This is a genomic window from Citrobacter sp. C1, from assembly GCF_014596895.2.
Lineage (GTDB): Bacteria > Pseudomonadota > Gammaproteobacteria > Enterobacterales > Enterobacteriaceae > Citrobacter > Citrobacter gillenii.
Map to the genome: position 1 here is coordinate 3,444,636 of NZ_CP115035.1, position 57,671 is coordinate 3,502,306.

The 57,671-nt window shown below is 54.2% G+C and carries 53 protein-coding genes and 1 riboswitch (2 of these 54 cut by a window edge); of the genes, 26 read left to right on the forward strand and 27 right to left on the reverse strand.

Going from position 1 to position 57,671, the window contains the following annotated elements; translation table 11 throughout:
• A protein-coding gene (locus IB214_RS16705; RefSeq protein WP_117341681.1) for a M48 family metallopeptidase crosses the window boundary here: on the reverse strand, positions 1-1,899 show its 5' portion. Its footprint begins 33 nt before the window's first position; only the first 1,899 of its 1,932 coding nucleotides appear in the window; it begins with the start codon at positions 1,897-1,899; its stop codon lies off the left edge, out of view.
• A gap of 273 nt (positions 1,900-2,172) precedes the next feature.
• Here IB214_RS16705 and IB214_RS16710 point away from each other — a divergent pair, with 273 nt between their 5' ends.
• Positions 2,173-3,435 carry a DUF1479 domain-containing protein gene (locus tag IB214_RS16710; protein ID WP_117341680.1) on the forward strand — a complete coding sequence of 421 codons (1,263 nt, stop codon included), beginning with the start codon at positions 2,173-2,175 and terminating at the stop codon, positions 3,433-3,435.
• Between the two features lie 69 nt (positions 3,436-3,504).
• On the opposite strand, the gene IB214_RS16715 is transcribed toward IB214_RS16710, so the two are convergent.
• Together IB214_RS16715 and IB214_RS16720 are read right to left on the reverse strand one after the other, a co-directional pair.
• Positions 3,505-4,359, reverse strand: a complete 855-nt coding sequence (locus IB214_RS16715; RefSeq protein ID WP_223240178.1) for a hypothetical protein — start codon at positions 4,357-4,359, stop codon at positions 3,505-3,507.
• Positions 4,360-4,526: 167 nt separating this feature from the next.
• Positions 4,527-6,119: an ABC-F family ATPase gene (locus IB214_RS16720; RefSeq protein WP_115258984.1), complete on the reverse strand. Its 1,593-nt coding sequence runs from the start codon at positions 6,117-6,119 to the stop codon at positions 4,527-4,529.
• A gap of 225 nt (positions 6,120-6,344) precedes the next feature.
• Here IB214_RS16720 and ldtB point away from each other — a divergent pair, with 225 nt between their 5' ends.
• Positions 6,345-7,265: a L,D-transpeptidase gene (gene ldtB, locus IB214_RS16725; RefSeq protein WP_115258985.1), complete on the forward strand. Its 921-nt coding sequence runs from the start codon at positions 6,345-6,347 to the stop codon at positions 7,263-7,265.
• Positions 7,266-7,355: 90 nt separating this feature from the next.
• Here the strand turns inward: ldtB and IB214_RS16730 are convergent, their stop codons facing one another.
• Positions 7,356-8,465 carry an anion transporter gene (locus tag IB214_RS16730; protein WP_115258986.1) on the reverse strand — a complete coding sequence of 370 codons (1,110 nt, stop codon included), beginning with the start codon at positions 8,463-8,465 and terminating at the stop codon, positions 7,356-7,358.
• A complete protein-coding gene (gene mntR, locus IB214_RS16735) occupies positions 8,462-8,935 on the reverse strand; it encodes a manganese-binding transcriptional regulator MntR (RefSeq protein ID WP_096757747.1) in 474 nt (157 codons plus the stop codon). The genes IB214_RS16730 and mntR overlap by 4 nt, the downstream gene beginning before the upstream one ends.
• A 186-nt stretch (positions 8,936-9,121) precedes the next feature.
• Between mntR and mntS the strand changes: the two genes are divergently transcribed.
• Entirely contained in the window at positions 9,122-9,250 is a 129-nt protein-coding gene (gene mntS, locus IB214_RS16740) for a manganase accumulation protein MntS (RefSeq protein WP_096757748.1), read from the forward strand.
• A gap of 277 nt (positions 9,251-9,527) precedes the next feature.
• Positions 9,528-11,114, forward strand: a complete 1,587-nt coding sequence (locus IB214_RS16745) for a phosphoethanolamine transferase (RefSeq protein WP_117341678.1) — start codon at positions 9,528-9,530, stop codon at positions 11,112-11,114.
• 64 nt (positions 11,115-11,178) lie between these two features.
• On the opposite strand, the gene ompX is transcribed toward IB214_RS16745, so the two are convergent.
• Positions 11,179-11,694 carry an outer membrane protein OmpX gene (gene ompX / locus IB214_RS16750; protein WP_096757749.1) on the reverse strand — a complete coding sequence of 172 codons (516 nt, stop codon included), beginning with the start codon at positions 11,692-11,694 and terminating at the stop codon, positions 11,179-11,181.
• A gap of 343 nt (positions 11,695-12,037) precedes the next feature.
• On the opposite strand from ompX, the gene rhtA reads away from it, so the two are divergent.
• The 6 genes from rhtA (at position 12,038) to ybiO (ending at position 18,714) form a co-directional block, all read left to right on the forward strand.
• Positions 12,038-12,925: a threonine/homoserine exporter RhtA gene (gene rhtA, locus IB214_RS16755; protein WP_096757750.1), complete on the forward strand. Its 888-nt coding sequence runs from the start codon at positions 12,038-12,040 to the stop codon at positions 12,923-12,925.
• A gap of 304 nt (positions 12,926-13,229) precedes the next feature.
• On the forward strand, positions 13,230-13,733 hold the full coding sequence (dps, locus tag IB214_RS16760) for a DNA starvation/stationary phase protection protein Dps (RefSeq protein WP_117341677.1): 504 nt from the start codon (positions 13,230-13,232) through the stop codon (positions 13,731-13,733).
• Between the two features lie 365 nt (positions 13,734-14,098).
• Complete coding sequence (gene glnH / locus IB214_RS16765; RefSeq protein ID WP_096757752.1) at positions 14,099-14,845, forward strand: glutamine ABC transporter substrate-binding protein GlnH; 747 nt, start codon at positions 14,099-14,101, stop codon at positions 14,843-14,845.
• Positions 14,846-14,982: 137 nt separating this feature from the next.
• On the forward strand, positions 14,983-15,642 hold the full coding sequence (gene glnP / locus IB214_RS16770) for a glutamine ABC transporter permease GlnP (RefSeq protein WP_096757753.1): 660 nt from the start codon (positions 14,983-14,985) through the stop codon (positions 15,640-15,642).
• Positions 15,639-16,361, forward strand: coding sequence for a glutamine ABC transporter ATP-binding protein GlnQ (gene glnQ, locus IB214_RS16775; protein ID WP_115258988.1), 723 nt, complete (start codon positions 15,639-15,641; stop codon positions 16,359-16,361). The genes glnP and glnQ overlap by 4 nt, the downstream gene beginning before the upstream one ends.
• Positions 16,362-16,479: 118 nt before the next feature.
• Positions 16,480-18,714: a mechanosensitive channel protein gene (gene ybiO / locus IB214_RS16780; protein ID WP_117341676.1), complete on the forward strand. Its 2,235-nt coding sequence runs from the start codon at positions 16,480-16,482 to the stop codon at positions 18,712-18,714.
• Here ybiO and rlmF read toward each other — a convergent pair.
• Entirely contained in the window at positions 18,711-19,637 is a 927-nt protein-coding gene (gene rlmF, locus IB214_RS16785) for a 23S rRNA (adenine(1618)-N(6))-methyltransferase RlmF (protein WP_096757756.1), read from the reverse strand. The two genes, ybiO and rlmF, sit on opposite strands and share 4 nt — an antisense overlap.
• Before the next feature lie 211 nt (positions 19,638-19,848).
• Between rlmF and mcbA the strand changes: the two genes are divergently transcribed.
• From mcbA to ybiJ, 5 genes are all read left to right on the forward strand, one after another.
• Complete coding sequence (gene mcbA / locus IB214_RS16790) at positions 19,849-20,109, forward strand: DUF1471 family periplasmic protein McbA (RefSeq protein WP_096757757.1); 261 nt, start codon at positions 19,849-19,851, stop codon at positions 20,107-20,109.
• 288 nt (positions 20,110-20,397) lie between these two features.
• Positions 20,398-22,683 carry a catecholate siderophore receptor Fiu gene (locus tag IB214_RS16795; RefSeq protein ID WP_117341963.1) on the forward strand — a complete coding sequence of 762 codons (2,286 nt, stop codon included), beginning with the start codon at positions 20,398-20,400 and terminating at the stop codon, positions 22,681-22,683.
• Between the two features lie 43 nt (positions 22,684-22,726).
• The gene (gene ybiX, locus IB214_RS16800) at positions 22,727-23,404 is read left to right on the forward strand and encodes a PKHD-type hydroxylase YbiX (protein ID WP_117341675.1); all 678 of its coding nucleotides are present in this window, start codon (positions 22,727-22,729) and stop codon (positions 23,402-23,404) included.
• Positions 23,405-23,480: 76 nt separating this feature from the next.
• Positions 23,481-23,747, forward strand: a complete 267-nt coding sequence (locus IB214_RS16805; RefSeq protein ID WP_117341674.1) for a DksA/TraR family C4-type zinc finger protein — start codon at positions 23,481-23,483, stop codon at positions 23,745-23,747.
• A 300-nt stretch (positions 23,748-24,047) separates the two neighbouring features.
• Entirely contained in the window at positions 24,048-24,308 is a 261-nt protein-coding gene (gene ybiJ / locus IB214_RS16810; protein ID WP_096757760.1) for a DUF1471 family protein YbiJ, read from the forward strand.
• Positions 24,309-24,402: 94 nt separating this feature from the next.
• On the opposite strand, the gene IB214_RS16815 is transcribed toward ybiJ, so the two are convergent.
• The 4 genes from IB214_RS16815 to rhlE form a co-directional block, all read right to left on the reverse strand.
• Complete coding sequence (locus IB214_RS16815; protein ID WP_117341673.1) at positions 24,403-25,488, reverse strand: malate/lactate/ureidoglycolate dehydrogenase; 1,086 nt, start codon at positions 25,486-25,488, stop codon at positions 24,403-24,405.
• Between the two features lie 190 nt (positions 25,489-25,678).
• The gene (ybiB, locus tag IB214_RS16820; RefSeq protein WP_117341672.1) at positions 25,679-26,647 is read right to left on the reverse strand and encodes a DNA-binding protein YbiB; all 969 of its coding nucleotides are present in this window, start codon (positions 26,645-26,647) and stop codon (positions 25,679-25,681) included.
• Positions 26,648-26,676: 29 nt separating this feature from the next.
• Complete coding sequence (gene dinG, locus IB214_RS16825; protein WP_117341671.1) at positions 26,677-28,827, reverse strand: ATP-dependent DNA helicase DinG; 2,151 nt, start codon at positions 28,825-28,827, stop codon at positions 26,677-26,679.
• A 95-nt stretch (positions 28,828-28,922) separates the two neighbouring features.
• Complete coding sequence (gene rhlE / locus IB214_RS16830; protein WP_096757764.1) at positions 28,923-30,269, reverse strand: ATP-dependent RNA helicase RhlE; 1,347 nt, start codon at positions 30,267-30,269, stop codon at positions 28,923-28,925.
• Between the two features lie 229 nt (positions 30,270-30,498).
• On the opposite strand from rhlE, the gene cecR reads away from it, so the two are divergent.
• The 5 genes from cecR to IB214_RS16855 are packed head-to-tail and all read left to right on the forward strand — an operon-like array spanning position 30,499 to position 36,140.
• Positions 30,499-31,176: a transcriptional regulator CecR gene (gene cecR, locus IB214_RS16835; RefSeq protein ID WP_115258996.1), complete on the forward strand. Its 678-nt coding sequence runs from the start codon at positions 30,499-30,501 to the stop codon at positions 31,174-31,176.
• Positions 31,173-32,168: a secretion protein HlyD gene (gene hlyD, locus IB214_RS16840; protein WP_096757766.1), complete on the forward strand. Its 996-nt coding sequence runs from the start codon at positions 31,173-31,175 to the stop codon at positions 32,166-32,168. Before cecR ends, hlyD begins: the two co-directional genes overlap by 4 nt.
• Positions 32,161-33,897 (forward strand): ATP-binding cassette domain-containing protein, encoded by a 1,737-nt coding sequence (locus tag IB214_RS16845; protein WP_117341670.1) that lies wholly within the window; start codon positions 32,161-32,163, stop codon positions 33,895-33,897. Before hlyD ends, IB214_RS16845 begins: the two co-directional genes overlap by 8 nt.
• Entirely contained in the window at positions 33,890-35,023 is a 1,134-nt protein-coding gene (locus IB214_RS16850) for an ABC transporter permease (protein ID WP_117341669.1), read from the forward strand. Before IB214_RS16845 ends, IB214_RS16850 begins: the two co-directional genes overlap by 8 nt.
• 10 nt (positions 35,024-35,033) lie before the next feature.
• Positions 35,034-36,140 (forward strand): ABC transporter permease, encoded by a 1,107-nt coding sequence (locus IB214_RS16855; protein WP_096757769.1) that lies wholly within the window; start codon positions 35,034-35,036, stop codon positions 36,138-36,140.
• Here IB214_RS16855 and IB214_RS16860 read toward each other — a convergent pair.
• A complete protein-coding gene (locus IB214_RS16860; RefSeq protein WP_115258999.1) occupies positions 36,102-36,512 on the reverse strand; it encodes a YbhQ family protein in 411 nt (136 codons plus the stop codon). The two genes, IB214_RS16855 and IB214_RS16860, sit on opposite strands and share 39 nt — an antisense overlap.
• Positions 36,513-36,642: 130 nt before the next feature.
• Between IB214_RS16860 and IB214_RS16865 the strand changes: the two genes are divergently transcribed.
• From IB214_RS16865 to IB214_RS16875, 3 genes are read left to right on the forward strand one after another with little or no spacing between them, the layout of a single operon-like run.
• On the forward strand, positions 36,643-37,404 hold the full coding sequence (locus IB214_RS16865; RefSeq protein ID WP_115259000.1) for an endonuclease/exonuclease/phosphatase family protein: 762 nt from the start codon (positions 36,643-36,645) through the stop codon (positions 37,402-37,404).
• The gene (gene clsB, locus IB214_RS16870; RefSeq protein ID WP_117341668.1) at positions 37,401-38,642 is read left to right on the forward strand and encodes a cardiolipin synthase ClsB; all 1,242 of its coding nucleotides are present in this window, start codon (positions 37,401-37,403) and stop codon (positions 38,640-38,642) included. Before IB214_RS16865 ends, clsB begins: the two co-directional genes overlap by 4 nt.
• Positions 38,642-39,604 carry a YbhN family protein gene (locus IB214_RS16875; RefSeq protein WP_096757773.1) on the forward strand — a complete coding sequence of 321 codons (963 nt, stop codon included), beginning with the start codon at positions 38,642-38,644 and terminating at the stop codon, positions 39,602-39,604. Before clsB ends, IB214_RS16875 begins: the two co-directional genes overlap by 1 nt.
• Before the next feature lie 100 nt (positions 39,605-39,704).
• On the opposite strand, the gene IB214_RS16880 is transcribed toward IB214_RS16875, so the two are convergent.
• The 6 genes from IB214_RS16880 to moaA all read right to left on the reverse strand — a co-directional run bounded on the left by IB214_RS16880 (position 39,705) and on the right by moaA (position 43,152).
• Positions 39,705-40,409: a Bax inhibitor-1/YccA family protein gene (locus IB214_RS16880; RefSeq protein ID WP_096757774.1), complete on the reverse strand. Its 705-nt coding sequence runs from the start codon at positions 40,407-40,409 to the stop codon at positions 39,705-39,707.
• A 41-nt stretch (positions 40,410-40,450) separates the two neighbouring features.
• Positions 40,451-40,903, reverse strand: coding sequence for a molybdopterin synthase catalytic subunit MoaE (gene moaE / locus IB214_RS16885; RefSeq protein WP_117341667.1), 453 nt, complete (start codon positions 40,901-40,903; stop codon positions 40,451-40,453).
• A 1-nt stretch (position 40,904) separates the two neighbouring features.
• Positions 40,905-41,150 (reverse strand): molybdopterin synthase sulfur carrier subunit, encoded by a 246-nt coding sequence (moaD, locus tag IB214_RS16890; RefSeq protein ID WP_096757776.1) that lies wholly within the window; start codon positions 41,148-41,150, stop codon positions 40,905-40,907.
• Positions 41,143-41,628, reverse strand: a complete 486-nt coding sequence (gene moaC / locus IB214_RS16895; RefSeq protein ID WP_096757777.1) for a cyclic pyranopterin monophosphate synthase MoaC — start codon at positions 41,626-41,628, stop codon at positions 41,143-41,145. Before moaC ends, moaD begins: the two co-directional genes overlap by 8 nt.
• Before the next feature lie 2 nt (positions 41,629-41,630).
• A complete protein-coding gene (moaB, locus tag IB214_RS16900; protein ID WP_096757778.1) occupies positions 41,631-42,143 on the reverse strand; it encodes a molybdenum cofactor biosynthesis protein B in 513 nt (170 codons plus the stop codon).
• 19 nt (positions 42,144-42,162) lie between these two features.
• Positions 42,163-43,152: a GTP 3',8-cyclase MoaA gene (gene moaA, locus IB214_RS16905; protein WP_096757779.1), complete on the reverse strand. Its 990-nt coding sequence runs from the start codon at positions 43,150-43,152 to the stop codon at positions 42,163-42,165.
• Positions 43,140-43,285, reverse strand: a riboswitch (molybdenum cofactor riboswitch). Its footprint overlaps the gene before it by 13 nt.
• A gap of 288 nt (positions 43,286-43,573) precedes the next feature.
• Here moaA and yvcK point away from each other — a divergent pair.
• The gene (yvcK, locus tag IB214_RS16910; RefSeq protein ID WP_117341666.1) at positions 43,574-44,482 is read left to right on the forward strand and encodes a uridine diphosphate-N-acetylglucosamine-binding protein YvcK; all 909 of its coding nucleotides are present in this window, start codon (positions 43,574-43,576) and stop codon (positions 44,480-44,482) included.
• Between the two features lie 159 nt (positions 44,483-44,641).
• Here the strand turns inward: yvcK and uvrB are convergent, their stop codons facing one another.
• The 5 genes from uvrB to bioB form a co-directional block, all read right to left on the reverse strand.
• Entirely contained in the window at positions 44,642-46,663 is a 2,022-nt protein-coding gene (gene uvrB, locus IB214_RS16915; RefSeq protein ID WP_115259005.1) for an excinuclease ABC subunit UvrB, read from the reverse strand.
• 632 nt (positions 46,664-47,295) lie between these two features.
• Positions 47,296-47,976, reverse strand: a complete 681-nt coding sequence (bioD, locus tag IB214_RS16920) for a dethiobiotin synthase (RefSeq protein WP_117341665.1) — start codon at positions 47,974-47,976, stop codon at positions 47,296-47,298.
• Entirely contained in the window at positions 47,969-48,724 is a 756-nt protein-coding gene (gene bioC, locus IB214_RS16925; RefSeq protein ID WP_117341664.1) for a malonyl-ACP O-methyltransferase BioC, read from the reverse strand. The genes bioD and bioC overlap by 8 nt, the downstream gene beginning before the upstream one ends.
• Complete coding sequence (bioF, locus tag IB214_RS16930) at positions 48,711-49,865, reverse strand: 8-amino-7-oxononanoate synthase (protein ID WP_117341663.1); 1,155 nt, start codon at positions 49,863-49,865, stop codon at positions 48,711-48,713. The genes bioC and bioF overlap by 14 nt, the downstream gene beginning before the upstream one ends.
• Complete coding sequence (gene bioB, locus IB214_RS16935; protein ID WP_096757785.1) at positions 49,862-50,902, reverse strand: biotin synthase BioB; 1,041 nt, start codon at positions 50,900-50,902, stop codon at positions 49,862-49,864. Before bioB ends, bioF begins: the two co-directional genes overlap by 4 nt.
• 76 nt (positions 50,903-50,978) lie before the next feature.
• Here bioB and bioA point away from each other — a divergent pair, with 76 nt between their 5' ends.
• Positions 50,979-52,268 carry an adenosylmethionine--8-amino-7-oxononanoate transaminase gene (bioA, locus tag IB214_RS16940; RefSeq protein ID WP_115259009.1) on the forward strand — a complete coding sequence of 430 codons (1,290 nt, stop codon included), beginning with the start codon at positions 50,979-50,981 and terminating at the stop codon, positions 52,266-52,268.
• 57 nt (positions 52,269-52,325) lie between these two features.
• Positions 52,326-52,802: a kinase inhibitor gene (locus IB214_RS16945; RefSeq protein WP_115259010.1), complete on the forward strand. Its 477-nt coding sequence runs from the start codon at positions 52,326-52,328 to the stop codon at positions 52,800-52,802.
• A gap of 92 nt (positions 52,803-52,894) precedes the next feature.
• Here the strand turns inward: IB214_RS16945 and hutH are convergent, their stop codons facing one another.
• From hutH to hutG, 4 genes are all read right to left on the reverse strand, one after another.
• Positions 52,895-54,415, reverse strand: a complete 1,521-nt coding sequence (gene hutH / locus IB214_RS16950; protein ID WP_117341662.1) for a histidine ammonia-lyase — start codon at positions 54,413-54,415, stop codon at positions 52,895-52,897.
• 1 nt (position 54,416) lies between these two features.
• Entirely contained in the window at positions 54,417-56,102 is a 1,686-nt protein-coding gene (hutU, locus tag IB214_RS16955; RefSeq protein WP_096757789.1) for a urocanate hydratase, read from the reverse strand.
• A gap of 211 nt (positions 56,103-56,313) precedes the next feature.
• Entirely contained in the window at positions 56,314-57,039 is a 726-nt protein-coding gene (locus tag IB214_RS16960) for a histidine utilization repressor (protein WP_096757790.1), read from the reverse strand.
• 65 nt (positions 57,040-57,104) lie between these two features.
• On the reverse strand, positions 57,105-57,671 hold the 3' portion of the coding sequence (gene hutG / locus IB214_RS16965) for a formimidoylglutamase (protein ID WP_115259012.1). It continues 375 nt past the right edge of the window; 567 of the gene's 942 nt are visible here — the last part of the coding sequence; its start codon lies off the right edge, out of view; the stop codon is at positions 57,105-57,107.

Here is a 57,671-nt window from a genome sequence, read left to right on the forward strand (position 1 = left end):
AGAAACAATGTATTGCCCGATAAGCGTCAGCAGCGCTTGCGCATCCAGCTTAACCTTTCCATTTTCCTGCTGGCGTAACACATCGCCGGCCACCACGATTGCAACCGCATGTTTTCGCGGGTTAAAGCGAATAACCTGCATAAACCGTTTGGTGGTGAGATTCGGTTGATAATCATCGTCCATGAAGAATTCAATCGTCATCGAACTGGAAATAATCGTCAGGTTATAGTCGGCAATATTTTTTAGCGGTAGCGGCTGAGGCAACCACGGGCTGGCGATCGCGTCCTGCATCAGCACCAGCAGCGGCTGTCGCGTTCGTCGTAAGGTGATAATGCCCAACAGCCCAAAGGCAATTCCGCCGAAGGGGATCAACCAGCACCAGACGCTAACCGTCTTGAACACCACCAGAGCCACGCCCCCCAGCAGCAGAAAAAGACCTGCAGCCATCATGTACCACGCCGGTTTCGCACTCATCCATAGCGCGACCGAATCCGTTGCCTGTTGAGCTTCAGCTTCAAGAGCCTGACGATAATTCTCCCGTTGTGAGGTAACGTTTGCCGACATCATGCGTGAAAGCGATGTACACAGGGCATCTGCGTCGGGGAATAACCGGCGAAAAAAAGGGTTGTCACCCTCGACAACCGGGCGCGCTGCCCGCGCCAGAAGCTCGTCATCCAGTGCCACCCCCAGCGATGCAATGCGATCGCGCGTCGTCGGATGACTGTCCATCGGATGCGCAATTTCATTATTGATACTATTATGCAGCGCAAACTGCCCGCCCCCCTGCAGTTCAGCAACCAGGTAGGCAAGCCAGTTCGCGCTGGCTTCACGCCCACGAAAAATCGCGGCAAAAAATTGAGATACCGGTACTTCCAGCGCCGATATACGCAGTAACGCCGACGCGAACGCCGCAGGAGAAGACACCTTTGCACCTGTCTCATCGGCCGCATACTCCCGGAGCCGACTCCAGTCACTGACCGTTTCATGGAAGGTCTGCAAAAACCATAACCCCATATCCAGCGACGGGCGCAGTACGATGCGATCAAGCCACGAAAATCCCTGCGAGCTGTTCGCCATCTGCTCAAGACTGTTTTGCATCCCGGCATACAGAGGAACAAAACGCAGGCTGTACTGCGTATCCTCGCCGGTAAAATGTCCCAGCTCATGGCCAATCACCGCAGCCGCTTCCGCTTCATCCAGCAATGCCATATACGTTAACGGCAAGTAGAGCGTATTACCCGTTAGCCGCTTGCCCTCTTCAATTTGAACGGCATTGGCGGTGGCAAAGAAGCCGTCAAAAAATCCAACCACGATATTATCGGGCACCGTCAGTTCCGCGCGCCGGGTGATATCACCTATCCATTGCCAGAGCGCCGGGTTATTCGCGGCGGTGACATTCACCCCGCAAATCTCCGTATCGTCGGGTTGGAAGAGAGCGAAACATCGTCTGATCGAGGACAACCTTTTGAATAACATCCAGACAATAGCGCCGATGGTCATCAGGATAATCACCGCGAGTTTGAAACCACCCTCCCCACCGATATGAGATGCAATCCAGATAATCTCTGACAACGCCAGAGCAATAACCGCCAGACCACAAGCGACAATCTCCGCGGCCATCATAAAGGGCAACAGCCGACGGCAACGCGTAAATGTGCGAATAAGGCTGCTCTGGGAATGGCGCGAAGCGCGGGCGCTGGTTGTACATAGCCCTACAGCCGCCCCCACAATAAGTAAAGCCGCACCGGCAAGCGTTATCGCCAGTAGGGCCAGCATCAGCCGCAGCACCGCCTCTGCGTTGCCATCATTAAAATAGCCGGCTCGCCAGCACTGCCATAGCGCATAAATCAGGATGCCAGTCGGAACGGCAAAGAGATGAAGTGTTCCTTTTCTTTCCATTGAACAAAGTCCTTGTATTCGACCTGGAGCACCCACGTGGTTCTGGTCTTTGAATTGGCGGGATACCGTTGAGGAGAGAAGTATAGATAGCCCAACTTATTACAGGTAAACGTTTTTATCCGCCCCAGCCAAATTCAGAATTTTTCAGGCAAAACGATCGCAGCCCTTCGTCGCAACACCTCACAAACTTTAAACTTGCATTAACTAATTTTTAACTTATATTATCATTTGCAATCAAATTTAGTTTCGAATGAAAGTTCATGCGAGGTGGTTATGGCTCTTACTTTTACCAGCGACACGTTGCCTGCCGATCACAAAGCAGCAATCCGTCAGATGAAGCAGGAACTGCGGGCGCAGCTTGGCGACGTCCAGCAGATCTTCAGCCAGCTTAGCGAGACCATCGCCACCCGTGTGGCGGAGATCAACGCGCTTAAAGCACAGAGTGACGCTGTCTGGCCGGTACTGTCATACTCCGATATTCAGGCGGGCACCGTCACCGCAGAGCAGCGCGAAATGATTAAACGTCGTGGGTGTGCGGTCATTAAAGGTCATTTCCCTCGTGAACGGGCCCTGGGCTGGGATAGCTCAATGCTCGACTATCTCGACCGCAACCGCTTTGACGAAGTCTACAAAGGGCCGGGAGACAACTTCTTTGGCACCCTGAGCGCATCACGTCCTGAAATCTACCCGATTTACTGGTCGCAGGCACAAATGCAGGCCCGCCAGAGTGAAGAGATGGCTAGCGTACAGTCGTTTCTCAATCGTCTGTGGACCTTTGAAAGCGAAGGTAAACAGTGGTTTAACCCGGATGTTAGCGTCATCTATCCTGATCGTATTCGCCGCCGTCCGCCGGGAACCACCTCTAAAGGGCTGGGCGCACATACGGATTCCGGCGCGCTGGAGCGCTGGCTGCTCCCGGCGTATCAGCGCGTTTTTGCCTCAGTCTTTAACGGTAATGTAGCTGAGTACGATCCGTGGCAGGCGGCGCATCGCACTGACGTCGAAGAGTATACGGTCGATAACACCACCAAATGTTCGGTGTTTCGCACCTTCCAGGGCTGGACGGCGCTTTCCGATATGTTACCGGGCCAGGGGTTGCTACATGTGGTTCCCATTCCTGAAGCGATGGCTTATGTGCTGTTACGCCCACTGCTGGATGATGTTCCGGAAGATGAACTGTGCGGCGTCGCGCCAGGAAGAGTGCTGCCGGTTTCAGCGCAATGGCATCCCTTACTCATCGAGGCGTTAACCAGCATTCCGCAACTGGAAGCCGGCGATTCCGTATGGTGGCATTGTGATGTGATCCACGCCGTTGCGCCGGTGGAGAACCAACAAGGCTGGGGCAACGTGATGTATATTCCCGCCGCACCAATGTGCGAAAAAAATCTCGCCTATGCCCACAAGGTGAAGGCCGCGCTGGAGAAAGGTGCCTCACCGGGGGATTTCCCGCGTGAAGACTATGAAACAAACTGGGAAGGACGCTTTACCCTGGGGGATTTGAATATCCACGGTAAGCGCGCGCTGGGGATGGAATAATCCTTCCCCTTTCAACGCCTTTAAAACAGTCCGGTTTTCTTCATTACGTGATAAAAACCGGATATTTTTTTATTCTACTGATACTGCAACCAGTTTCCATTTATCATTTTCTTTGAGCATAGTAACGTTAATCTCGCCGGATTCTCCATTTTTAAAAACAACGCTTCCAGACAAAGAACCAACATCATTTTCTACGTTGAAACTATCAAAACTGTATTCACTAATATCATCAAAATGAATAGACTCGGTTACAAGCTTAAAATCCTCACTGTCCATTTGTCTTTGCAGAGAAGAAGAGCTTGCTTGATAAGCCTGAACATATTGTCCATCACGGAGCAAGTCTATCTCTGATCGCGCAGCATCCTTCAATTCACCCATCGAAGAAAAGAGGAAAGTACCCAAGCCAATAAAAATAATCAGTGCGGCAATCACCGCTCCCGCAATAACAAATTTTCTTTTTTTCTTGTCTGCTAACAGACCACGAACCTGCCATCCCGCATCACGAGCCATATCAAAAATAGGGTCCGTAATTTCCGTTGATGCAAATTTATAGCTGTCAATTTTACCGAAGCTACCGTCTTCTTTTTTACCCCAGGATGCCCCAGCAGAAAACTCAAGACGTTTCCCGATTTGGACAGATTTGCTCAATCTGAACCCACCCAAATCTGCATCCCACTCAACATCGGTAGTTTTTTCCCGATAGCTAATCTGATTTTTACTTTCATTGAAAAACAGTCTTAGCTCATATTGTTTTTGCAATCCGTATTGACTGAAATAATCTTTCCACTCAGCATCTACGATATTCCAGGATGCAACGATATCATCGCCATCTTCACATAAAATGAAAGGATGCTCGTTGTTGTTGTTTAAACTCAGTAATTTTAATTTAAGATTGGCTAAAGAAAGCGGTTCCATCTGACTCATTTCCTTACCTTGTGTAGGTAGTTATGGAAAGTATCTTAGCCACAATTGTGGCTAAGATTAATCAGCAGAACTTTTTTTCAGAAAAGTGCGGGGATGGAATTATAAGTAAGTGACCGGGGTGAACAGGTGCAGCCAACACACCTGTAACACGAAAGACGACGGAATAATTATTCGACGCCTTTGCTACGCAGATAGTCTTCGTAGTTACCGGTGAAGTCGATTACGCGTTCCGGCGTAATCTCAATCACGCGGGTGGCCAGCGAGCTGACGAATTCGCGGTCGTGAGAAACAAAGATCAGCGTGCCCTGATACATTTCCAGCGCCATGTTCAGCGATTCGATAGATTCCATATCCAGGTGGTTGGTAGGTTCATCCATCACCAGAATATTCGGTTTCTGCATCATCAGCTTACCGAACAGCATGCGCCCTTTTTCACCACCGGACAGCACTTTAGCAGGCTTTTTGATATCGTCCTGGCTGAACAGCAGACGACCAAGGAAGCTGCGAACAACCTGCTCGTCATCGCCTTCTTGTTTCCACTGGCTCATCCATTCGAAAACGGTCATATCGTTTTCGAACTCATATTCGTGATCCTGCGCGTAGTAGCCGATTTGCGCATTCTCAGACCACTTAACGGTGCCATTATCCGGCTCCATGTCGCCGACCAGCACTTTCAGCATGGTCGATTTACCCACGCCGTTAGCCCCGATGATGGCAACCTTTTCGCCCACTTCCAACAGCAGATTGAAGTTTTTAAACAGCGGGCCGTTATCAAAACCTTTGGTCAGTGCTTCGACTTCCAGCGCGTTACGGAACAGTTTCTTATCCTGTTCGAAACGGATAAACGGGTTCTGACGGCTGGATGCTTTCACTTCGTCGAGCTTGATTTTATCAATCTGACGCGCACGAGAAGTCGCCTGACGAGATTTCGAAGCGTTGGCGCTAAAGCGGCTGACGAAGGATTGCAGATCGGCAATTTGCGCTTTTTTCTTGGCGTTATCGGCCAACAGACGCTCACGTGCCTGGGTTGCTGCCGTCATGTATTCATCATAGTTACCCGGATAAACACGCAGCTCGCCGTAGTCCAGATCCGCCATATGCGTACAGACCATGTTCAGGAAGTGACGGTCGTGCGAAATGATGATCATGGTGCTGTCACGCTCGTTCAGCGTCTGCTCCAGCCAACGAATGGTATCAATGTCCAGGTTGTTGGTCGGTTCATCGAGCAGCAGGATGTCCGGGTTAGAGAACAGCGCCTGCGCCAGCAGCACACGCAGCTTCCAGCCTGGTGCCACTTCGCTCATCGGGCCGTAATGCTGTTCTACCGGAATACCGACGCCCAGCAGCAGTTCACCGGCGCGAGACTCCGCCGAATAGCCGTCCATCTCGCCGTATTTAACTTCAAGATCGGCAACTTTGTAGCCGTCTTCTTCGCTCATTTCCGGCAGCGCATAGATACGGTCACGTTCCTGTTTCACTTCCCACAGTTCAGCGTGACCCATAATAACGGTGTCCAGAACGGTGAACTCTTCAAAAGCGAACTGATCCTGACGCAGCTTACCAATGCGTTCGTTCGGATCGAGGGAAACGTTACCCAGCGTCGGTTCGAGGTCGCCGCCGAGAATTTTCATAAAAGTGGATTTACCGCTACCGTTGGCGCCAATCAGGCCGTAACGGTTGCCGCCGCCAAATTTGACGGAAATATTTTCAAACAGCGGCTTACTGCCGAACTGCATGGTGACGTTGCTGGAAACTAACACTGGCGTATCCTGAAAGAAGAAATATGTGACGAACCGCTTATTATGCCATAAGTCTGGAATAAGATCGCGCCTCTCGTGCGTGAGGGTTAAAGTGAAAGCAAAGGGAAAAAAATGTGATTTAGTACACATCCGAATTCCTTGTTGCTCCGAATGCACATATAATGCGTGCCCAACACTACATAAATCTCAACCCACTAGCCTGCTTGGCTTCAGAATCTCGCAAAAATGAATATGAAATTGACAACGCTTTTCGCGGCGGCGCTCGCAGTAGTTGGTTTTTGTAACACTGCCTCAGCCGTCACGTACCCGCTGCCTACCGATGGTAGCCGTTTGATTGGCCAGAACCAGGTCATCACCATTCCTGAAGGCAACACCCAACCGCTGGAGTACTATGCGGCTGAATACCAGATGGGTCTGTCCAACATGCTGGAAGCCAACCCGGGCGTGGATACCTTCCTGCCGAAGGGCGGCACCGTGCTGAACATTCCTCAGCAGCTGATCCTGCCGGATACCGTGCATGAAGGTATTGTTATCAACAGCGCTGAAATGCGTCTGTACTACTACCCGAAAGGCACCAACACCGTGATCGTTTTACCGATTGGTATCGGCCAGTTAGGTAAAGACACGCCGGTTAACTGGACCACCAAAGTTGAACGTAAGAAAGCCGGTCCGACCTGGACGCCAACCGCCAAGATGCACGCAGAATACCGCGCTGCGGGCGAACCGCTGCCAGCCGTTGTTCCGGCCGGTCCGGATAACCCGATGGGTCTGTACGCACTGTATATCGGTCGCCTGTATGCCATCCACGGGACCAACGCGAACTTCGGTGTTGGCTTACGCGTCAGCCACGGCTGCGTGCGTCTGCGTAATGAAGATATCAAGTTCCTGTTTGAAAACGTTCCAGTCGGCACGCGCGTCCAGTTTATCGATGAACCGGTAAAAGCGACGACCGAGCCAGACGGCAGTCGCTATATTGAGGTGCATAACCCACTGTCTACTACCGAAGAACAGTTCGAAGGCGGGGAAATCGTACCGATTACGCTGACCAAGAGCATTAAGAGCATCACCGCTCAGCCGGATGTCGACCAGGCCGTCGTTGAGCAGGCAGTCCAGAACCGTTCTGGTATGCCGGTTCGTCTGAACTAAGCATCAAAAAATGCCGGATGGCGGCTGTCGCCTTATCCGGCCTACAGATTAAGTAGGCCCGATAAGCGCTAGCGCCATCGGGCATAATCCTCACATCATCTGCAGCAAACCATATCCCACCAGCGCCGCCCAGATCAGCATCGGCACCGAATACCAATGAAAACGCCACCAGATCCGTCGATCGTTTGCCATGCGTAAGGCAATAAGGTTCGCCAGCGATCCCGGTAACAGTCCAAAACCACCAATATTGACCGCCCAAGCCAGCAATACCGTTGGCGGGACGTAGTTCAGCAGCAAAATAGTGCTGGGCACATTACTGATAAATTGCGACAGGCCGATTGCCGTCAACCATAGACCGGGTTGCGAAAGCGTACCAACGTGGCCCGAAATGCCCCCGAGTACAGGTAACTGTGTCAACAGATGCACATCGATAAACATCGCCATAAACACCAGCAGCAGCGTCCAGTCCACACTTAAGATCACACGGCGAGCCAGCACCATAAAGCCCGCAGCGACAATCCCTAGCCCCCAAAGCTCAAGCTTGAGTTCCAGCGCCGTTAAAAAGACCAGATACAATGCCAGGCAACTCCACACCAGTCGGGGTTGCCAGTCAGGTGCAGACGTGCCGGTATGATAGTGCAACGCTTTACGCGGAAAACTAAACCAGCACAGCGCCACCAGCGTTAGCATCATCGCACCGGCGAGCGGCGCCATTTGCCAGGTAAACGCGGTAAATGACAGCCCGGATCGCCCCCACATCAGGATGTTCTGCGGATTACCGATCGGCGTCAGCAGCGATCCAGCGTTGACCGCCAGTGCCTCAAAAATAATCAGACGATTCACCGGGATCGCGCACAGTTTTTTCAGGGTGATGGTGAGCGGAACCACAATAAACAGGGCAACATCGTTGGTCAGAAACGTCGACAGTAACGCCGCCGCCAGCACCATAAATATCGCCAGCTGACGTTCTGTTTTAAAGCGGCGGGTCATCTTGCGGCCTAGCACATCAAAATAACCGCTTAGCTCCACACCTTTGGTCAAAAGCATCAGCCCTGCGAGCGTAATAATCGTGTGCCAGTCAATGGCCCCCGGCCAGTTCCGGGGCGCAAACGGCGCGAACAGACTCAGTACACACCCGGTAATAATGAGTAGCTGGAAAAAACGATCGCGCTGCAATGCGCGTAATAAAGGAAAACTCATTCAGAGTCGGTGCCTTGCTGTTGGGTAAACCGGCTAAACGCCTCCAGCGTTTCCTTGCTCACGTGGTGTTCCATCCCTTCCGCATCGCGGCGGGCAATTTCCGGGCTGATGCCTAACATTAGCAAGAAATTTTCGACGATCTGATGACGTTCGCGACTCTCCTGCGCCAACTTCTCGCCTTCTGCGGTTAAGAACACCCCGCGCCATGGGATCATTTCAATCAACCCCACAGAAGCAAGACGCTTGAGCATCTTAGCAACGGTGGGCTGGGAAACGCCAAGCCGGGCGGCCATATCCACCTGACGCGCTTCTCCCACCTCAATAATGAGATCGGAAATCAGCTCCACGTAATCATCGATCAGTTCACGTCGGTGTGCCTCCCTGACCTGACGAAACCCTTCAACATGTTCCTCAACATTCACCAATTGCGTCACTTTTTTTGTTGTTGGCATACCTGCGCGACGACTCATTCTGCTTCCTCGTTCCTGTGACGCGTTAACAGCATCTGATTAGAGAACGGCCATTGTAAACCAGAGTTGCTTGGGCACAAAAATTTAACGTTTTAGCAATAGCTATATAATATAGCCTGTGCTATATCTGTATATAATAAAGACATCCCTCAAGGACTGATGGGAATGTGAAGTCAGGAGGTTCATATGAATGAATTCAAGAGGTGTATGCGCGTGTTTAGTCACTCTCCCTTTAAAGTACGGTTAATGCTGATCGCGATGCTGTGCGACATGATCAACGGCAAACCGGAGCAGGATAAACCTTCCGGAAAATAATGCGGCGTCGCGGTACGCCGCTTCTTTTTCCTGCCGTCTCCTCGATACGGTGGTCAGTTTGTCTCCCAATAACCCTTCTTTTTGTCCGTTTTGCCATCCCCTTCGCAAAACATTTTCTTTGTAGTAGTTGACCTTCTCCCGTACACACTCTATCTTTTCGCAGCCCTGCGTATATTGCGGCTCGCAGATGCGGACCTCATCCCTCTTCTCGCTCTCTCAGGCAGGCAATGACCCTTTGCGCCAGGGTAAGCACATGGCGTTTTTGCAACAGTGGCATATGAATTTAACCCTCAAAGATTCGCTTATTGCTCGTAGCCGGGTGCTAAGCCCGTGGACTGGCTTTTATTTCTTACAGTCTCTGCTGATCAACCTCGCACTGGGCTACCCGCTTAGCCTGCTTTATAGCGTCGCCTTTACCTGCATACTGCTGCTGTTGTGGCAATATGCACCGCGCACGCAAAAAACGCTGATCGGCATTTGTTCACTGATTGCAGCAATGTATTTTCCATTTGGTCAGGCTTACGGCTCGCCCAACTTCAATACCCTGCTGGCGCTGCACTCGACCAACATGGAAGAGTCCACCGAAATCCTGACCATCTTCCCCTGGTACAACTACCTGGTTGGCGTGTTTATCTTTGCCCTCGGCGTGCTCGCTGTACGGCGTAAAAAAGTCGCGACGCAACGCCGCTGGAACAAATTCGACAGTCTGTGTTTGCTGGTCAGCATCGTGGCGTTTTTTGTGACGCCGGTGCAAAACCTCGCCTGGGGCGGCGTCTTCAAATTAAAAGATACCGGCTATCCGGTGTTTCGCTTTGCCAAGGACGTTATCGTCAATAATTACGAGGTTCTTGATGAACAAGACCGCATGGCAAAGCTGGCGAGCGTTAAAGACACCTGGACTGTGACGGCGGTGAAACCTAAGTACCACACCTATGTCGTGGTGATTGGTGAAAGCGCCCGTCGCGATGCGCTAGGCGCGTTCGGCGGCCACTGGGACAACACACCGTTTGCCAGCAGCGTTAACGGCTATATTTTTGCAGATTACATCGCGGCCAGCGGATCAACGCAGAAATCACTTGGCTTAACGCTGAATCGGGTGGTCGATGATAAGCCGCAGTTCCAGGATAACTTTGTCACCCTCGCCAACCGCGCCGGATTCCAGACATGGTGGTTCTCTAACCAGGGACAGATCGGTGAATACGATACGGCAATCGCCAGTATCGCCAAACGCGCTGACGAAGTTCATTTCCTGAAAAACGGTGACTTCGAAGCCGATAAGAACACCCGCGATGAAGCGCTGTTGAAGATGACTGCTCAGGTGTTAGAAACGGAGCGAACTCAACCCCAGCTCATCGTGCTGCACTTGATGGGTTCGCATCCGCAGGCCTGCGATCGTACCCAGGGAAAATACGAGACCTTCGTTCAGTCGAGAGAGACATCGTGTTATCTGTACACCATGAAGCAGACCGACGACCTGCTGCGCCAGCTCTACGATCAGCTGCATAACAGCGGCGACAGCTTCTCGATGGTTTACTTCTCCGATCATGGGCTCGCCTTTAAAGAACGCGGTAAAGAAGTGCAGTATTTGGCACACGACGATCAGTTCCAGCAGAATTTCCAGGTGCCGTTTATGGTGATATCCAGCGACGATAAAGCACACCGAGTGATTAAAGCCCGTCGTTCCGCGAATGACTTCCTGAGCTTTTTCTCACAGTGGACTGGGATCAGCGCGAAAGAAATTACCAACCGCTACCGCTTTATCTCGGAGAAAAAGGCCGGACCGGTGTATATCACCAACTTTAAATTACAGAAGGTGGACTACAACCATCTTGGTACCGATATCTTCGAGACCAAATCACGCTAACCGTGCAAATCACAGACAAAAAAAATCCGCCCCTAGAGGCGGATTTTTCATATCACCGAAGTGATTAGAAGCGGTAACCCACGCCAGCAATCCAGGTGCCAACGTCAACGCTACGAATACGGCTCTGCTCGTAAGAGAAGTCCAGAGCAACGTTTTCGATCGGGTTGAACTGCAGGCCCGCACCGTAAGAGAAACCGTAGTCGCTGGTGCTGTGGTTGTCAGCAGGAGATGCTGCGTTCTGGAATTTACCGTAGCCAACACCAACAACGCCGTAGATGCTTGCCCAGTCGTTCAGACGGTAAGCAGGACCTGCAGTGATGCCGTAGTATTGGGTTTTGTTGTAGTCGCCAGAAGCATCGGTACGATCTTTTTCAGTGTAAGTGAAAGAACCGATTACGCCCAGCGGGTTGTTGTCCTGCTCGTAGCGATACTTCAGGTTAAAACCGTTCATTTTGTTCGCAGCGCCCTGAGCATCGCTCTGAGCATAACCACCGGTCACGGTAGAAGTAGACGCAACAGCGGAACCTGCGGAGAAAGCCAGAACAGCGGCCAGTGCTGAAAGACATGCAATTTTTTTCATAACCACCTCAAATGTGCTTCAAGTAAATCTTAAGTTTTAAATATACCAAAAATTGATGGGAAACTCTTTGCGATTAGCGATGTCTAACGGGGGTTTTCATGTAACAGAACATTTCAAACACCCGCTATCTCTTTCAATTAACATCACTTTTATAACGAATAATGCCATTATTGCGCGCACAATACGGCACATTCATCCGGAAAATTCCTAATCACGCAGATTATTAATCCATCACTTTCAGGCCATTGTACGGATCTGTGCAGTTTTTTTTTCAACGAATACTCAACCACCTGCGTGTATTTCCAGTACACTCGCTCTTTTACTTAAATTGACAGGAGAAAGGATGCTGGGGTCGTCACGTAAAACGCCAGTCTGGTTACCTATTTTGGTTCTGCTGATTGCAATGTCCTCTATACAAAGCGGGGCATCACTGGCGAAGTCGCTATTCCCTGTTGTCGGCGCACCAGGCGTTACCGCGCTACGTCTGGCACTGGGAACGCTAATCCTCATCGCATTCTTTAAACCCTGGCGGTTACGCTTTGCCAAAGAGCAGCGTCTTCCTCTGCTGTTTTATGGTCTGTCGCTGGGTGGGATGAACTATCTCTTCTACCTGTCGATTCAGACCGTCCCGCTCGGTATTGCCGTGGCGCTGGAGTTCACCGGACCGCTGGCAGTCGCGCTGTTCTCTTCCCGACGCCCTGTGGATTTCATTTGGGTCGCACTGGCCGTACTCGGGCTCTGGTTCCTGCTGCCGTTGGGTCAGGACGTGTCGCACGTCGACTTAACCGGTGCCGCGTTGGCGCTGGGCGCAGGTGCCTGCTGGGCAGTCTATATTCTTACCGGCCAGCGTGCTGGTGAAGAGCATGGCCCGGCAACCGTGGCGGTAGGGTCGCTGATTGCAGCGATCATTTTCGTGCCGCTGGGCGCGATTCAGGCCGGAGATGCGCTGTGGCACTGGTCGATTCTGCCATTGGGCTTAGCGGTCGCCGTCCTCTCTACGGCGCTGCCCTATTCGCTGGAAATGATCGCCTTAACGCGCCTGCCTACGCGCACTTTTGGCACGCTGATGAGCATGGAGCCTGCGCTGGCGGCTGTTTCCGGCATGATCTTCCTCGGAGAAACGCTGACGATGGTACAAATGCTGGCGCTGGGAGCCATTATTGCCGCGTCAATGGGCTCTACGCTCACCATCCGTAAAGAGCCGCAAATTAAGCAACTTGACGTGAATTAACCTGCCGTTATTCTGCATGGTTTGCATAATCATGCAGAATAGCCTTTTGTTTATCTCAGTGATTATTATTCTTATAGCGCCATTGTTTCTCAATTCCTATTTCCTACGAATATAAACATCCAGAAAAAATAGCTGACAACAGATTACAATTGCACTTATGCATATGATCCAATTGAATATTTATATTTCGCATCCTGTTCACTATTAAAGTGATAGGTAAGGCCAGAAAATTAAAACTAATTTTAGGTCTATACTTACTCTCGTTGAATGACCTGGAACATAGATATCAAGAGGATATGAGATTATGAGTACCGCAAAACTGGTAAAAGCAAAAGCATCCCCCCTTCTTTATACCCGTAACGATGTATCCGACAGTGATAAGAAAGCGACCGTGGAGCTGTTGAATCAGCAGGTGATCCAGTTCATCGACCTGTCACTCATCACCAAACAAGCGCACTGGAACATGCGCGGCGCTAATTTTATTGCCGTACATGAAATGCTGGATGGCTTTCGTACCGCGTTAACCGACCACCTCGACACCATGGCCGAGCGCGCCGTGCAGTTAGGTGGCGTAGCGCTGGGGACAACGCAGGTTATTAACAGCAAAACGTCGCTGAAAAGTTACCCGCTGGATATTCACAGCGTGCAGGATCACTTAAAAGAGCTGGCTGAACGCTATGCCGTGGTCGCTAACAGCGTGCGTAAAGCTATTAGTGAAGCCAAAGATGAAGATACCGCCGATATTTTCACCGCTGCGTCGCGCGATCTCGACAAATTCTTGTGGTTTATCGAAGCCAACATCGAATAACGGTCATGATAAGAAATTCCTATATAACCCTCGCCCCGGCGGGGGTTTTGCACTTTTTTAGTGCATAACATTGATCGATTATCACTGTAAAGTAAAATATTTGTAATAATCACCTCACACAATCGTTAACGAAAGATTGTTTTATCAACAATTTTTACGCTAAATAGTCATACCGTTTGTGCCGCCCCCTTCACGCACCAAATGAGTGCCCCGAAACGGTGCAGGCTGCCCACTTTGCCCTACTTATTGTGCAGCAAAACGTAACACCTTCTTGTTAAAACAATAAGTTGCAAAATTGGCACGATTATTTCATTAAGACATATGTTCTCGCAGGGGATCGCCCCGTGGATATAAAAGGAAATCCTATGAAGTCTGTATTAAAAGTTTCACTGGCTGCACTTACCCTGGCTTTTGCGGTGTCTTCTCATGCCGCGGATAAGAAACTCGTTGTCGCAACTGACACCGCTTTTGTTCCGTTTGAATTCAAGCAGGGTGACAAATACGTCGGTTTTGATGTGGATCTGTGGGCTGCCGTGGCCAAAGAGCTGAAGCTGGATTATGAACTGAAACCGATGGATTTCAGCGGCATCATCCCTGCGCTACAAACCAAAAATATCGATTTGGCGCTGGCAGGTATCACCATCACCGAAGAACGTAAAAAAGCGATCGACTTCTCTGACGGCTACTACAAAAGCGGCCTGTTAGTGATGGTTAAAGCTAACAATAACGACGTGAAAAGCGTGAAAGATCTGGATGGCAAAGTGGTTGCGGTTAAAGGCGGAACCGGTTCTGTCGATTACGCGAAAGCAAACATCAAAACCAAAGATCTGCGTCAGTTCCCGAACATCGATAACGCGTATATGGAACTGGGCACTAACCGCGCAGATGCCGTCCTGCACGACACACCAAACATTCTTTACTTCATCAAAACTGCGGGCAACGGCCAGTTCAAAGCCGTAGGCGATTCTCTGGAAGCCCAACAGTACGGTATTGCCTTCCCGAAAGGCAGCGACGAACTGCGTGAGAAAGTGAACGGCGCGCTGAAAACGCTGAAAGAGAACGGCACATACAACGAAATCTACAAAAAATGGTTCGGTACTGAACCTAAATAATAACTCGCGATGTTGCCCGGTAGCGCGAAGCTTACCGGGCCTACACCAGCAGATTTGAGACCTGTAGGCCGGATAAGCCTGGCGCATCCGGCAAAACAGGCATTTGAATATTTACACCACGGTAACAGGAACGACATATGCAGTTTGACTGGAGTGCCATTTGGCCCGCCATTCCGCTCTTGATTGAAGGCGCCAAAATGACCCTGTGGATTTCGGTCCTCGGTCTGGCTGGCGGCCTGGTAATCGGGCTGGCAGCAGGTTTTGCACGTACCTTCGGCGGTTGGATAGCCAACCACGTTGCGCTGGTATTTATCGAAGTCATCCGCGGCACCCCCATTGTTGTGCAGGTGATGTTTATTTACTTCGCCCTGCCGATGGCGTTTAACGACTTACGCATTGATCCTTTCAGCGCCGCCGTCGTCACCATCATGATTAACTCCGGTGCCTACATCGCGGAAATCACCCGTGGCGCAGTGCTCTCAATTCATAAAGGTTTCAGCGAAGCCGGGCTGGCGCTGGGTCTCTCACGCACAGAGACTATTCGTCACGTCATTTTACCGCTCGCGCTGCGTCGTATGCTGCCACCGCTGGGTAACCAGTGGATCATCAGCATTAAAGATACCTCACTGTTTATTGTCATTGGCGTCGCTGAACTGACCCGTCAGGGTCAGGAAATCATTGCCGGTAACTTCCGCGCACTGGAAATCTGGAGCGCCGTTGCGGTGTTCTATCTGATTATTACGCTGGTGCTGAGCTTCGTTCTGCGTCGTCTGGAAAGAAGGATGAAAATCCTGTGATTGAATTTAAAAACGTCTCTAAGCATTTTGGTCCTACCCAGGTGCTGCATAACATCGATCTGAATATTGGTCAGGGCGAAGTCGTGGTGATTATCGGGCCTTCCGGCTCCGGTAAGTCGACCCTGCTGCGCTGCATTAACAAGCTGGAAGAGATAACCTCCGGCGAACTGATTGTCGATGGTCTGAAGGTCAACGATCCGAAGGTCGACGAGCGGTTAATTCGCCAGGAAGCCGGGATGGTATTCCAGCAGTTCTATCTGTTCCCACACCTGACAGCACTGGAAAATGTCATGTTTGGGCCGCTGCGCGTGCGCGGGGCGAAGAAAGATCAGGCTGAGAAACAGGCCAAAGAGTTACTGGCTAAAGTGGGCCTCGCCGAGCGTGCGCATCACTACCCTTCTGAGCTTTCAGGCGGCCAGCAACAGCGTGTGGCGATCGCCCGTGCGCTGGCGGTGAAGCCAAAAATGATGCTGTTTGATGAGCCGACCTCAGCCCTTGACCCGGAACTGCGTCACGAAGTGCTGAAAGTCATGCAGGATCTGGCGGAAGAAGGTATGACGATGGTGATTGTGACCCACGAAATCGGCTTTGCCGAAAAAGTGGCCTCACGCCTGATCTTCATTGATAAGGGCCGTATTGCCGAAGACGGTAATCCGCAAACCTTGATTGAAAATCCGCCCAGCCAGCGTCTGCAGGAATTTTTACAGCACGTTTCCTGATGCTGACACCTCCCTTCTCCCCGAAGGGAGGTTCTCCCCCAGAATGTTCTGATTTCATGACCCTCCCGTCCGGGCATCTATACTTATCCTTTTGTGTTTGTTTCTCATGGGAGGAGTCATGCGGTGGATCTTATTCATCTGTTTTTTTCTACTGAGCGTCCCCGTTCAGGCGGTCACGATACCCGGCGTAACGTCCACCGCCTCCGCCAGCCCGCCAGCGGAGCCCGCTGCTGAACCTGACGTTGAGCAAAAAAAAGCCGCCTACGGTGCCCTGGCAGACGTGCTGGAGAATAATGCCTCACGCCAGGAGTTGATAGGTCAACTGCGTAAAGTAGCGGCAACGCCGCCTCCTGAACCGGTCCCCACTATCGTCCCTCCCACGCTGACGGAAGAAAAAACGGTACTCGAGAACGTGACCGATGTCAGTCGCCACTACGGGGAAGCTCTCTCCAGCCGATTCGCCCAGCTTTATCGCAATATCACCGACGCTCCGCACAAAACTTTTAATCCGCAATCGTTCACCAATGCCCTGACTCACTTTTTTATGCTGGCGGTATCCGTGTTCGGATTTTACTGGTTGGTACGCTTATGTGCGTTGCCGCTGTATCGCAAAATGGGGCAATGGGCGCGGCAAAAAAATCGTGACCGCAGCAACTGGCTACAGCTTCCCGCCATGATTATTGGCGCGTTCATCATCGATTTATTGCTGCTGGCCCTGACGCTGTTTGTTGGGCAGATCTTAAGCGATCGCATGAACGCCGGCAGCCGCACTATCGCTTTCCAGCAAAGTTTGTTTCTTAATGCCTTCGCGTTGATTGAGTTCTTTAAGGCCATTTTACGCCTGATATTTTGCCCGACAGTAGCCGAGTTGCGTCCGTTCAACATTCAGACTGCAAGCGCACGCTACTGGAATCGTCGCCTGAGCTCACTCAGCAGCCTGATTGGCTACGGGCTGATCGTGGTGGTGCCCATCGTCTCGAATCAGGTCAATGTACAGGTTGGCGCCATGGCTAACGTCATCATCATGCTGTGCATTACGCTGTGGGCGCTGTATCTGATCTTCAGGAACAAGAAAGAGATCACCGAGCATTTGCAGAGTCTGGCAGAAAGGTCGCTGGCTTTTTTCAGCCTGTTTATCCGCGCCTTTGCGCTGGTTTGGCACTGGCTGGCCAGCGCCTATTTCATCGTGCTGTTTTTCTTCTCGCTGTTTGATCCGGGCAACAGCCTGAAGTTTATGATGGGAGCAACGCTGCGCAGCCTGGTGATTATCGGCATCGCCGCCTTTATTTCTGGTATGTTTTCCCGCTGGATCGCCAAAACCATTACGCTTTCACCACACACCCAGCGCAGTTATCCGGAATTGCAAAAACGCCTGAATGGTTGGCTGTCGACGGCGTTAAGCATCGCGCGGATCCTGACGGTCTGTGTCGCCATCATGTTGCTGCTCAACGCCTGGGGGCTGTTCGACTTCTGGAACTGGCTGCATTACGGCGCGGGAGAAAAAACGGTGGATATTCTGATCCGTATCGCGCTGATTTTATTCTTCTCCGCTATCGGCTGGACCCTGCTCGCCAGCCTGATTGAAAACCGCCTGACCTCGGATATCCACGGCCGGCCCCTGCCCAGCGCACGTACCCGTACACTGTTGACACTGTTTCGCAACGCGCTGGCGGTGATTATCAGCACCATCACTATCATGATCGTGTTGTCGGAAATTGGGGTCAATATTGCCCCGTTACTGGCAGGCGCGGGCGCGTTGGGGCTGGCTATCTCCTTCGGCTCGCAGACGCTGGTAAAAGATATTATTACCGGGATCTTTATCCAGTTTGAAAATGGCATGAACACCGGTGATTTGGTCACCATCGGTCCGCTAACCGGCACGGTTGAACGCATGTCGATTCGCTCAGTCGGTGTGCGCCAGGACACCGGGGCGTACCATATTATCCCGTGGTCATCGATAACCACCTTCGCCAACTTTGTACGGGGTATTGGATCGGTGGTCGCCAATTACGACGTAGACCGCCATGAGGATGCCGATAAAGCCAATCAGGCGTTGAAGGATGCCGTTACGGCGGTGATGGAGCGTGAAGATATTCGCGGATTCATTATTGGCGAGCCGTCATTCGCGGGCATTGTCGGGTTAACCAATACGGCGTTTACGCTGCGGGTGTCGTTCACCACCTTACCGCTGAAGCAGTGGGCGGTACGCTTTGCGCTCGACAGTCAGGTGAAAAAATACTTTGATTTGGCCAACGTGCGCGCGCCGGTACAGACCTACCAGGTTTTGCCCGCACCGGTGAATGGCCCCACGGCAGCAGCCGATCCGCTGCCGCCGACAGAACCGACGATTTAGCGCTGACGCGCCATAAAACGGCGACGCTGATCGTTATCCATAAAGGTCCAGGCAATAAAGCGGCTGTGCTTTTGCCCCTGGGCCATTTCTTTTTTGACCACTTTCACCGCACCCACATCCGTCAGGGCGTGGTACAGCGGTGGCAGATTTTCACCGCGTGAAACCAGCGTGGTGAACCACATCACCTGGCGACCAAAGGCCTGGCTTTCGGCGATCATTTTTTTGATAAACGCCACTTCGCCACCTTCACACCAGAGCTCCTCCTGTTTCCCACCAAAGTTCAGCGCATCGTCTTTGTCCTGTCCCAGGTTACGACGTTTACGCTCACTTCCGGCGCGGGCAGAAGCCGCTGAATCATGGAACGGCGGATTGCACAGTGTCGCTTCGAACTGTTCATTCTTATGAATAATTCCGTTGAAGATAGACGACAAATCTTTCTGACGGCGCAGGCGAATAGCACGGGTTAACCCCGGATTGCCGTTAACGATCGCCAGTGCGCTACTCAATGCTTCCTGGCTGGTCTCACTGCCGGTAAACCGCCAGCCATATTCGTGCACGCCAATCAGCGGATAAATACAGTTTGCCCCAACGCCGACGTCCAGCACGCTCGCATTCGCCGGGATAGTTCCCGTCGTTTCGCCCAACAGATCGGCCAGATGATGAATGTAATCCGCCCGACCCGGTACCGGTGGGCACAGGTAACCTTGCGGAATATCCCAATTAGCCACCGCATAGTAATGCGCCAGCAGGGCTTTATTCAGCGCCTTCACAGCCAATGGGTTAGCAAAATCAACGCTCTGCTCGCCGCCTGGCGTAATAGTGAGGAATTGCGTCAATTCGGGCGTAACCTGGCATAACGTGGCAAGATCGTAACGGCCATTGTGGCGGTTGCGTGGGTGTAATCCCGGTTTCTGGGGGGGCATAACATTCTCCTATTAACAGCGGCGTAAGATACCCGCATAACGCCACGCGGTAAACACGCATGGCACGGAAAATCGATAATTTGTGCTGGATTTCCACAAAACAAATCGTTCAAAAAACACTCAGTTGTCCATCAATTTTTTGCGGTAAACGTCCGGCCATGACGTCCTAAACTTATCAGGCACTACCCGTTGTTTCTCAGAGGATATCATTATGAAGAAATGCCTCACACTCCTTGCCGCTACCGTACTCACCGGCATGACATTTGCGTCTTTTGCTGCACCGCCTAACACCAGTCCTGCCACCGGCCCGCTACAGGCTTCCGGAACCGTGTCGGCTACCGGCGCGTCAAGCCTGACCGATCTTGAAGACAAGCTGGCGGAAAAAGCGAAAGAGCAAGGCGCAAAAGGCTTTGTGGTTAATGCTGCTGGCGGTAAAAATCAGATGTACGGTACCGCAACTATCTACAAGTAATCTCCCTCAGCCTAACTGCATTCGTCCTGAATGCAGTTTTCTTTTTTGCTCTCCGTACTCCCTGCACAATTTGTAACCATCATGTTGGAATTTTGAATCCAATGTAAATAAATGTATTTATTTTTGAATTAATGAATGCTAAAAAGTCGCACTGATTAATAATGCTTATCAAAATCATTATCAATTACGCATTTCATTACGGCGAGACCTGCAGGCGTAACATCCAAAGAGATGTCCCTTCGCACGAGTGAAACCTTCTACTCAAAAAATAATAAGCTACTCATTAACATGGATAAAAATCGCAACCTGCCGTCCAGTAGTTTCCATTCACTCACCTTTTTTGCCGGTCTGTGCATCGGCCTGTCTCCGGTCGCTCAGGCAGTCGCTGCAGGCGATCAGGATAAGAAACAAGAAGATACGCTGGTCGTAGAAGCCGCCAAACCGTCGCTGTACGCCCCCACCCACTCTGCCGATCCGAAATTCTCCCGTCCTGTTGCTGATACGACGCGCACCATGACGGTGATTTCTGAGCAGGTCATTAAGGATCAAGGGGCAACAAATCTGACCGATGCCCTAAAGAACGTGCCGGGCGTAGGCGCATTTTTCGCCGGTGAAAACGGCAACTCCACCACCGGTGACGCGATTTATATGCGTGGGGCCGATACGTCGAACAGCATTTACATCGACGGCGTTCGCGATATTGGCAGCGTGACGCGCGATACCTTCAATACCGAACAAGTTGAAGTGATTAAAGGTCCTTCCGGTACCGATTATGGCCGCAGCGCGCCGACCGGCTCAATCAACATGATCAGCAAGCAACCGCGCACTGACTCGGGCATTGATGCCTCTGCCAGCGTCGGCAGCGCCTGGTTCCGCCGCGGTACGCTGGACATCAATCAAGTCATTGGCGAGACCACCGCCGCACGGTTAAACCTGATGGGCGAAAAGACGCACGATGCCGGACGCGATAACGTTAAAAATGAACGTTACGGCGTGGCCCCGTCGGTCGCCTTTGGTTTAGGCACCGAAAATCGTTTGTATCTGAACTATTTTCACGTCACCCAGCACAACACGCCGGACGGAGGTGTTCCCACCATCGGTCTGCCGGGCTACTCTGCGCCTTCTGCGGGAACGTCTGCCCTGAATCATTCCGGGAAAGTGGATACGCATAATTTCTATGGCACCGATTCGGATTACGACGACTCGACGACCGATACCGCGACGATGCGCTTTGAGCATGATCTGAGCGACAGCACCACCGTGCGCAATACCACGCGCTGGTCACGAGTCAAACAAGATTACCTGATGACGGCGGTGATGGGCGGCGCGTCAAATATCACGCAGCCAACCAGCAGCGTAGACACCTGGACCTGGTCGCGTCTGGCCAATACCAAAGATGTCAGCAACAAAATCCTCACCAACCAGACCAACCTGACCTCAAAATTTTATACCGGCGCCATTGGCCATGACATCAGCACCGGCGTAGAGTTTACGCGTGAAACGCAGACCAACTACGGCGTAGTGCCGATCACGCCACCGCCGGTGAATATTTACCATCCCAACAGCAACGTCAGCGTGGGTGGATTAAACCGTAACGGTGCCAACGCCAACGGCCAGACCGACACCTTCGGCATTTATGCATTCGACACCTTGCAAATTACCCGTGAGTTTGAGCTGAACGGCGGCATTCGTCTCGATAACTACCGCACCGAGTATGACAGCGCCACTGCATGCGGTGCGTCCGGGCGCGGTGCTGTCGCTTGCCCGGCAGGCGTAGCCAAAGGATCGCCGGTCACCACCGTCGATACCGCTAAGTCTGGTAATCTGGTGAACTGGAAAGCGGGTGCGCTTTATCATCTGACAGATAACGGCAACATTTACATTAACTATGCGGTCTCTCAGCAACCGCCGGGTGGCAGCAATTTTGCCCTCGCCCAGAGCGGTACCGGCAACAGCGCCAACCGTACCGATTTTAAACCGCAAAAAGCAAAGACCAGCGAAATTGGCACCAAATGGGAAGTACTGGACAAGCGCCTGCTGTTAACCGCCGCGATTTTCCGCACCGACATTGAGAACGAGGTCGAGCAGAACGACGACGGTACCTATTCCCAGTATGGGGAGAAACGCGTTGAAGGGTACGAACTGTCGGTTGCCGGCAACATCACCCCGGCATGGCAGGTGATTGGCGGCTATACCCAACAGCGTGCCACGGTCCATAACGGCAAAGATGTCACCCAGGATGGTTCATCCTCTCTGCCGTATACCCCGGAACATGCATTCACCCTGTGGAGTCAGTATCAGGCCACGGATGATATCTCCGTTGGCGCAGGCGCACGCTACGTGGGCAGTATGCATCGCGGCGCGGACGGCGCGGTGGGCACGCCATCCTTTACCGAGAGCTACTGGGTCGCGGATGCCAAACTGGGATATCGCGTAAACCGCAACCTCGATTTCCAGCTTAACGTCTATAACCTGTTTGACACCGATTATGTCTCCTCGATCAACAAGAGTGGATACCGTTACCATCCGGGTGAGCCGAGAACCTTCCTGCTCACCGCCAATATGCATTTCTGATGTATCACGTGGGGCGCAAGCCCCACTTTCAGGAGAAACACTGATGATGTACCACATTCCAGGCGTCTTATCGCCGCAGGACGTTGCCTGGTTTCGCGAACAGTTGGATTCAGCCGAGTGGATAGATGGCCGCGCCACCACCGGCGCTCAGGGCGCGCAGGTCAAAAATAACCAGCAGATTGATACGCAGAGCGAGCGCTATGTTGCGTTACATAAAGAGGTGCTGGCCGCCGTGAACAGCAGCGCGCTGTTCTTTGCTGCAGCATTGCCAAAAACAATCTCCGCGCCGTTGTTCAATCGTTATCAGAACGCAGAGACCTACGGCTTTCACGTTGATGGCGCGGTGCGTAGCCACCCGGAAAGCGGCTGGATGCGTACCGACCTTTCCGCCACATTATTCTTAAGTGACCCCGACAGCTATGAGGGGGGAGAGTTGCGGGTCAATGACACTTACGGTCAGCATGCGGTCAAACTCCCGGCTGGCGACCTGGTGCTCTACCCTTCCAGCAGTCTGCATTGCGTTACACCGGTGACGCGCGGCGTTCGTATAGCGTCGTTTATGTGGATCCAGTCGATGATCCGTGACGATAAAAAACGCGCCATGCTCTTTGAATTGGATAAGAACATCCAGTCCCTGAAGGCACGCCACGGTGAAAGCGCCGAGATCCCATCGCTGCTCAATCTCTACCATAATCTGCTGCGCGAATGGTCTGAAATCTGACGGTGCGCTTGTGCGTTCGTTTTTCATCCATATCATTCACTATAATTATTATACAAACTGAATGTACGGAGGGGCTATGGCATCCGGATGGGCAAATGACGACGCAGTGAACGAACAGATCAACAATACTATTGAAGATGCTGTCGCCCGCGCCCGTGGTGAGTTACCCACGGGTGAAAGCCTGTATGAATGCGAAGAATGTGGCAATCCTATCCCTCAGGCCCGGCGCGAGGCGGTACCTGGGGTACATTTATGCATCGCCTGCCAGCAGGATAAAGATTCACATAACACCTCATACTCAGGATATAATCGTAGAGGATCGAAAGACAGCCAGCTACGTTGACCCTTCTTTACCAAAAGTTTCAGCGCATACGATTTCCTTTACGAGCACGGTTTTTCGCGATGAGTGTAGCAAAATGTGCCGTTGTCGCTGGCTCTGTAAATCGCAATGACAAGAACTGTAAATCCGCCTTCCGAATTTATTAATATTCAATAAGTTATTTGTCATTCAATTTTTTTGATTGATGTCGTCAATTCTATTCGATTTTCTCTCACCTAAAAAAACGTGATACTTCTCACATCGACAAAACAACGTCTACCGAACAAAACACTGACTAACAGAATAACCTGCGAGAGATTAATCATGAAAAATATCAAATATGCTGTTGCTGCCATCGCCCTGTCTACCCTGTCATTTGGCGCTTTCGCTGCCGAGCCTGTTACTTCCACTCAGGCACAGAGCATGAATAAAGTGGGCGTGGTATCTGCTGATGGCGCCAGCACGCTGGACGGCCTGGAAGCCAAACTGGCTGAAAAAGCTGCCGCTGCAGGTGCAAGTGGCTACAGCATTACGTCCGCTGTCGGCAAAGACAAAATGAGCGGCACTGCGGTTATCTACAAATAACCGACGAATTACCTGCAAGACCCAATGCTCCAACCCTCATTGACCCTGTTTGTTACCCTTTGTTTGCCCGTCCACTGGACGGGCTTTTTTTTGCTTACTGTTCCAACCGATGACGGAATTCTTGCAACACCGTCTCCGGCATCCCCACGTACTGCGCGGCCTCACAAATTGCCTGCCAGCTTCCTAAATCCAGCGGGATGCCCTGCGCCAGTCGCGCCTCACGCGTATTCACTTCCCACTCACCCGGTAGCAGAACCGGGGCGTCCTCGCCATGCGGCGACGCTTTGACCCATTTCGCAAATGCGGCGACCTGATGGTCACAATCCGGCGCGCCAAATAATTCCGGGTTTAGAATGATCGTCGTCATGCAGTTAATGATGGCGTCAGCGCTGTCCTGCAAACTGTCTTCGTGCGTAGTTTTCCCCCCGGAAAGCGCACCGCCCAGAATTTCGCACATTGCCGCCAGCGCATAGCCTTTATGCTGAGCGAAGGTAAGCAGCGAGCCCAGCGGAGACATCTGCATCACGGCAGGATCGGTAGTCGGAACGCCGTCAGCATCAATCAGACATCCTGGCGCCACTGGCTCACACTTATGCCACGCAACGCGCGTTTTGCCAAAAGCAATGGCGCTGGTCGCATAGTCCAGCAGCAGGGGGAAATCATTCTTACGCGGAAACACGGCGCAGAAAGGGTTAGTGCCAAACCGGCTGTCACGCCCCTGAAAAGGCGCAACCATCGGGATGCCGACCACATTCACAAAGTGAACGGAAACAAAGCCTGCGGCTGCACATTGCTCTGCCCAATAGCCAATGCGTCCGATGTGATGGGAATTGTGTAGCGCCACCGCGGCAATACCGAACTGACGGGCTTTCTCGATTCCCAGCGTGATAGCTTCATGTGCCGCAACCTGACCAAACGCACTGTCGCCGTCAAGCGTTACCACCGCCCCTGCGTCTTTCACCACTTTCGCGTGGCGGTTTAGCTGCAAATGTCCCTGCGAAAAGGAACGAACATAGCTTGGGATCATGCCAATGCCGTGAGAATCGTGCCCGGCAAGGTTCGCGGCGATCAGATGATCGGCAACTAAGCGCGCTTCCTGCTCTTCGCTGCCCATCTGACGAAAAACGGCCTGAATAAAGCCGTGCAGCGTAGGCGCATGAAAGCGGTGTCCACTGTTCATGGTTATCTCCTGTTATGTTGCGTGTTTGTTGTGTTTCTTATTTTTCAACAAACTATGCTGCGCCACGACGCTCAGGAGGTCAATAAACGTGCAGAAATTTCACATTGCAGAAATAGCAGGAATAGCAGGAATAGCAGAAAAGGCGGGAACGGGCGGACCTGTAGAACAGGCCCGCCGGGTGATGAGCACATCAGAAGCACTGGTCGACGCGGGTAAATCCTTCAGCCAGCGTAGCGACTTCGCCGGTTGCCACCAGGCAGCAGGCCATCTGAATCCTCAACGAGGCCGGTACCGGCTCACTACCGGCCAGACAACGCTCTATCCAGCGCGCGGTGGTTTCCGGATCTTTTGCCACCGGCAGCGGCACTGGCTCGTCAGGCATCTCGCTCTGGCGGTCCTGCAGCACTCGTACACCAGAATGGTCTATCAGGCTGATCTGCGGGCAACGCTGTGGGTTGGCGTACACCTCCCCTTCCGTGCCGTGCATTAGCAGGCCGCGCCCGCCGATATCACCAAAGAATTTCGCTACCCGCGACACGTACTCCGGGTGCGAAACGCTGGCAAGACGCAGTGCGGCATCTTCAGCAAACGGCGTGGCTAATTTCGCGAGCGTATGCGCACTGTTGCGTACGCCCATCCGCCAGCGCATCGCCAGCTGTTTCTCCAGCGGCGGGCACAGCGCGCTCACTGGGATAAACACCGGCTCATGTCCCTCAAGTTTCGCCTGTGCCTGTCCGGCATGCAGGGTAGGTGCAATCCCCATCAGGTCAAAAATGGTTTCCGTCAGCACGCGGGTTGGATCTTCGCTCACCCCGTGCACCACGACCGGGAAACCCAGCTTATGCAGCAAAATAGCCAGCAACGGCGTCAGGTTAGCCTGCTTGCGCGCACCGTTGTAGCTGGGAATGACGATAGGCATCGGTTTGGCAACGGGCGGCGTCAGGCGAAGGGTATGGTTTTGCATCGCCTCATAAAAGCCCAGCATTTCTGCCTCACCTTCCCCTTTAATACGCAGCGCAATCAGTACGCCGCCCATCTCAAGGTCAGGCACGTCGCCGTTTAACATGTGGGTATACAGTCCACGAGCGGTATCCTGGTCCAGGTCACGCGCGTGATTTTTACCTCGCCCAATCTCTTTGATGATTTTGCGGTAATCCATCGATAACTCCTTGCCTGTTGCTCACATCGTTAACGCCGACGGCGGCGTGTGGGTTTCGCTTGTTCTTTTGGTTTTACTATAACGTCTGGCACACCAGGTTGCTCTATCGGAAATATGGGTAACGCATTCAGTAAACGCTGACCATAGTTTTTGGTCAATAAACGCTTATCGTAAATCACCACTTCGCCCCAGCAACCGTGACTACGAATGAGTCGCCCAACCTGCTGAATCAAATTGAACGATGCCGCAGGTAAACTCTGCACCTCAAAGGGATAGCGATTCAGGCTTTTCAGCCATTCGCCCTCAGTCACCACCACCGGGCTGTCGATGGGCGGAAACGCAATTTTGTGAATATGAACCTGGGTCAACAGGTCGCCTTTCAAATCGAGGCCTTCGGCAAAAGACTGCAGCCCAACCAGCACGCTACGCTCACCGTTTTGCACCCGCTTGCGGTGCAGTTCCACCAGTCGGTAGCGCGGCTGATCGCCCTGCACCAGCAACAGCAGACGCAGATCGGTTACGTGCTCAAGAAAACGCTGCATTGCCCGACCGCTGGCAAAGAGCACCAGCATGCCCTGATGTTTTTTACTTTCCACCTGTTCGCGGAAATAAGCCGCCATTTCGGCAATATGCTGCTCTTCGTTCTCCATCAACGGTTCGTAACGCATCTGCGGAATGACAATTTTGCCTTGCTCGACATGATTAAACGGCGAGTCCAGCGCAACAAAACGGTCCCCTGCTTTTTCTTTCAGGCCGCTCATCTCCTGCAGGCGCGAGAAACTGTTGAGCGAGCGTAAGGTGGCAGAGGTGACGATAATATGCGGCACGCTGCGCCACAGCAGGCGTTCAAGCTGATCGCTGACGCGGATCCCCACGCAGTGAAACCAGACATGCATCTGTCCGTCACGCACGTCACGCGTCACCCATTTGGTCACCGGCGCGCCTGATGACTGCGCCAGCGAAGCCAGCCGCCACAGTTTACTTTGCGCTTCAAACATACCCAGCGCCCGGTTCATCTGCAAAATAACCCGATGCAGACGAACGATATCGTGGCTGCCGGTTTTTTCGCTGAGATCGTTGAGGAACAGTTCCGCCAGACCGCGTAGCATCTCGGTGAGCTTCGCCAGACGCTGACAAATCTCCATCACTTCCGCAGGCAGCTCGCCCATTGCAAAGCGGTGTTCGGCTTCCTGCGTGGCGGGCAGGTACAGATTGAGGATATTGTTTAGTGAGGCGATCAGCTCATACAACTCTTCACAGTGGGCGTTCAGGCGCTCTGGATTAGCCAGCGGCGGCGTGGTTTTCGGGCGAAACTGCTCCAGGCAGGTCGCCACGAGTTTGCTGAATAAATCCAGCTGCAGCCGATACCAGGGCGCGGTAATCTCGGCACTCATTTCCAGCGCATCGCGCGCGACGTCCGGCAGATGGTGGCCTTCATCAAGCACCAGCAGCAAATTTTTCGGTTCCGGTAACACCGCTTCGCTCTCCATGGCCGCCATCACTAACGCGTGGTTTGCCACCACCACTTCGGCTTCCTGGATCTCACGGCGGGCAACAAAAAATGGGCATTCACGGTAGTAATGACAGTTACGATTCAGGCAGCTGGCTTTATCGGTGCTCAGGCGCTGCCAGAGCCCGTCATCAATGGCGATATCGGTGTGATCACGCAACCCATCCCATTTGTAAGTGTCGAGGTCGCCTTTGAGCCTGGCGCAACGTTTTTGTTCTTCCTGGTTGTTGGGCGTCAGATCATCGTCGAGAAACGCCAGCAAATCCTGCTGATTGGGTTCGGTACTGGCCAAGGCCGCTAAATTACGCGGGCAGACATAGCGCCCTCGCCCAAACGCGGCGGTAAATCGCAGATCAGGGATAATTTTGCGCAGCAGCGGCAGGTCTTTACTGTAGATCTGATCCTGCAACGCGACGTTGGCGGTACTGACCACCAGCGTCTTTTGTTCTTCACGGGCAATGGCAATCCCCGGAATTAAATAGGACAGCGTTTTCCCGACGCCGGTCGGCGCTTCGATAGCCAGATGTCGCCCATCTTCCCCAGCCAGCGTTTTCGCGACATCAGCAATCATCTGCCGCTGCGGTGCACGGGGGATAAAGTCGGGGATCTGTTCCTGAAGCGCCTTATACCAGGCGGCAATTTGCGCTTTCAACGCTGCGGTTAATGCCATGAGAAAACCTGAAATACTGTATAAACAGCCACTATTGTGGCACTTTCTGATACGCGTCGCAAAAAAAAAGCCCGGCTATTCGGCCGGGCTCGCAATTACTGTGCAGAAGACGGTCTGCGAGGACGACGCGGTGGACGCGGTTTGTCGCCTGCCGGTTTGCCTTCACTGTTACGCGGTTTCGCTTTTGGCGCACCACCGTCCTGGCGACGCGGCTGCTGACCACGGCCTGCTCCACCTTGCCCACGACCACCGCCGCCGCCACGCTGCTGGCGTCCGTTCTGGATTGGCTCGGCTTTAATCGACGGGTCCGGCGCATAGCCATCAACCGCAATACGCGGGATCTCTTTTTTCAGCAGTTTTTCGATGTCATGCAGCAGCTTGTGCTCATCAACACACACCAGAGACAGCGCTTCACCGGTAGCCGCAGCACGACCGGTACGTCCGATGCGGTGAACATAGTCTTCCGGGACGTTTGGCAGCTCATAGTTCACCACGTGCGGCAGCTCTTCAATGTCGAGCCCGCGAGCCGCGATGTCGGTCGCCACCAGCACGCGAATATCGCCGGATTTAAAATCGGCCAGCGCACGCGTACGCGCACCCTGCGATTTATTACCGTGGATCGCCGCGCTGCGAATACCGTCTTTATTCAGCTGTTCTGCCAGGTGGTTGGCACCATGTTTGGTACGGGTAAAGACCAGCACCTGCTGCCAGTTACCCTGGCCAATCATCTGTGACAGCAATTCACGTTTACGTTTTTTATCCACAAAGTGAACGAGCTGGCTGACCTGCTCAGACGCGGTATTACGACGCGCAACTTCAATTTCCAGCGGGTTATGCAGCAGTTTTTCTGCCAGCGACTTAATGTCGTCAGAAAACGTTGCGGAGAACAGCAGGTTTTGACGTTTAGCGGGCAGTTTAGCCAGTACGCGACGAATATCATGGATAAAGCCCATATCCAGCATACGGTCCGCTTCATCCAGTACCAGGATCTCAACCTGATCCAGTTTCACCGCGTTTTGATGTTCCAGATCGAGCAAACGGCCCGGCGTTGCCACCAGCACATCTACGCCACTGCGCAGTTTCATCATCTGCGGGTTAATGCTTACGCCGCCGAAAACCACCAGCGAGCGAACGTTCAGATACTTGCTGTAATCGCGGACGTTTTCACCAATTTGTGCCGCCAGCTCGCGGGTTGGCGTCAGGATCAGCGCACGCACCGGACGACGGCTTTTGCCATGCGGCTGATGGGTAATGAGGTGTTGTAACAGCGGCAGGGTAAAACCTGCCGTTTTCCCCGTGCCGGTCTGGGCGCTGGCCATCAGATCACGGCCTTCCAGCACGGCGGGGATTGCCTGCTGCTGAATAGGGGTAGGTTCACGGTAACCCTGCTCGGCAACGGCGCGCAAGATTTCAGGATCTAAACCAAGGGAATCAAAAGACATAACTACTCCGAACCGCCCTGACCGTTACCGGTGTCGTTTTCAGGACGATACTCGCAAAAGAGATGACAAAAACCACAATGTCATGAAGGGGCGGAGTGTAGCAGTTTTTGTGATGTACCGCATAAATTATCCCGCCAGCCGCGAAAAACAAAATAAACCACCAGACTAGACAAGTGCAGAAATCAGTCATAATCTTAATCAATCGATTGATTAATAATTTAGGCATGCCATGAATACATCCACCATGACAACTAAAGGTGAACAGGCAAAGAACCAGCTGATTGCCGCCGCGCTCGCACAATTTGGTGAGTACGGACTGCATGCCACTACGCGCGATATTGCCGCTCAGGCCGGACAAAACATCGCCGCAATTACCTACTATTTTGGTTCAAAAGAGGATTTATATCTCGCCTGCGCCCAGTGGATCGCGGATTTTATAGGTTCACAGTTTCGCCCTCATGCTGAAGAAGCCGAGCGTCTGTTTACCCAACCCGAGCCGGATCGGGCCGCCATGCGCGAACTGATCCTGCGTGCCTGCAAAAACATGATCATGCTGTTAACCCAGGATGACACGGTTAACCTGAGCAAATTTATTTCGCGCGAACAGCTCTCCCCCACTGCAGCCTATCAGTTGGTGCATGACCAGGTGATCAACCCGCTGCATAGCCACCTGACCCGCTTAATTGCCGCTTATACGGGTCGCGATGCCAATGACACCCAAATGATCCTGCATACCCACGCCATATTGGGTGAAGTGCTGGCCTTCCGTTTGGGTAAAGAAACTATTCTGTTGCGCACGGGTTGGTCACAATTTGATGCGGATAAAACCGCGCTAATTGAACACACGATCACCTGTCACATCGATCTTATTCTGCAAGGTTTAACGCAAAGGAGTCTGGAGTCATGAAAAAACCTGTCGTTCTCGGGCTGGTTATCGCGGCCCTCGTTGCCGTGATTGCTGGTGGAACGTGGTGGTATCAAAGCCAACAAGATAACGGCCTGACCCTGTACGGCAACGTCGATATCCGCAGCGTCAATTTAAGTTTTCGCGTGGGCGGCAGGCTGGCCTCGCTGGCGGTTGACGAAGGTGATGCGATTACTGCCGGTCAGGTACTGGGCGAACTGGACCACGCCCCCTACGAAAACGCGCTGATGCAGGCGAAGGCTAACGTTGCCGCCGCGCAGGCGCAGTACGACCTGATGCTGGCCGGGTATCGTGAAGAAGAAATCGCACAAACCGCGGCGGCCGTGAAGCAGGCCCAGGCAGCGTATGACTACGCGCAGAACTTTTATAATCGCCAGCTCGGATTATGGAAAAGCCGCACTATCTCAGCCAACGATCTGGAAAACGCCCGTTCTTCACGCGACCAGGCGCTGGCAACGCTGAAATCCGCGCAGGACAAACTCAGTCAATACCGCAGCGGTAATCGACCGCAGGATATAGCCCAGGCGAAAGCGACGCTCGAACAGGCTCAGGCGCAGCTGGCGCAGGCTGAACTCGATTTGCATGACACCACGCTGACCTCCCCGTCTGACGGCACACTGCTTACCCGTGCGGTCGAGCCCGGCAGTATGCTGAACGCGGGCGGCACGGTGCTGACGCTGTCGCTTACCCGGCCGGTGTGGGTCCGCGCCTATGTGGACGAACGCAATCTGAGCCAGGCGCAGCCAGGACGTGAAATTCTGCTTTATACCGATGGCCGCCCGGACAAACCGTACCACGGCAAAATCGGCTTTGTGTCGCCAACAGCAGAGTTTACACCGAAAACGGTAGAGACCCCGGACCTGCGTACCGACCTGGTCTACCGCCTGCGTATTGTCGTGACCGATGCCGACGACGCGCTGCGTCAGGGAATGCCGGTGACGGTGAAGTTCGGTGACGAGGCGCGGCATGAATGACGCAGTCATTACCCTCAACGGGCTGGTTAAGCGTTTTGCCGGGATGGAAAAACCGGCGGTCGCCCCGCTCGACTGCACGATTCACGCAGGCTATGTCACCGGTCTGGTAGGTCCCGACGGCGCAGGGAAAACCACGCTGATGCGGATGCTGGCGGGCCTGTTGAAGCCGGACGGCGGCAGCGCGACGGTGATTGGCTTTGACCCCATTATCAACGACAGCGCCCTACATGCGGTGCTGGGCTATATGCCACAGAAATTCGGCCTGTATGAAGATTTGACCGTCATGGAGAACCTCAATCTCTATGCCGATTTACGCAGCGTTACCGGTGAAGCGCGGGAGAAAACCTTTGCCCGTCTGCTGGAGTTTACCTCGCTGGGGCCGTTTACCGGACGTCTGGCGGGGAAACTCTCCGGCGGCATGAAGCAGAAACTGGGTCTTGCCTGTACGCTGGTCGGCGAACCCAAAGTGCTGCTGCTGGATGAGCCCGGCGTGGGCGTAGACCCAATATCCCGCCGCGAATTGTGGCAAATGGTGCATGAACTGGCCGGGGATGGCATGTTGATCCTCTGGAGCACCTCGTATCTGGACGAGGCCGAGCAGTGCCGCGATGTGCTGCTGATGAACGAAGGTGAATTGCTCTATCAAGGCGATCCGACTCAGCTGACGCAAACCATGGCCGGGCGCAGTTTTTTAATGAGCAGCCCGCAGGAAAATAACCGCAAACTGCTACAACGCGCGCTCAAGTTACCGCAGGTCAGCGACGGCATGATTCAGGGGAAATCCGTGCGCCTGATTCTGAAAAAAGCGGCCACGGCGGACGATATTCGCAAAGCTGAAGGCATGCCGGAAATCACCATCACCAGTACAGCGCCGCGCTTTGAAGATGCGTTTATCGATTTACTCGGCGGCGCGGGAACCTCTGAATCGCCGCTGGGCGCTATCCTGCACACCGTAGAAGGTACCGCCGGTGAAACGGTGATTGAAGCCAAAGCGCTGACCAAAAAATTCGGTGATTTTGCCGCCACCGACCATGTGGATTTTGCCGTCCAACGCGGTGAGATTTTTGGCCTGTTAGGCCCCAACGGGGCGGGTAAATCGACCACGTTTAAAATGATGTGCGGCCTGCTGGTTCCCACCTCAGGTAAAGCGCTGGTGCTGGACATGGACCTGAAGGTCAGTTCCGGAAAAGCACGCCAGCATCTGGGTTATATGGCGCAGAAATTCTCCCTGTACGGTAACCTGACGGTGGAGCAGAATCTGCGCTTTTTCTCCGGCGTCTACGGCCTGCGCGGACGCGCACAGAAAGAAAAAATCGATCGTATGAGCGAGGCGTTCGGCCTGAAGAGCATAGCCTCTCATGCCACCGACGAACTGCCGCTAGGCTTTAAGCAGCGTCTGGCGCTGGCCTGTTCGCTGATGCATGAACCCGACATCCTGTTCCTCGATGAACCGACCTCCGGGGTTGATCCCCTCACCCGTCGCGAGTTCTGGCTGCATATCAACAGCATGGTAGAAAAAGGTGTGACGGTGATGGTCACTACCCACTTTATGGACGAGGCGGAATATTGCGACCGTATCGGGCTGGTGTACCGCGGTAAGCTAATCGCCAGCGGCACGCCGGACGACCTGAAAGCGCAGGCGGCCGATAACGACACGCCGGACCCGACTATGGAGCAGGCGTTTATCACGCTTATCAATGACTGGGATAAGGAGCACGCACATGAGTAATCACGCGCTTTCATGGCGACGCGTGCGCGCGCTGTGCATTAAAGAAACGCGGCAGATCGTGCGCGATCCCAGTAGCTGGCTGATTGCCGTGGTGATCCCATTACTGTTGCTGTTTATCTTCGGCTACGGGATTAACCTCGATTCCAGCAAGCTGCGGGTGGGGATTTTGCTCGAGCAACAGAGCGAAGAGGCGCTGGATTTTACCCATACCATGACCGGCTCGCCGTATATTGACGCCACCATCAGCGACAACCGCCAGGAGTTAGTTGAGAAAATGCAGGCCGGGCGTATTCGCGGACTGGTGGTGATCCCGGTGGATTTTGCCCAGCAGATGGCGCGGCCAAACGATATTGCGCCCATTCAGGTGATCACCGATGGCAGCGAACCGAACACGGCCAACTTTGTGCAAGGCTATGTAGAAGGCATCTGGCAGATTTGGCAAAAGCAGCGGGCAGAAGACCGCGGCGATTCGTTTGAACCGCTGATCGACGTACAGACCCGCTACTGGTTCAACCCGGCGGCGATCAGCCAGCATTTTATTATTCCAGGAGCGGTGACCATTATTATGACGGTCATCGGCGCGATCCTGACCTCATTAGTGGTCGCACGTGAATGGGAGCGCGGTACCATGGAAGCGCTGCTGTCGACCGAAGTCACCCGCGTCGAATTGCTGCTGTGTAAACTGATCCCCTATTATTTTCTCGGCATGCTGGCGATGCTGCTGTGTATGCTGGTGTCGGTGTTTATTCTTGGCGTGCCCTATCGCGGTTCTCTGCTGATCCTGTTTTTTATCACCAGCCTGTTTCTGCTCAGTACGCTTGGCATGGGATTACTGATCTCCACCATCACCCGCAACCAGTTTAATGCCGCGCAGGTGGCGCTCAACGCCGCTTTCCTGCCATCTATTATGCTGTCGGGCTTTATCTTCCAGATAGACAGCATGCCCGCCATTATTCGCGCGGTGACGTATATCATTCCCGCACGTTATTTCGTCAGCACCCTGCAAAGCCTGTTTCTGGCGGGAAATATTCCGGTAGTGTTGATCATCAACGTGCTGTTTTTAATCGCTTCGGCGGTGATGTTTATTGGTCTGACGTGGCTTAAAACCAAACGTCGGCTGGATTGAGGGGACGGCCATGTTTCATCGTTTATGGACATTAATTCGCAAAGAGCTGCAGTCGCTGTTACGCGAGCCGCAGACGCGGGCGATCCTGATTTTACCGGTGCTGATTCAGGTGATCCTGTTTCCGTTTGCAGCCACGTTAGAAGTGACCAACGCCACTATCGCCATCTATAACGAAGACAACGGCAAGCATTCAGTGGAATTAACACAGCGCTTTGCCCGCGCCAGCGCCTTTACCCATATCCTGCTGCTGAAAAGCCCGCAGGAGATCCAACCGACCATCGACACACAAAAAGCCCTGTTGCTGGTGCGCTTCCCGGCCGACTTTTCGCGTAATCTGGATACCTTCCAACAAGCACCTATGCAGCTGATCCTTGACGGGCGCAACTCAAACAGCGCGCAGATCGCAGCGAATTATCTGCAACAGATCGTTAAGGAATACCAGCAAGAGTTGATGGACGGCAAAGCGAAGCCGAACAACAGCGAACTGGTGGTGCGTAACTGGTATAACCCGAATCTGGATTACAAATGGTTCGTCGTTCCGTCGCTGATCGCCATGATCACCACCATCGGAGTGATGATCGTCACCTCGCTGTCGGTAGCCCGCGAACGTGAGCAGGGCACACTGGATCAGCTGCTGGTCTCTCCGCTCACCACCTGGCAAATTTTCATTGGCAAAGCGGTGCCTGCGCTGATCGTGGCTACCTTTCAGGCTACTATCGTGCTGGCTATTGGCATCTGGGCCTATCACATTCCGTTTGCCGGTTCGCTGGGCTTGTTTTACTTCACGATGGTGATTTACGGGTTGTCGTTGGTGGGCTTTGGTCTGCTGATTTCATCGCTGTGTTCAACCCAGCAGCAGGCGTTTATCGGCGTGTTCGTCTTTATGATGCCGGCAATTTTACTGTCAGGGTACGTTTCTCCGGTCGAAAACATGCCGGTCTGGCTGCAGAATCTGACGTGGATAAACCCAATCCGTCACTTTACGGACATCACGAAACAGATTTACCTGAAGGATGCGAGCCTGAAGATTGTCTGGGGAAGTTTGTGGCCACTGTTGGTGATAGCGGCCACGACCGGATCAGCGGCGTATGCGATGTTTAGACGCAAAGTGATGTAGTTTTTTGTCTTTCGCCAGCAGCGAAATCACTGCGGGTCCGGCAAGGATCGCCAGTCCCGCTAACGCCAGTAAGACGTTGTTTTGCAGCACGCGGGACAGCAGCCACAGCACGATCATCGCCGCACCGAAATACCACGTGGTGGTCAGCTCTTCCAGTACGTCGGCGACATCACGCCAGCGCTGTTCATGATGACGCTGTAGCGCCAGCATTAATAAAACCGTGACGCCATAAACGACGCATAATCCCAGGCCGACGCGCACCAGCGTGCCGCTCATCCAGCCCATTACCAGCAATGCCACTACCAGTAAATGCAACACAATCTGCCAGCAACTAAGACCTGTTGCGACACGAACACGTTGTTGCCACCTCATGGCTTTTCTCCTGAAGGATCTTTAACTAATTGTTCAGAGTACCGGACTTTACGGAAAATTCCGTAACACCGCATCCTTTTGTGACGCCGACTACACTATTTAAAGGAAAAATGACGCCGACAGGAGAATCATGAGCGGACAAACAGTTCGATTTTCATTCAATGTGCTCACAATTAATACTCACAAAGGTTTTACCGCCTTTAATAAGCGATTTATTTTGCCTGAGCTACGCGATGCCGTCAGAACGGTCGGTGCGGACATTGTGTGCCTGCAGGAAGTGATGGGTGCGCACGAGGTTCACCCTCTGCACGTGGAGAACTGGCCAGATACCACGCACTATGAATTTCTCGCAGATACCATGTGGAGCGACTTCGCCTACGGACGCAATGCCGTGTATCCGCAGGGGCATCACGGTAACGCGGTGCTGTCGCGCTATCCCATTGAACATTATGAGAATCGTGATGTATCCGTCGGCAGCAGTGAAAAGCGCGGTGTGCTTTACTGCCGCATCGTGCCGCCGATGCTCCCTCACCCCATCCATGTGATGTGTGTACATCTTGGTTTGCGTGAAGCCCACCGCCAGGCGCAGTTGACCATGCTGGCGGATTGGGTCAATGCCCTGCCTGAAACGGAACCCGTGGTGGTAGCCGGGGATTTCAACGACTGGCGGCAAAAGGCCAATCATCCTTTGAAAACGCAGGCCGGTCTTGACGAGATTTTTACCCGCGCCCACGGACGCCCGGCGCGTACCTTTCCGGTACGTTTGCCGCTGCTGCGCCTCGACAGGATCTATGTGAAAAACGCCAATGCCAGTATTCCGACGGCGCTGGCGCTACGTCACTGGCGACATTTGTCCGACCACGCCCCCCTGAGCGCGGAGATTCATTTATGAAATATGGCTGGCGTGATGGCAATCAAATTCAGCTGCTGGAAAACGGCGACCAGTACTACCCCGCCGTGTTTAAGGCCATTGAACAGGCGCAGCAAAAAATCATCCTTGAGACTTTTATCTGGTTTGAAGATGCGGTCGGGAAACAATTGCATGCGGCACTGCTCAGTGCGGCACAGCGTGGTGTTAAAGCCGAAGTGTTGCTCGACGGCTACGGGTCACCGGATCTCAGCGAGGAGTTTGTCAGCGAACTCACCACCGCGGGCGTGGTTTTCCGCTATTACGACCCACGCCCGCGGTTGTTCGGCATGCGGACCAACCTTTTTCGCCGCATGCACCGCAAAATTGTGGTGATTGACGACCGTGTCGCTTTTATCGGCGGGATTAACTATTCCGCCGAGCATATGTCCGATTACGGCCCAGAGGCCAAGCAGGACTACGCCGTGCGTATTGAAGGTCCCATCGTGGCAGACATCCTGACCTTCGTGCTGGAAAACCTGCCGGGGCAAAGCGCCGTGCGCCGCTGGTGGCGACGTCATCATCGGGCAATCGAAAATCGCCAGCCCGGCGAGGCGCAGGCGCTGTTTGTCTGGCGCGATAACGAAGAACATCGTGATGATATTGAACGCCATTATTTGAAAATGCTCACCCAGGCCAAACGCGAAGTGATCATTGCCAACGCCTATTTCTTTCCCGGCTATCGCCTGTTGCATGCGCTGCGCAAAGCGGCGCGACGCGGCGTGCGGGTCAAACTGATAGTGCAGGGTGAACCGGATATGCCGATTGTGAAAGTCGGCGCTCGCCTGCTGTACAACTATCTGGTGAAAGGCGGCGTCCAGGTGTATGAATACCGTCGCAGACCCCTGCACGGCAAAGTCGCGCTAATGGACGATCACTGGGCGACGGTAGGCTCCAGCAACCTCGACCCGCTCAGCCTGTCGCTGAATCTGGAGGCCAACATCATTATCCATGATCGCGCATTTAACCAGGTCCTGCGGGACAATCTGCATCCCATTATTACCGAGGATTGCCAGCAGGTAGATGAATCGATGTTGCCCAGACGCACCTGGTGGAACCTGACCAAGAGCGTGCTGGCGTTCCACTTTTTACGCCACTTTCCGGCGCTGGTCGGCTGGCTACCGGCGCACACGCCGCACCTTACCGAAGTCGCGCCTCCCGCGCAGCCGACTCTGGAAACGCAAGACCGCATTCAGGCTGAAGATGCAGGAGGGAAACCCTGATGGCGAAAGCATCTCCCCGCTGGCGGTTAGCAAAAAAGATCCTCACCTGGCTGTTTTTTATCGCGGTGATCGTACTGCTGGTGGTGTATGCCAGCAAGGTCAACTGGGAAGAGGTCTGGTCGGTTATCCGGGATTACAACCGCCTCGCCCTGCTCAGCGCCATTGGTCTGGTCATCGTCAGCTATCTGCTGTACGGCTGTTATGACCTGCTCGGACGCTATTATTGCGGACACAAGCTGGCAAAACGTCAGGTGATGCTGGTGTCGTTTATCTGCTACGCCTTCAACCTGACGTTAAGCACCTGGGTGGGCGGCATTGGCATGCGCTATCGACTCTATTCCCGCCTCGGATTACCGGGCAGCACGATCACGCGCATTTTCTCACTCAGCATTACCACCAACTGGCTGGGCTATATTCTGCTCGGCGGGTTTATTTTTACCTTCGGCGTCGTTCAACTGCCCGCACACTGGTATATCGACGAGGCCACACTGCGCATTCTGGGTATCGTACTGCTGCTGATTATTGTCATTTATCTGTGGTGTTGCGCCTTCGCTAAACATCGGCATATCACGATTAAAGGGCAAAAACTGGTGCTGCCATCGTGGAAATTCGCGCTGGCGCAGATGGCCATATCCGGAGCAAACTGGATGGTGATGGGAGCGATTATCTGGCTGTTATTAGGCCAGGATATCCATTATTTCTTCGTGCTGGGCGTGCTGCTGGTCAGCAGTATCGCCGGGGTTATCGTACATATTCCGGCGGGTATCGGCGTGCTGGAAGCGGTATTCATGGCACTGTTGGCGGGCGAAAATACCTCGCAAGGCACGATCATCGCCGCCCTGCTCGCGTATCGCGTACTGTATTATTTTATCCCGCTGCTGCTGGCGTTGATGTGCTATTTGTTGCTGGAGAGTCGGGCGAAAAAACTGCGGGCAAAAAACGAGAAGGCGATGGCGAAATAACCGTGAAGGTTATTGCCGGATGCGGCGTAACGCCTTATCCGGCCTACTTTCGACGCAACACGGTAGGCCGGATTAGCGCAGCGCCATCCGGCAGCAAAAATTAACGACGATTGCCGAAAATACGCAGCAGCATCAGGAACAGGTTGATAAAGTCCAGATACAGCGTTAACGCCCCAAGGATCGCGTATTTACGCAGGTTAGAACTGTCGCGCAGATCGATTTGCTCGCCGATGTTTTTCAGCTTCTGCGTGTCATAAGCGGTCAGGCCGACAAACACAATCACCCCAATGTAGGTCACCGCCCACATCAGCGCTTCGCTCTTCAGCCAGAAGTTAACCAGCGAAGCCAGCACGATGCCGATCAACGCCATAAACAGCATGTTGCCAAAACCACTGAGATCGCGCTTGGTGGTGTACCCGTACAGGCTCATGATACCGAACATCCCGCCAGTGACCACAAACGTGCTGGCGATAGACGAGTAGGTATAGACGATAAAGATGCTCGACAGCGTCAGCCCGGTTAATGCCGAATAGAGCATAAACAGCGTGGTGGCCATACCGGCGCTGAGCCTCTGCACCATGCCGGAAAGGACAAACACCAGCGCCAGTTGGGCGATGATCAGCCCAAAGAAAGTGATTTTGCTGGAAAAGACAAACGTCATCACCGCCGGCGTGTTCGCCGCATACCAGGCAATAAACGCCGTCAGTAACAACCCGCAGGTCATCCAGCCGTAGACTTGCGCCATATAGGTTTGCAGACCGGAACGGGCCTGCACAATAGAATCGGTTCGTGGGAATCGGTCCATGACAATCTCCTGAATTAGTATGTACCTAAACCAATTGTACTCTACCAGCGTTTTGCTACTTGCTTATCGCTGTCGCGGGCATCAACCCAACGGTCGCCTTCCGGCGTGGCCTCGCGTTTCCAGAACGGCGCGCGGGTCTTAAGATAATCCATAATAAACTGTCCGGCGTCAAAGGCACTGCTGCGATGCGCGCTGGTCACGCCAACGAAGACTATCTCATCTCCCGGCCACAGCTCACCAATACGGTGGATAACCGTCACGCGGCCCAGCGGCCAGCGTTCACGCGCCTCATCGACGATTTCCGCCAGCGCTTTTTCGGTCATGCCCGGGTAATGTTCCAGCGTCAATGCCTGCACGCTGTCCCCGAGATTGTGATTACGCACTTTACCGGTAAACGTGACCACCGCGCCGTCTTCATCGCGCTCTGCCAGCCAGGGATATTCTTCCCCAACGCTAAACGGCGCAGGCCCAACAACAATTCGCGTTTCAGCCATCTCAGCCTCCGGTTACCGGTGGGAAGAAGGCCACTTCATCACCTGCGTTGAGGGGATGGTCGAAGCTCACCAGCGTTTGGTTGACGGCCGCCAGCAGCTTGCCATCTTCTAAAGCCAGCGCCCAACGATCGCTTTGCGCAGCCAGATGCTGGCGCAAGGCTTCCACCGTGGGAAAATCTGCCGCGACCTCTAACGTATCTGCGTTCACCAGTTCTCGCACCTGGGCAAAGAAAAGCACCTTAATCATCTGCATCCACCTTAAAATCACCCGACTTGCCGCCGCTTTTCGCCAGCAGACGTACCGGACCAATCACCATATCCTTTTGAACCGCTTTGCACATGTCGTAGATGGTCAGCGCCGCCACCGATGCTGCGGTTAACGCTTCCATTTCGACGCCGGTTTTCCCGGTCAGTCGGCACAGCGATTCAATGCGCACACGGTTGTGTTCCGGCTCGGCGCGCAGATTAACTTCAACCTTGCTGAGCATCAGCGGGTGACATAGCGGGATAAGATCCCAGGTACGCTTGGCGGCCTGGATACCGGCAATACGTGCGGTCGCGAAAACATCGCCTTTATGGTGGCTGCCGTCGATAATCATCGCCAGGGTTTCGCTACGCATAGTGACGAAGGCTTCGGCGCGCGCTTCACGTACGGTTTCGGCTTTGGCGGAAACATCCACCATGTGCGCTTCGCCAGCGGCGTTAATATGAGTCAGTTGCGACATACTTATTTCTTCAAATGGGGGTGGAAGTTACACGGACGCGTACGGGCATCGAGCTGCGGCGCAATGATATTTTCCCAGGCAGTGCGACACGCTTTGGTCGACCCCGGCATGGCAAAAATCAGCGTTTTATTGGCCACACCGGCAATCGCGCGTGATTGCAACGTCGCGGTGCCAATCTCTTCAAAGGAGAGCATGCGGAACACTTCGCCAAACCCTTCGACTTCACGGTCGAACAGCGGCAGCAGCGCTTCTGGTGCCTGGTCGCCTTCGGTCAAACCGGTACCGCCAGTAATCAGCACCACTTGCACATCGTCACTGGCAATCCAGGCGGAAACCTGGGCGCGGATGGCATAGCGGTTCTCTTTAACAATCGCCTTGTCTACAATCTGATGACCCGCCTCCAGCGCACTGTCGCGCAGATAATGGCCGGAGGTATCGTCCTCTTCGCCACGACGGCTGGAAACAGTAAGAATAGCAATGCGTGTCGGGATAAATTCAGCGCTTACCTGACTCATGAAAAACTCCTTTTAGCGATCAGCCGCCAATGTAAGATAAGTTTTGCGTAATACCGGTATTGTTCTGATGCAGGAAGTGGGTCTGCTTTTTCTCCAGCAACGCGCTTGAGATACGTTCTTCCAGCGCAGACTGCTGAGCGTCATCTTCCAGCAAATCACGCAGGCTGACCCCGCCTTCACCGAATAAGCACAGATGCAGTTTGCCGACAGAAGAGACGCGCAGACGGTTGCAGGTGGCGCAGAAGTCTTTCTCATACGGCATGATCAGACCGATTTCACCCGCATAATCGGGATGACAGAAAACCTGCGCCGGACCGTCGCTGCGCTGGCGTAGCTGATGGATCCAGCCGCGACGCAGCAGTTCATCGCGCAGTACCTGGCCGGAGATATGGTGTTTACGGAAGAGAGAACTGCCTTCGCCGGTTTCCATCAGCTCAATAAAGCGTAATTGAATCGGACGTGGCTGGATCCAGGCGAGAAAGGTGTCCAGTTGATGGTGGTTTACATCGCGCATCAGCACGGTGTTCACTTTGACTTTCTCAAAACCGGCATCAAAGGCGGCATCAATGCCCGCCATCACCTGTTGAAATTTATCCTGCCCGGTAATGGCATGAAACTGACGGGCGTCAAGGCTGTCGACGCTGACGTTCAGCGCCGTGAGCCCCGCCTCACGCCAGGTGGCGGCATCCCGTGCCAAACGATAACCGTTGGTGGTCACCGCTATCTGGCGGATGGCGTCATTTTCTCGCACGGCGGCGATGATGTCGGTAAAGTCGCGACGCAATGACGGTTCGCCCCCGGTCAGACGCACTTTTTCCGTTCCCAGATTGGCGAACGCACGCGTGACACGACGAATTTCATCAACGGTCAAAAAACCGTTATTGGTGACCCCACCGGGCTTGTAGCCATCCGGCAGGCAGTAGGTGCAACGAAAGTTACACACATCGGTAATCGACAAACGTAAGTAGTAAAACTTACGTGCGAAAGCATCGGTAAGTTGAGAGCCCATGTACACCTTTCCAAATACGGGAGGCGGAGTCATTTCTTCCTGCGCCCTGGTGACAATCTGATGTAAGCCTTGTCACGGCCAAAGCACCGTATCATTTGACCCAGGTGCAGAGGCTAGAGTGTTTATACTCGTCATACGTCGAGTACATGTTGGTTATGCCGATACTAGCGTGTAAATAACAGTTTTGCCATGTACACTTTCGCTATATAATCCTATGCATAGCGACATGATCGTGCAATTTCGCTACAGAATAAGCAAAAATCACAGTTTTGCATTGATATACATCATCTTGCTATCAGGTGGATGTCGTCAAAAAGAGGTAGATCGCCTAAATTTATTTTCACACAACACCGCCAGATAATTGCTGAAAACCCGTAATTTACGCTACTGTAACGGCGATCAATTGATATCAGGAATAACTATGCGCACTCGCACGTTGGCGGATCTGGATCGCGTTGTCGCTCTCGGCGGAGGGCATGGATTGGGACGCGTCCTCTCTTCACTTTCTCCTTTAGGTTCACGCCTGACGGGCATTGTCACCACCACCGATAACGGCGGCTCTACCGGTCGAATTCGCCGCTCCGAGGGAGGTATTGCCTGGGGAGATATGCGTAACTGTCTGAACCAGTTAATTACCCAGCCCAGCGTCGCATCCGCGATGTTTGAGTATCGTTTTGGCGGTAATGGCGAACTTTCCGGGCATAACCTCGGAAATCTGATGTTAAAGGCATTAGATCACCTCAGCGTACGGCCTCTGGAAGCGATCAATTTAATTCGCAGTCTGTTGAAAGTTGACGCGCATTTAATTCCGATGTCCGAGCTGCCGGTCGATTTAATGGCTATCGACGATCAGGGACATGAGATTTATGGCGAGGTGAATATCGATCAGCTCACTATCCCACCTCAGGAACTGATGCTGTCGCCAAAGGTGCCGACCACGCGCGAAGCGGTAGAGGCTATCGCTGAAGCCGATTTGATTCTGATTGGGCCGGGCAGTTTTTACACCAGCCTGATGCCTATCCTGCTGCTCGACGAACTGGCGCAGGCCTTACGTCGCACACCGGCTCCAATGGTATACATCGGCAATCTGGGGCGTGAATTAAGCCTGCCTGCCGCCAGTCTGACGCTTAACGATAAGCTGGCGATCATCGAACAATACGTCGGGAAAAAAGTGATTGATGCGGTGGTTGTCGGGCCAAAAGTCGATGCTTCAGCCGTGAGTGACCGCATCGTGATTCAGGACGTGCTGGAAGCCAGCGATATTCCGTATCGCCACGACCGTCAGCTGTTGCACGACGCGCTGGAAAAAGCGGTGCAAGCGTTAGGCTAGGTGGAATTGCCTGATGGCGCTACGCTTATCAGGCCTACCGAAGCGTTCTGTTCCGCCATCCGGCACCAAACACTGCCTGATGTGCTGCGCTTATCAGGCCTACCAACGCGCTCTATCCCGTAGGCCGGATAAGGGATTTATCCCGCATCCGGCACCCACTTACGATGCCGCGATAAACAGCTCGCGCAGCTGGTGCAGCTGATCGCGGATTTGAGCAGCTTCTTCAAACTCCAGGTTCTGCGCGTGCTTCATCATCTGCCCTTCCAGTTCATGGATTTTCTGCTGCAGCGCCTTCGGCGTCATATCCAATTCAACCACCTCGGACTTCGCGCCGGAACGCGACTTGCCTCGGCCCTTGGCTTTGGTCTTGGCAATATTTTGCCCCAGCGCCAGAATGTCGACCACCTTCTTGTTCAGCCCCTGCGGCGTAATACCATGCTCTTCGTTGTACTGATGCTGCTTCTCACGACGCCGTTCGGTTTCGCCGATCGCCTTTGCCATTGAGGCCGTAATTTTATCGCCGTAGAGGATCGCTTTACCGTTGATGTTACGTGCCGCACGGCCGATAGTCTGGATCAGCGATCGCTCAGAACGCAGGAACCCTTCTTTGTCGGCGTCCAGAATCGCCACCAGAGAGACCTCAGGCATGTCCAGACCTTCTCGTAACAGGTTTATACCCACCAGTACGTCAAACTCGCCCAGACGCAGGTCACGAATGATTTCCATACGCTCCACGGTGTCGATGTCCGAGTGCAGATAACGCACCCGCTCGCCGTGCTCTTCGAGGTATTCCGTGAGGTCTTCCGCCATCCGCTTGGTTAGCGTCGTCACCAGTACACGTTCGTTGATCGCCGCGCGGATACGAATTTCAGACAGCAGGTCATCGACCTGTGTTGCCACCGGGCGCACTTCAATCACTGGATCCAGCAGGCCGGTCGGTCGTACTACCTGATCAACGACGTCATCGCCGGATTTCTCCAGCTCATAGTTGCCCGGCGTGGCGGAGACATAGATGGTTTGCGGGGCCAGCGCCTCAAACTCTTCAAACTTCAACGGGCGGTTATCCAGTGCTGACGGCAGACGAAAACCGTACTCGACCAGCGTCTCTTTTCGCGCCCGGTCGCCGCGATACATACCGCCGATTTGCGGAATAGTCACGTGGGATTCATCGACCACCAGCAGGCCATCGGCTGGCAGGTAGTCAAACAGCGTCGGCGGCGGCTCGCCAGGCCCGCGCCCGGAGAGATAGCGGGAATAGTTTTCAATGCCCGAACAGTAGCCCAGTTCGTTCATCATCTCCAGATCGAACTGCGTACGCTGGCTTAAGCGCTGTTCTTCCAGCAACTTGTTGTTCGCCAGCAGGTTTTTACGCCGCTCGGCAAGCTCGACCTTAATGTCTTCCATCGCCTGCACAATGCGTTCGCGTGGCGTAACGTAGTGCGTTTTAGGGTAGACGGTAAAGCGTGGAATGCTGGATTCAACCTGCCCGGTCAGCGGGTCAAACAGCGACAGGCGCTCCACTTCTTCATCAAACAGCTCCACGCGCAGCGCAATGTCGTCAGATTCTGCCGGGAAGATGTCTATCACTTCACCGCGCACACGGAACGTCCCGCGCTGAAATGCCTGATCGTTGCGGGTATATTGCAGCTCCGCCAGCCGCCGCAAAATGGCGCGCTGGTCGATGATCATGCCGACCGTCAGGTGCAGCATCATTTTCAAATACAGGTCCGGGTCGCCCAGACCATAGATCGCGGAAACCGAGGCCACCACAATGACATCCCGACGCTCCAGCAGCGCCTTGGTCGCCGACAGTCGCATTTGCTCGATGTGTTCGTTGACCGACGCATCTTTCTCGATGAATGTATCAGAACTCGGTACGTACGCTTCCGGCTGGTAATAGTCGTAGTAGGAGACAAAATACTCTACCGCGTTATCCGGGAAGAATTCTTTCATCTCGCCATAAAGCTGGGCCGCCAGCGTCTTGTTGGGTGCCAGCACCATGGTTGGCCGCTGGAGGTCCGCAATGACGTTGGCGATGGTGAACGTTTTCCCCGAACCCGTTACGCCCAGCAGCGTCTGATGCGCCAGACCATCCTCCAGCCCTTCTTCCAGGCGACGAATCGCCTCAGGCTGATCGCCAGAGGGTTTAAAAGCGGAATTCAGTTTGAACGGTTTACTCATGAGCAGCTACCTGAAGCAATGGGCGGGCAGGTGTCTAATTTTACTCGCAGCAGTAGATTTTGCCAGTAAAATATACTGGATGAAAAAACAGTAACACACCACAATATTTCTGTTACGCCCCCTTAACCCCCATCACGGCGGGCTAAAATTTCACCGCAGGCAAGATAAAACACCAGCAAAAATGTGTTATCCCCAGACCTATGACTTTTTTAACATTTGTCAAGCCAGGAGATGAAAGTTTTATGGCAACAGATGACACTTCCGCGACAGCCATTGCTTTTATCTAACAATCTGTATTTGAATAACTATTTCCTCAAGCCGTCTTTCGCAGCAATTTAGTCGCAGGCCGCGTCTTCTCTCGCTTACATAGTGTTTTCTAACTCTAATGCACAAGGTTATCCACAGGAATAGTGGATAACTGTCTCCAGCCCGTGCTGACTGCCGCCTGGCAGAAACGTATCGATGTCCTTTTTTGGTCGAATAAAAAAAAATTATCGCTAAATTTTGATATTTATCAGCTAACGAAGCGGGCTGGAGCAGTCGAGATCCTGCTCGCATTTTCATCATTTTTTTGCCTGCCCAGGGCGTTAACACGGGCAGGCCACAGCAGCCTATCCGCACCAGAATGGCGCCTAAGGCAGCGTGCTCAGATCGATATAGCGTCCGGTCTCTGCCCGCTCCGGCGTCGCTGACAGCCACGGGATCTCGCCCAGCAGCGGTGCCGCAAGTGTGCGCCTCAGCGTCGCCATGTATTCAGCGTGACGCTTCCCTGGCGGGGTTACGTCATTGGCAACCCAGCCGACCAGCGTCAGCCCGGCCTGGCGTATCGCCTGCGCGGTCAGGAGGGCATGATTGATACAGCCGAGCTTCACGCCCACCACCAGAATCACCGGCAATTGTTCCGTTTGCACCCAGTCGGCAAAGCTCAGCGTCGGCGAAAGCGGGGTCAACCATCCCCCGGCCCCTTCTACCAGCACCCAATCGGCCTGTTTCTCCAGGACGCGTAAACCGGCAGACATCACCGGGGCCTGAATCGGTCGCCCTTCATCGGCGCTGATAATATGCGGTGACGTGGGTTCGGCGAAGGTATACGGATTGATGGCCGCATAGTCCACTGCCAACGTACTGTTCCGCTGCAACGCCAGGGCATCGCTGTTACGCAGGCCGTCTGCCGTCATTTCACTGCCCGAGGCGACCGGCTTGTAGCCCACGGTCCGGTAGCCCAACTGTCCTGCCGCCTGTAACAATGCACAGCTGGCGATGGTTTTACCGACCTCGGTGTCCGTCCCGGTGACAAAATACGTTTTAGTCACGTTGAATCACTCCCCAAAAAAGATGGTACGTCAGCGGGTATTTCCCCTGCTGCTGGGGCCAGGCTAACTGTAACTGTTGCAGCTGTGAGCGGGTCAGCACGCGCTGTTCGCGACCTTCATGCAAATGCGTCGCGCCAATGCCTTTGAGCGAACGCATGGCGCTCAGCGCATCGTCAAACCACAGCGTGACGGCCTGCATCTGATACTCAACCTCCCAGCCGTGCAGCGCGTTTTCCAGCTGTTCGACGGGTAAAAAACGGTTGGCGTGCGCCCGGTTATCCACCGCCTGCCACGCCTGACGCAGTTCCGGCATCGAGCCATGCGCCAGGGTGCTGAAGGCCACCGTCCCGCCGGGGCGCACGACCCGGTAGAGTTCGCCTAATGCGTGGCGTAAATCGCCGCACCATTGCACGGCCAGATTGCTCCAGGCCAGGTCAAACGTCGCGGTATCTTGCGGAATGGCCTCAATATCAGCCAGCAGATAATGGTGCGCCGCATCGTGCCGCAGGGCTTGCGCTAGCATAGGCGCAGACAAATCCAGGGCGCTGACCTCGCTCCCCTGCTCTCGCCAGTAGCGACTCATACGACCTGGCCCGCAGCCGGCATCCAGCACGCGGGCATACTGCCGCCCCGCCAGCCGCGCCAGTAACGCATCGGCGCTTTGGCGCTGTAATTCAGCGTGTTGTTCGTAGTGGGAGGCAGCGCGTCCGAACGCGGCGGCAATGGCCTGCTTATCAACCTGCGTCATGCAGCACCTCCAGCAAGCGGTCGATATCCTGAGCTTCATGCGCCTGAGTCAGCGTCAGTCGCAGTCTGGCAGTACCAACCGGCACGGTAGGTGGCCGGATTGCCGTCACCCAGCAACCCCGATCGCGTAACGTCTGCGCCAGCTGCAACGCTTTTTGGTTATCGCCGACGATCAGTGGCTGAATGGCGCTGTCTGACTGTGCCAGCAGCAAATCAGGGTTCGTCATACCGGCACGAAAACGCTGGATAAGCATCGCCAGCTTTTCCCGGCGCTCGTCGCCTTCAGGGCTGCGGATCACCGCCAGCGCGGCGCGCAACGCCTGAGCCTGCGCCGGGGGCATACTGGTGCTGTAAATCAGATGGCGAGCAAACTGCAGCAGATAATCGGCCACGCTGTCAGAGCAGAGAATGGCCGCCCCGCTGACGCCAAAGCCTTTGCCGAAGGTCACCACCAGCAGCTCGGGCTTGACCTGCTGCTGCCAGCACGAGCCGCGTCCTTCCTCACCGGTGACGCCAATACCGTGGGCATCATCCACCAGCAGCCACGCCTCCTGGCGCTGCGCCTCGGCGTGGATTTGCGCCAGCGGCGCGCTGTCGCCGTCCATGCTGAATACACCTTCGGTGACCACCAGCTGTTGCCCCGGACAGGGAGCCGCCAGCAGACGAGCTAAATGCTGAGTGTCGTTATGGGTAAAGCGGCGCAGCATGGCCGGGCTCAGACTGGCGGCCTCCAGCAGCGAAGCGTGGCTGAGTCGGTCTGCAACAATGCGATCCTGTTTACCCATCAGCGCGGCAATCACCGCCTGATTGGCGGCAAACCCGGAGGTAAACAGCAGCGCGCGTGAATAGCCCAGCCATTGTGCCAGTTCGTCTTCCAGCGCCTGATGCGCTATGGAATAACCGCTGACATGCCCTGAGCCGCCGCTGCCGACGCCAAATCGGTCGGCCCCTTGCTGCCACGCACAGACGATCTGCGGATGGTGGCTTAGCCCAAGGTAATCGTTACTGGAAAAATTCAGATATTGACGACCATCTGCCTGCAACCAACGCCCGGCGCCCTGCATCACCGCATGACGACGGCGCAGAGCATCGGCAGAACGACGCGCCGCCAGCGCATCGTCAATTTTTTGCTGCCAGGTCATACAGTTGCCGCGTTGTAGTAATCGTCAGTGTCTGGAGTGCGCAGGGCCTGTTCCAGACGCTGCTGCTGTTCGTTATCGCCCGCCAGCACCGCCGTTTGCTGGGGATTCAGGCCCAGCTTGCGGAACAGCAGCAGGTCTTTATCTTCGTTCGGGTTCGGCGTGGTCAGCAGTTTACAGCCGTAGAAAATCGAGTTAGCCCCGGCCATAAAGCACATGGCCTGGGTCTGTTCGTTCATTTGTTCGCGTCCTGCAGACAGACGGACATACGAGGTCGGCATCATGATGCGCGCCACGGCGATGGTGCGGATAAAATCAAACGCATCCACATCGTCATTATCCGCCAGCGGCGTGCCCTTCACCTTCACCAGCATATTGATGGGGACGCTTTCCGGCGGAGTGGGCAGGTTTGCCAGCTGCAGCAGCAACCCGGCGCGGTCAGTGACCGTTTCGCCTAAGCCGACAATGCCGCCAGAGCAGACTTTAATCCCGGCTTCACGCACTTTATCCAGCGTATCCAGGCGTTCCTGATACGAACGGGTAGTGATGATATTGCCGTAAAACTCCGGCGAGGTGTCGAGGTTGTGGTTGTAGTAGTCGAGACCCGCGCTGGCCAGACGCTGCGCCTGCGTTTCGTCCAGCGTACCCAACGTCATACAGGCTTCCAGCCCCAGTTCTTTCACGCCCTGCACCATTTGTTCCAGGTAAGGCATATCGCGCTCGTGTGGATTCTTCCACGCCGCGCCCATGCAGAAACGCGTTGAACCGGCTTGTTTGGCCTTACGCGCAGAGTCCAGTACCTGCTCAACTTCCATTAAACGCTCGGTTTCCAGACCGGTTTTATAGCGGGAACTTTGTGGGCAATATTTGCAGTCTTCCGGACAAGCGCCGGTTTTTATCGACAACAACGTACTGACCTGTACCTGCTGCGGGTCAAAGTGCTGACGGTGGATCTGTTGCGCTTCAAACAGCAGATCCAGCAGTGGTTTTTCAAATAATTCGGTAACTTGCGACATTGTCCAGCGAGAAGAATGAGCCATATTGGTGTTCGTTTCATTTTGAGTTTCGTGTAGACTCGTAAACCTAAATCTTTTTAATTTGGTTTACAAGTCGATTATGACAACGGACGATCTTGCCTTTGACCAACGCCATATCTGGCACCCTTACACCTCGATGACCTCCCCACTGCCGGTGTATCCGGTAGCGCGCGCTGAAGGTTGTGAACTGATTTTAGCCAGCGGCGAGAGACTGATTGACGGGATGTCGTCCTGGTGGGCGGCGATCCACGGTTACAATCACCCGCAGCTGAACGCCGCGATGAAAACGCAAATCGACGCCATGTCACACGTGATGTTTGGCGGCATTACCCATGCCCCGGCCATTGCACTGTGCCGCCAGCTGGTTGCCATGACGCCAGAACCACTGGAATGCGTTTTCCTCGCGGACTCAGGCTCCGTTGCCGTGGAAGTAGCGATGAAAATGGCGCTGCAGTACTGGCAGGCAAAAGGCGAATCTCGCCAGCGTTTCCTGACGTTCCGTAACGGGTACCACGGTGACACCTTCGGGGCGATGTCGGTCTGCGATCCTGACAACTCAATGCACAGTCTGTGGAAAGGGTATCTGCCGGAAAACCTGTTCGCCCCAGCCCCGCAAAGCCGGATGGGCGGCGAGTGGGATGAGCTGGATATGGTGCCCTTTGCCCGTCTGATGGCGGCCCATCGCCACGAGATTGCGGCAGTGATCCTGGAGCCTGTCGTTCAGGGTGCAGGCGGCATGCGCATGTACCATCCCGAGTGGTTAAAGCGCATCCGTAAGATGTGCGATCGCGAAGGTATTCTGCTGATTGCCGACGAAATCGCCACCGGCTTTGGCCGCACCGGTAAGCTATTTGCCTGTGAACACGCCGACATTACACCGGATATTTTATGTCTCGGCAAAGCGTTAACCGGCGGGACAATGACCCTTTCTGCCACCCTGACCACTCGCCAGGTGGCGGAAACCATCAGTAACGGCGAAGCGGGCTGCTTTATGCACGGTCCGACGTTTATGGGCAATCCGCTGGCCTGCGCCGTCGCCTCCGCCAGTTTGTCTCTGCTGGAGTCGGGCGAGTGGCGCTCACAGGTGGCTGCAATCGAAGCGCAACTGCGCCGTGAACTGGCACCGGCGGCGGATTCGGCGTATGTCGCCGACGTGCGCGTTCTCGGTGCCATCGGCGTGATAGAAACCACCCACCCGGTGAAGATGGCGGCGTTGCAGAAGTTCTTTGTCGATCAGGGCGTATGGGTCAGACCGTTTGGCAAGCTTATCTACCTGATGCCACCGTATATTATCCAGCCCGAGCAACTGCGTCGTCTGACCCAGGCGGTGAACGACGCCGTGCACAATGCAACATTTTTTAGCGATTAATCGGCGGTAAACTGTGCGTTTTCTGGCTACACTTTTTGGCTAACGAGAGGAGTCGGCATGAAACTTATCAGTAACGATCTGCGCGACGGGGACAAACTCCCGCATCGCCACGTTTTAAACGGCATGGGGTATGACGGGGACAATATTTCCCCGCATCTGGCGTGGGACGATGTGCCCGCCGGGACCAAAAGTTTTGTCGTGACCTGTTACGATCCTGATGCACCAACCGGCTCCGGCTGGTGGCACTGGGTGGTGGTTAACCTGCCTGCAGATACCCGGGTTCTGCCGCAAGGGTACGGCTCCGGATTGGTTGCGTTGCCGGAAGGCGTGCTGCAAACGCGCACGGACTTTGGTAAAGCTGGCTACGGCGGCGCGGCACCGCCAAAAGGGGAAACGCATCGCTATATCTTTACGGTTCACGCGCTGGATGTGGAGCGTCTTGATGTCGATGAGGGCGCCAGCGGCGCGATGGTCGGATTTAACGTCCATTTCCATTCGCTCGCCAGCGCGTCAATTACCGCGATGTTCAGTTAAGCGTAGTGCCGGATGTCGGCTTCGCCTCATCCGGCCTACCAGGCAGACCGTAGGCCTGATAAGACGCATCAGCGTCGCCATCAGGCAATTTGCTACAGAAATTCAGGCAACAATTTCAACAGCGTTCCTTGCGCTAACAGCTCGGTCGCACACTCGATATCCGGAGCGAAAAAACGGTCCTGGGTATAATGTGAAACCTGTTCGCGCAAGGCCTGACGCGCCTGTTCCAGCAGCGGGCTTGAGGTCAGTCCTTCACGTAAATCGATCCCCTGACAGGCCGCCAGCCACTCCACGGCTATCACACCGCGCGTATTTGCCGCCATCTCCCACAGTCGGCGACCAGCCGCAGGTGCCATGGAAACATGATCTTCCTGGTTGGCCGACGTGGGCAGGCTGTCTACGCTGTGCGGGTGTGCCAGCGCTTTGTTTTCACTGGCCAGCGCGGCGGCAGTGACCTGCGCAATCATAAAGCCAGAGTTAACCCCACCATTTTTGACCAGGAATGGCGGCAACTGCGACATGTGTTTATCCATCATCAGCGCAATACGCCGCTCTGATAGCGCACCAATTTCCGCGATCGCCAGCGCCAGATTATCCGCCGCCATCGCCACCGGCTCGGCATGGAAGTTACCGCCGGAAATCACATCCCCTTCTTCGGCAAACACCAGCGGGTTGTCCGACACAGCGTTGGCTTCAACTAACAGTACGTCCATCACCTGGCGCATTTGCGTCAGGCACGCGCCCATCACCTGCGGCTGACAGCGCAGGGAATACGGATCCTGCACTTTTTCACAGTTATGATGGGATTGCGACAGCGCACTGGCGTCGGTCAGCACATGACGATACAACATAGCGGCGTCAATCTGCCCACGCTGTCCACGCGCGGCATGAATGCGAGGGTCAAACGGACGACGTGAGCCCAGCACCGCTTCGGTCGTCAGCGCGCCGCACACCGTCGCGGAGGCAAACAGCTCCTGGGCTTCAATCAACCCACGCAGGGCAAAGGCGGTGGACGCCTGAGTCCCGTTCAGCAGCGCCAGCCCCTCTTTTGCCTCCAGCGTAATCGGCTCCAGTCCGGCTTTTTTCAGTGCCTGCGTCGCCGGGAGCCATTCCCCCTGCCAGCGTGCTTTCCCCTCACCTAGCAAAGTCAGCGACATGTGCGCCAGCGGGGCCAGATCGCCCGATGCGCCGACAGAACCTTTCGCTGGGATCAGCGGGTAAACTTCGGCGTTCACCAGCGCAATTAACGCTTCAATCACGCTCAGGCGAATACCGGAGAAACCGCGCGCCAGGCTGTTGATTTTCAGCACCATGATCAGACGCACCATGGCATCATCCAGCGCGTTGCCAACGCCAGCAGCATGTGAAAGCACCAGTGAGCGCTGAAGATTTTGCAGATCTTCCGTGGCGATACGGGTCTGGGCCAGCAGGCCAAATCCCGTATTGATGCCGTAGGCCGTTCGCCCTTCGGCAACAATATTATTCACGCAGGCCACGCTGGCGTTGACGGCATCAACCGCGCTGGGGTCCAGACTCAATTGTACCGGCTGCTGCCAGATCTCCCGTAGCTGCGTAAAACTCAGATGACCTGGTGTTAACGTAAGCTTAGTCATTTCAGTCTTTCCCCTGCGTCCCGGCAATCATCGGTAAATTCAATCCTTGTTCAACGGCACATTCCACCGCGATGTCATACCCGGCGTCTGCGTGACGCATGACGCCCGTGGCCGGATCGTTATGCAGAACCCGGGCAATACGCGCGGCGGCTTCATCGGTGCCGTCACACACAATTACCATCCCCGCATGTTGCGAGAAGCCCATGCCGACCCCGCCGCCGTGGTGCAGCGACACCCAGGTTGCCCCGCTGGCGGTATTGAGCAGCGCGTTAAGCAAAGGCCAGTCGGACACGGCGTCAGAACCGTCGCGCATGGCTTCGGTTTCACGGTTTGGGCTGGCAACAGAGCCAGAGTCCAGATGGTCACGTCCAATGACGATAGGCGCGGAGACTTCACCGCTGCGCACCATTTCGTTAAACGCTAGCCCCAGTTTTTGCCGCCACTCCAGACCCACCCAGCAGATACGAGCTGGCAAGCCCTGGAAGTTAATCCGCTCACGTGCCATATCCAGCCAGTGGTGCAGGTGTTTATCGTCGGCAACAATTTCTTTTACTTTGGCATCGGTCTTATAAATATCCTGCGGATCGCCGGAAAGCGCCACCCAGCGGAAGGGACCAATGCCGCGACAGAACAGTGGACGAATATAGGCGGGTACAAAGCCAGGGAAATCAAAGGCATTTTCCACGCCCATCTCTTTGGCCATCTGGCGAATGTTATTACCGTAATCAAACGTCGGCACACCCATTTTGCTAAAGTCCAGCATTGCCTGTACGTGTGTGGCCATGGAACGTTTCGCCGCCTGCACCGTACCCTGCGGATCGGATACCGCTTTTGCCTGGTACTCTTCCCAGCTCCAGCCGGACGGCAGATAACCGTGTAGCGGGTCATGAGCGCTGGTCTGATCGGTGACCATATCCGGACGCACACCACGCTTCACCAGTTCCGGAACAACGTCGGCCGCGTTCGCGCACAGCGCAATAGAAACGGCTTTACCCTCACGGGTGTATTTGTCGATACGCGCCAGCGCGTCATCCAGCGTTGTGGCCTGCTCATCCACATAGCGGGTACGCAGACGGAAATCGATACGGCTTTGCTGACATTCAATGTTCAGCGAACACGCCCCCGCCAGCGTCGCGGCTAACGGCTGCGCCCCGCCCATACCGCCAAGACCAGCGGTCAGTACCCAGCGTCCACTCAGGCTACCCTGATAATGTTGACGTCCGGCTTCAACGAAGGTTTCATACGTCCCCTGCACAATGCCCTGACTGCCGATGTAAATCCAGCTCCCGGCGGTCATCTGGCCATACATCGCCAGTCCTTTCGCATCCAGTTCGTTGAAGTGTTCCCAGGTCGCCCAGTGCGGGACCAAGTTGGAGTTGGCAATCAGCACGCGCGGCGCATTGTCGTGGGTTTTGAAGACGCCGACCGGTTTACCCGACTGGACCAGCAGCGTTTCATCGGCCTCCAGTTTGGTCAGCGCCTTGACGATGGCGTCATAGCATTCCCAGTCACGCGCGGCGCGACCGATCCCGCCGTACACCACCAGCTCATGGGGATTTTCCGCCACATCAGGATCGAGATTGTTCATTAACATGCGCAGCGGCGCTTCGGTCAGCCAGCTTTTGGCCGTTAAGGTGGTGCCGCGTGGGGCACGAATATCCTGCTGACGATACTTGCTGTGAGACATGACGGAAACTCCTCAGACTGAATGTAGGCCGGATCAGGCGTATACGCCGCCATCCGGCACAGCGCCTGATGGCGACGCTAACGCGTCTAATCAGGCCTACGATGAACGGTCACATTAGTTAAAAGTATATACTTGTCTATACAATCAAACGCAAGATTATAGTTAACAAGTAATCTACATTTTCGTCATACTGCGGCAGCAATCACGATTTTCAGGACATGAAGCGCCCTTGCAGACGATAGCGGGAACCCGGAAAAAGCAAACGAGCATGAGAGACAATGGATGACGCGGACCAGGTCTTGCGACGGATCAGCAGGCAGGGATCATGTTCTTTAATGTTCAGCAGCGCGCACTCTTCCGCGCTGGCGCGAACCGCTTCGACAATATGCTCGCCTTCGGTCAACGGGGCGATCAGCGACAGATAGGCGTGCGGCGTGGTCTGACTGTAATCCTGTGTCAGGTACTCCGGCACAATCTCCGCATTGACGCAGCGATCTTCAATTTGTACAGGTAGGGAGTTTTCAAAGTGCACCATGATCGAGTGATAAATAAAGGTACCTTCTTTAACGTTCAGCGCCGTGGCCTGCTGCGCGTTCGCGCGTGTGCTTTCCAGCTTCAGCACCTCGCACCGATGCTGATGCTGGCGGGCGATAATTTCATCGGCAATGCTGCGAATTTCAAACAACGCGGACTGACCTTTCGGCTCGGCGACAAACGTACCGACGCCCTGCAAACGCACCAGCAGCCCCTCGTCAGTAAGCTCACGCAGCGCCCGATTAATAGTCATACGGCTAAAACCATACTGCGCGACCAACTCCGCTTCCGACGGGATGCGATCGTGAGGTTGCCAGATACCGCTGGCAATCTTTTCACTGATCTCCTGTTTTACCTTTTCGTAAAAAGGTGCCGGGGCAGAACGGGAGTGGGATGGGAGCATGCGTTAGCCTTCCTTACGCTGAAAAATGAGAGTGGAAAAATGGCGGCGTAACGCTATTCGACACGTCAGTGCCACCAGTGTGCGATTTGCCAGCCAAGACGCGCCGCAACGCGCGCCGCGTTGCCATCATCGTCAAAACGGGGATTAAATTCAACCATGTCTACCGCCTGCAGCTTACCGCAGCGGCACAGGGGCTCAATCAGCCTCAGCAGCGTCGACAACGGCACGCCCAGCGCGGCGGGTGCGGACACAGCGGGCATTTCCCAGACCGGTAGAACGTCGAGGTCGATGGTCAGATAGATGACGTCTACGCTGGAGATAAACTGCGCCATCTGTGCCTGCGCGTTTTGACAGTGCAGATCCTCCACCACTGTAACCCCAAGCCGCTGCGCTTCATCCCACAGCGCCTGGGTGTTAGCCGCCCGGTTAACACCAAAGCAGGCGTAATGAAATTCACGCTGCTGCACGTCGCAAAGCTGCGCCAACTGGCGAAACGGCGTTCCGGAGGTGGCCCGATCGGCATGGCGTAAGTCGAGGTGGGCATCGAGATTGACGATGCCCACGGTTAAGCGTGGGAACGCATCCAGCACACCTGCACCGTGGGCAAAGGCGGTTTCGTGCCCGCCCCCCAG

Excerpts from the sequence above, each read along its gene's own strand:
- IB214_RS16710 (WP_117341680.1), top strand. The coding sequence starts at position 2,173 with ATGGCTCTTACTTTTACCAGCGACACGTTGCCTGCCGATCACAAAGCA.
- IB214_RS16715 (WP_223240178.1), bottom strand. The coding sequence starts at position 4,359 with ATGAGTCAGATGGAACCGCTTTCTTTAGCCAATCTTAAATTAAAATTA.
- ldtB (WP_115258985.1), top strand. The coding sequence starts at position 6,345 with ATGAATATGAAATTGACAACGCTTTTCGCGGCGGCGCTCGCAGTAGTT.
- IB214_RS16730 (WP_115258986.1), bottom strand. The coding sequence starts at position 8,465 with ATGAGTTTTCCTTTATTACGCGCATTGCAGCGCGATCGTTTTTTCCAG.
- mntR (WP_096757747.1), bottom strand. The coding sequence starts at position 8,935 with ATGAGTCGTCGCGCAGGTATGCCAACAACAAAAAAAGTGACGCAATTG.
- mntS (WP_096757748.1), top strand. The coding sequence starts at position 9,122 with ATGAATGAATTCAAGAGGTGTATGCGCGTGTTTAGTCACTCTCCCTTT.
- IB214_RS16745 (WP_117341678.1), top strand. The coding sequence starts at position 9,528 with ATGAATTTAACCCTCAAAGATTCGCTTATTGCTCGTAGCCGGGTGCTA.
- ompX (WP_096757749.1), bottom strand. The coding sequence starts at position 11,694 with ATGAAAAAAATTGCATGTCTTTCAGCACTGGCCGCTGTTCTGGCTTTC.
- rhtA (WP_096757750.1), top strand. The coding sequence starts at position 12,038 with ATGCTGGGGTCGTCACGTAAAACGCCAGTCTGGTTACCTATTTTGGTT.
- dps (WP_117341677.1), top strand. The coding sequence starts at position 13,230 with ATGAGTACCGCAAAACTGGTAAAAGCAAAAGCATCCCCCCTTCTTTAT.
- glnH (WP_096757752.1), top strand. The coding sequence starts at position 14,099 with ATGAAGTCTGTATTAAAAGTTTCACTGGCTGCACTTACCCTGGCTTTT.
- glnP (WP_096757753.1), top strand. The coding sequence starts at position 14,983 with ATGCAGTTTGACTGGAGTGCCATTTGGCCCGCCATTCCGCTCTTGATT.
- ybiO (WP_117341676.1), top strand. The coding sequence starts at position 16,480 with ATGCGGTGGATCTTATTCATCTGTTTTTTTCTACTGAGCGTCCCCGTT.
- rlmF (WP_096757756.1), bottom strand. The coding sequence starts at position 19,637 with ATGCCCCCCCAGAAACCGGGATTACACCCACGCAACCGCCACAATGGC.
- mcbA (WP_096757757.1), top strand. The coding sequence starts at position 19,849 with ATGAAGAAATGCCTCACACTCCTTGCCGCTACCGTACTCACCGGCATG.
- IB214_RS16795 (WP_117341963.1), top strand. The coding sequence starts at position 20,398 with ATGGATAAAAATCGCAACCTGCCGTCCAGTAGTTTCCATTCACTCACC.
- ybiX (WP_117341675.1), top strand. The coding sequence starts at position 22,727 with ATGATGTACCACATTCCAGGCGTCTTATCGCCGCAGGACGTTGCCTGG.
- IB214_RS16805 (WP_117341674.1), top strand. The coding sequence starts at position 23,481 with ATGGCATCCGGATGGGCAAATGACGACGCAGTGAACGAACAGATCAAC.
- ybiJ (WP_096757760.1), top strand. The coding sequence starts at position 24,048 with ATGAAAAATATCAAATATGCTGTTGCTGCCATCGCCCTGTCTACCCTG.
- IB214_RS16815 (WP_117341673.1), bottom strand. The coding sequence starts at position 25,488 with ATGAACAGTGGACACCGCTTTCATGCGCCTACGCTGCACGGCTTTATT.
- ybiB (WP_117341672.1), bottom strand. The coding sequence starts at position 26,647 with ATGGATTACCGCAAAATCATCAAAGAGATTGGGCGAGGTAAAAATCAC.
- dinG (WP_117341671.1), bottom strand. The coding sequence starts at position 28,827 with ATGGCATTAACCGCAGCGTTGAAAGCGCAAATTGCCGCCTGGTATAAG.
- rhlE (WP_096757764.1), bottom strand. The coding sequence starts at position 30,269 with ATGTCTTTTGATTCCCTTGGTTTAGATCCTGAAATCTTGCGCGCCGTT.
- cecR (WP_115258996.1), top strand. The coding sequence starts at position 30,499 with ATGAATACATCCACCATGACAACTAAAGGTGAACAGGCAAAGAACCAG.
- hlyD (WP_096757766.1), top strand. The coding sequence starts at position 31,173 with ATGAAAAAACCTGTCGTTCTCGGGCTGGTTATCGCGGCCCTCGTTGCC.
- IB214_RS16845 (WP_117341670.1), top strand. The coding sequence starts at position 32,161 with ATGAATGACGCAGTCATTACCCTCAACGGGCTGGTTAAGCGTTTTGCC.
- IB214_RS16850 (WP_117341669.1), top strand. The coding sequence starts at position 33,890 with ATGAGTAATCACGCGCTTTCATGGCGACGCGTGCGCGCGCTGTGCATT.
- IB214_RS16855 (WP_096757769.1), top strand. The coding sequence starts at position 35,034 with ATGTTTCATCGTTTATGGACATTAATTCGCAAAGAGCTGCAGTCGCTG.
- IB214_RS16860 (WP_115258999.1), bottom strand. The coding sequence starts at position 36,512 with ATGAGGTGGCAACAACGTGTTCGTGTCGCAACAGGTCTTAGTTGCTGG.
- IB214_RS16865 (WP_115259000.1), top strand. The coding sequence starts at position 36,643 with ATGAGCGGACAAACAGTTCGATTTTCATTCAATGTGCTCACAATTAAT.
- clsB (WP_117341668.1), top strand. The coding sequence starts at position 37,401 with ATGAAATATGGCTGGCGTGATGGCAATCAAATTCAGCTGCTGGAAAAC.
- IB214_RS16875 (WP_096757773.1), top strand. The coding sequence starts at position 38,642 with ATGGCGAAAGCATCTCCCCGCTGGCGGTTAGCAAAAAAGATCCTCACC.
- IB214_RS16880 (WP_096757774.1), bottom strand. The coding sequence starts at position 40,409 with ATGGACCGATTCCCACGAACCGATTCTATTGTGCAGGCCCGTTCCGGT.
- moaE (WP_117341667.1), bottom strand. The coding sequence starts at position 40,903 with ATGGCTGAAACGCGAATTGTTGTTGGGCCTGCGCCGTTTAGCGTTGGG.
- moaD (WP_096757776.1), bottom strand. The coding sequence starts at position 41,150 with ATGATTAAGGTGCTTTTCTTTGCCCAGGTGCGAGAACTGGTGAACGCA.
- moaC (WP_096757777.1), bottom strand. The coding sequence starts at position 41,628 with ATGTCGCAACTGACTCATATTAACGCCGCTGGCGAAGCGCACATGGTG.
- moaB (WP_096757778.1), bottom strand. The coding sequence starts at position 42,143 with ATGAGTCAGGTAAGCGCTGAATTTATCCCGACACGCATTGCTATTCTT.
- moaA (WP_096757779.1), bottom strand. The coding sequence starts at position 43,152 with ATGGGCTCTCAACTTACCGATGCTTTCGCACGTAAGTTTTACTACTTA.
- yvcK (WP_117341666.1), top strand. The coding sequence starts at position 43,574 with ATGCGCACTCGCACGTTGGCGGATCTGGATCGCGTTGTCGCTCTCGGC.
- uvrB (WP_115259005.1), bottom strand. The coding sequence starts at position 46,663 with ATGAGTAAACCGTTCAAACTGAATTCCGCTTTTAAACCCTCTGGCGAT.
- bioC (WP_117341664.1), bottom strand. The coding sequence starts at position 48,724 with ATGACGCAGGTTGATAAGCAGGCCATTGCCGCCGCGTTCGGACGCGCT.
- bioF (WP_117341663.1), bottom strand. The coding sequence starts at position 49,865 with ATGACCTGGCAGCAAAAAATTGACGATGCGCTGGCGGCGCGTCGTTCT.
- bioB (WP_096757785.1), bottom strand. The coding sequence starts at position 50,902 with ATGGCTCATTCTTCTCGCTGGACAATGTCGCAAGTTACCGAATTATTT.
- bioA (WP_115259009.1), top strand. The coding sequence starts at position 50,979 with ATGACAACGGACGATCTTGCCTTTGACCAACGCCATATCTGGCACCCT.
- IB214_RS16945 (WP_115259010.1), top strand. The coding sequence starts at position 52,326 with ATGAAACTTATCAGTAACGATCTGCGCGACGGGGACAAACTCCCGCAT.
- hutH (WP_117341662.1), bottom strand. The coding sequence starts at position 54,415 with ATGACTAAGCTTACGTTAACACCAGGTCATCTGAGTTTTACGCAGCTA.
- hutU (WP_096757789.1), bottom strand. The coding sequence starts at position 56,102 with ATGTCTCACAGCAAGTATCGTCAGCAGGATATTCGTGCCCCACGCGGC.
- IB214_RS16960 (WP_096757790.1), bottom strand. The coding sequence starts at position 57,039 with ATGCTCCCATCCCACTCCCGTTCTGCCCCGGCACCTTTTTACGAAAAG.